We start from the raw sequence: 57,124 nt of genomic DNA, 5'->3' as shown, positions 1-57,124 counted from the left end.
TGCCGACACTGCATGATCGCTACGGCATTTCCACCCAGGCGGTTTGCACGCAAATCAAAGCCTGGCTGTAACGGCAAAGTGCGGGGTGCCTGGCGACGGGGGCCTCGCAGTTCGACATAAAGGGAGCAGAACCTTGAGGTCAGATGAACGGCTTGACCCCGCCTTTCAGAGCCTGGTCAGCCCTGGAACTGAAGCGTGGACATTGAGCACACTACCGGCCATTCGCACGCGTGTGCATTCGACGTTCAGATCCATGCACCGCAGCGGCGCAGAAGAACTCTGGACAACAGGCACCGATGCCGAACGCTTGCGCCTGTGCCTGTACAGGCCGAAGGCATCGACCCGCAGCGGGGCCTTTGCGGCAATCCTGTATCTCCACGGTGGAGGCTTTGTCCTCGGCAAGCCCGAAATGGCGGATGACACTCTGTGTGAACTGGCTGAGACGCTGCAGGCGATCATCGTCGCGGTGGATTATCGGCTGGCGCCCGAACATCCCTTTCCCGTCCCCCTTGAAGACTGTTATGCAGCGCTCGGTTGGATATTCGAAAACCAGCACAACTTTCGCTTCGATCTGCGACGCATCGTCGTCATGGGCCATAGCGCTGGTGGCGGACTCGCCGCCGCACTGTCCATTCTGGCCCGCGACAGGGGCGAATACTCCCTTGCCGGCCAAGTGCTCATCTACCCGATGCTCGATCACCGTACAGGCTCGACCGACTCGCCTTATCCACCCACAGGCGCAGCTGGGCTCAGTTGGTTACCGGCGCCCAATAAATTCTGCTGGGATTGCCTGCGCGGCGACTACAACCTGGATGACCACCGGATCGGCCTGTTTTCACCGGCCTTGCAACCGGATCTTGGCAACCTGCCTGCGACCTTCATCTCAGTCGGGTCGCTGGACCTGTTCCTCATGGAAGACGTCGAGTTCGCCATGAGGTTATCCCGCGCAGGGGTTGCCATGGAACTCCATGTCTATCCTGGCGCCCCGCATATGTTCGACCAGGTGGCCGGGCGTATCACGACGCAATCGACGCTCGACATCACTCGGGCGCTGCAAGCGATTGTGCAGTAGAGGGGCGATTCATTCAGGGCGATTCAATCGCAACCCTCATCCACCCTCTCACTCCATCAGTGCTCACACCTTCAAAACCTGAACAACGACCGAGCAGTCTCCACCAGCAACGCGCGCATAAGCGGCGCCGAGCACTGTAAGGCTTGCAACTGCGCCATCACGGTATCGAAACCGACATTGCCTTCATGCTGCGTATGCGGCCAGTCGCTGCCCCACACCAGACGGCGCGGGCCGAAATTCTGCTCCAACAGGGACAATGAGGCTCGGGCGAACGCCAGGTTCTGTTGCTCTGTCCCGGCCAATCGATAGATAGCGGAAACCTTCATCCACACCCGCCCCCCCTGGCCCAACTCCATCAACTCGGCAAAACCGGGTTGAGCAGTGCCCAAACGTGCGTCAGGACGGCCGAAGTGATCGATCACCAGCTTGATGCCGAACGGCATCAACTGACGAATCAGTCCAGGCAAATCCTCAACATTGCGGTGTAATTCAACATGCCAATCCAATTCAGCGAGGTGGCCGAAAAAACCTCTCCAGGCAGCGTCGCGAAAGTCAGGCAAGGCTTTGCCCATCAGGTTCAAACGCACGCCGACCACGCCTGACCGGGCCATGTCGTCCAACACCGCGCGGCTGACGTCTGGCTCCAGCACCACGACCCCGCGCAATTGCTCCGGAGCCTGCCGCAACGCTGCCAGCAGGTAGCGGTTATCGGTACCGAGAAAGCTCGGCTGCACCAATACACCATGGCTCAGGCCATGGCTTTGCAGGTGTTTGAGGTACTGCGCAAGCGTGGCGTCATAGTCGGGGGTATAACGCCGCGCCGCGGCCAGCTTCAACTCGCGGCTGAACACATGAGCATGGGCGTCGATGCCGGTGAACGGCGTGGAACAGGTATCAGGCATGGGTTTCATCTATCGAGGTGAAAGTCATCAGGCTCGGGCGCTCTCGGTCCCGCCGGCAGCGGTTTGCACCGATGCCGCCGAGGCTTCGAGGCTACGCCCTCGGGTTTCCGGCAAGCACAGCGCCGCGACCACGGCTACGCCATAGGCAATCCCGGCATCGATACCGATGGCCGACCCCAAGGACATGGAGTCGCTCATGTGGCCGACCAGGAACGGGAACACCGCCGAGAGCACACGGCCAAAGTTGTAGCAAAATCCCACACCGGCGCCGCGTACGTCCGCCGGATACAACTCATTGAACAGCGCGCCGAGGCTGGCCGGAATGCCGGCGGCGAAGAAGCCGAGCGGGAACCCGAGGAACAGCATCTGGGTATTGGTCAGTGGCAGGAACACATAACACTGCACAGTCACCACGCAGCACAATGCGAACAACACGATGTTTTTGCGCCGGCCAATGCGATCGATCAGCAAGCCACTGACCACACAGCCACACCAGAAGGCAAAAATGATCACCGCCAGGTAGCCGCCGGAGTTCAGCACCGACAGGTTGCGCTCGGTCTTGAGAAAGGTCGGCAGCCAGGTCATCACCGCGTGATAACCGCCATGGGCACCCAGGCCCAACAGCCCGCCAAACAGTGTCACGCGGATCAGTTCCGGACGAAAGATGCCGGCCAATGACTTGAAGAAACTCTGCGGGATGGCCTTCTCTTTTTGCAGGCGCTGGAAGCTGTCGGGCTCTTCGACGTTGCGCCGCACCCAGATGATCAGGAACGACGGCAGCAAACCAACGATGAACATCACCCGCCAGGCCATGTCCTGCGGCACGAAGGAATAGATCAGCGTGAAGACCCCGACCGCCAGTCCCCAGCCCACCGCCCAGGCACTTTGAACCGTGCCCATGACCTTGCCGCGGTACTTGGGGTTGATGGTCTCGGCCATCAATACCGCACCGGCAGCCCATTCCCCACCGATCCCGAACCCCTGCAGGGCCTTGACGATCAACAACTGGTGGAAGCCGGTAACGAATGCCGACAAGAAAGTGAAGCACGAGAACCACAGGATCATCCATTGCAGCGTACGCACCCGACCGTAGCGGTCCGACAGCGTGCCACCAACCCAACCACCAATGGCCGAGGTGACCAGGGTCACGCCGCTGATCAGCCCCGCATCCCCCTTGCTCAAGGCGAATGCGGCGATCAGCGCCGGTATCGCCAGGCCGAACATCTGTACTTCCAGCGCGTCGAGCGACCATCCCCCGAAGCAGGCCCAAAACGTTTTGCGCTCCCGCGCAGTGACTTGGCGATACCAGCTGAACATGATTCTTATCCTTATACGTCGAACGAAAGGCAGCCGAGAGCGAACCGCGCCGCTGCAGGGCCAGTCATGGCAAACACAATGGTAAAAACAGCGGCTACCGACGGGCCGCTGTACGCTCCGTCAACCCGACATGGGTCAGCGAATTTCCACGCTGTAGCGGAAATGCTCGGCATGCCCACGTGAGCGTCGCCACTCCAGGGGGGTGCCGGCGTAGTCACGCGCCAGACGCTCGATCACCACCACCGGGCTATTGACCGGCACCTGCAGCAATCGCGCGTGCACGTCACTCACCGATTCGGCGGTGAGGGTCTCTTCGGCATAGGCGACCACCTGGCCGCAGGTTTCTTCATAGATGGGGTACAGCAAAGGCCCTTTCTGGCTCAGGTCGATCTCGAGCAACGGTTGGAAGCGGCTACGCGGCAGCCAGATTTCTTCGGCCAGTACCGGTTTCACGTCCAACAGACGCACACGCACGATGCGAATCACCGGCGCGTCGACCGGCAGCCCCAGCGCCTGAGCCACCGCCGAAGGTGCCGGCACGGGCTCGATGGACAAGATGCGGCTCTCCGGCACCCGGCGTTCACCGGCAGCGCTTTGAAACCGGAAGAACCGGAACAGCGAGGACTGAAACTGCGGCCGTCGAATGAACGTACCGCGCCCTTGCTGACGCTCCAGGACACCTTCACTGACCAGCGCATCGACCGCTTTGCGCACAGTGCCAGTGGACAGTTGGTATTCGGCCGACAGCGCGGCCTCGGTAGGAATCGCCTCCCCCGGACGCCAGCGATTGTTGGCGATCTGTTCGGCCAATTGGTCGCGCAGACGTTGATAGAGCGGTAGGCGGACATCGCTGGAGAGAGAGTTCATCGACCTTATTCACCTTGTTATCTAGTCATATATATGAATATGGGTGGCGAGTATTTGCTCAGGCTGGTTCGTTGTCAAGAATGAACCGAGTACCTTGTGGACCCGTGGTGAAGAATACATTGCCCAATAGACCCTCAGTCCGCAGGCGTAGTACAGTGAGCAAAAGCCGATAAATATCCACTTTGAGATGTCAGGATCTGATTTTGAATGGCCCTGCCCTGTCATCCCTCTGCCGCGACGGTAATAGCATGATCGAAATCACCGAAGTCTCCATTGCCCAGCTGCGTGCTGCCCTCGAGTCCGGCCAGACGACTGCGGTAGAGCTGGTCCAAGCCTACCTCGCCCGCATCGAGGCCTACGATGGCCCCAATACGCCTACCGCGCTCAATGCGGTGGTGGTTCGCAACCCCGATGCACTGGCGCAAGCGCAGGCGTCCGATGCCCGTCGGGCCAGCGGCCAGACACTGGGCCCGCTCGATGGCATTCCCTATACCGCCAAGGACAGTTATCTGGTGAAGGGGCTCACCGCCGCGTCCGGAAGCCCGGCTTTCAAGGACCTGGTGGCCTATCGCGATGCGTTCACCATCGAACGGCTACGCGCCGCCGGGGCGATCTGCCTCGGCAAGACCAATATGCCGCCCATGGCCAATGGCGGCATGCAACGCGGGGTGTATGGCCGTGCCGAGAGCCCGTACAACGGCGACTACCTCACCGCGCCATTTGCCTCGGGCTCCTCGAACGGTGCAGGCACGGCAACCGCGGCCAGTTTCGCGGCGTTCGGCCTTGCCGAGGAGACCTGGTCGAGCGGACGCGGCCCGGCCTCGAACAATGGCTTGTGCGCCTACACGCCGTCACGCGGCGTGATCTCGGTGCGCGGCAACTGGCCGTTGACGCCGACGATGGACGTGGTCGTGCCCTACGCCAGGACCATGGCCGACCTGCTCGAGGTGCTGGACGTGGTGGTGGCGCAAGATCCCGACACGCGGGGCGATCTATGGCGCCTGCAACCCTGGGTGCCGATTCCCAGTGTCGAGTCGGTGCGTCCCGCCTCGTATCCGAGCCTGGCAACCGACCCGAGTGCACTCGCCGGCATTCGCTTCGGCGTTCCGCGCATGTACATCAACGCCGACCCTGCAGCGGGCACGGCGCCCGCCCCTGGCATCGGCGGTCCGACGGGGCAGCGAATCATCACCCGTGCCTCGGTGATCGACCTCTGGAAAGAGGCCCGCCAAGCCCTTGAAGCCTATGGCGCCGAAGTAGTCGAGGTGGATTTTCCACTGGTGTCCAACTGCGAAGGCGATCGCCCAGGCGCCCCGACGGTGTTTACTCGTGGCCTGGTATCCAAGGAGTTCCTGCACCATGAACTGTGGGATCTGTCGGCCTGGGCCTTCGATGATTTCCTGCGGGCCAACGGTGACCCGAAACTGAACCGCCTGGCCGATGTCGACGGACCGAAGATCTTCCCTCACGACCCCGGCACCCTACCCAACCGCGAGGACGATCTCGCCGCGGGCATGGATGAATACGTGAAGATGGCCCAGCGCGGCATCACACCTTGGGATCAGATCCCCACCCTGCCTGATGGTCTGCGCGGACTTGAGCAAACTCGGCGAATCGATCTCGAAGACTGGATGGACCGGCTGGGCCTGGACGCGGTGATTTTCCCGACCGTCGCCGACGTTGGCCCCGCAGATGCCGATATCAATCCGGAGTCTGCCGATATCGCCTGGAGCAACGGCGTGTGGGTCGCCAATGGCAACCTTGCCATCCGCCACCTGGGTGTGCCCACCGTGACGGTGCCAATGGGCGTCATGGCGGACATCGGCATGCCTGTCGGCCTGACGTTTGCCGGACGTGCCTACGACGATTCGACGCTGTTGCACTTGGCTTCGGCATTTGAGTCGATGGGGTCCAAACGGATGATCCCCCCTCGGACGCCACCACTGGGGAGTGGCAAGCAATAACTTGGGGGCGGGCTCAGGCCCGCCCTTCTCCTCGCGATAAAACCAACGCCCAACGCGCGAGCGCATGGTAGGCCAAGCCTGCTGCTCAACCTTCGATCGTCGAGGCGAGCGGTAACCAGACGCCGACTTCGAATCCGTCCTGCCGGTCTTTTGCCGGTGATGCCAGCATGATTCGTCCGTTCACCCCTTGCACAATCGTTTTGACAATCGCCAAACCCAACCCCGACCCGCTGACGTCACTCTGACCGCGCACGAAACGTTCGGTCAACTGCTGCAACACGGGTTCCGGCACCACGGGCCCACCGTTGACCACCCGTAGCAACGCTTGGTCAGAGAGGCTGACTTCAATGGGTTGATCGGCCGCGCCGTACTTCAAGGCATTTTCGATCAGGTTGCGCAAAAGGATCCCAAAAGCGTCCGGGTCAATGGTCGAGTACACACTGGCCTGCGCAGGAAGCTGCAACTCGATCAGCCGATCACTGCTGTGACGCCACTCATCGACCACATGGGCCAGCAACGGAATGAGGTCCTGGGGCGTTTGCGACAACAGCCCTGCGCCCTCGGCCTTGGCCAGTTGCATGAGTTTTTCCGAGAGCCGCGCCAATTCGCGTAGCGAGTGTTCGATTTTCGCCGCACGCAGCCGCAACGGGCCCTCGGGGGCTTCATGGCGCAGGCGCTGGACCTGGGCCAAGGTCGCGGCCAAGGGCGTGCGCAATTCATGGGCACTGTTGGCGGTAAAACTGCGCTCGGCTTCCAAGGCCTTGCGCAAGCGCTTGAGCAAATGGTTGACCGCATCCGCCAGCGGATTGATTTCCGCCGGCAAGCGCAACACCTTGATCGGCGACAGATCACCGGCGCCACGGTTCTCCACGGCACGCCGATAGGCCAGCACACTGCGCAGGCTCATGCGCACGAATAACCAGGTGCCCAACAGGCTGACGGGTATCAATATCAATAACGGCAAGAGCAAGGCCAACAAAGCTTCCCGAGCAGCCTCACGACGATGCCCAAGGGGCTCGGCGATTTCGATGAACACCGACTCGCGCAGTGCACTGGCGCCATACAGACGGTATTTGCCAGTGGTGGAGAAGCCTTCAGTCGGTTGTTTACTGAAGATTTTCGGATTGGCATCGTGGGACTGCATCAGGATCCGGCCCTGGGCATCGCGGACCAAGTAGGTCAGGTATTCCTTGTGCATTTTCAGCGCTGCCACCAGTTGCGCCTTATCCGCGTCTTCACGATTGCTGATTTCCAGCACGGCCAAGGGCAGGATCCGCTGCGCGGTCTCCGCCAGCGCGCTGTCGAACATCTCATCCAACTCCTGCTGCACCACCCGCCATGTGCCGACGGTCGCGGCAAGCCAAAGCACGGTCATGCCCAGCGTCAATCCCAGGCAAAGGCGTTTTTGCAGGCTGAACGAGGCACTCATGGGGATATCAACCGATAGCCCATGCCACGCACGGTTTCAATGAAGTCGCGACCCAGTTTCTTGCGCAGCCGGCTGATATAGACCTCGATCGTGTTGCTCTCGATCTCCGCGCCGAAGGCATACAGGCGCTCTTCGAGCTGCGTCTTGGACAGCAACGCGCCGGGACGCTGGACGAACGCCTCGAACAACGCCCATTCCCGCGCCGTCAGGTCCACGGACACGCCGGCCCGCTGTACCGTCCGAGCACTCATGTCGATGTGCAGCTCGCCGATTCTGATCTGCGGATTGGGGTTGCCACTGTACCGACGGGCCACCGCCGCCACACGGGCCGAGAGCTCAAACAGGTCGAACGGTTTGACCAGGTAGTCATCGGCCCCGGCATTGAGCCCGGCGATGCGATCGGATATCTGGTCCTGGGCGGTCAGGATGATCACCGGGGTCGCATCCCCTGCACCACGTTGCTGGCGCAAGAAATCCAGTCCGCGACCGTCCGGCAGCATCAAGTCGAGCAGGATCAGGTCGTAAGGAGTCGTGCGTACGCTGTTGCGCGCATGAGCCAGGCATTGCACCCAATCGACGGCGTGGCCGTCATCGGCGATCTGTTCGCGCACCGCCTCCCCCAACCTTGGCGCGTCCTCAACCAATAAAACCCGCATCTGGCAGCTCCTGTGATGGTGGTCGTGCAGCACCTTATCCGCCTTACCTGACGTGAATCTGAAGATTCAGCTGGTTGTCAGGAATGCGCCGTAGGGTAGGCCAACGAAGAAACCCCGGCAGGAGACAGATCATGAAACCAGGCTTTATCGCCAGCACCGCGCTGGTGAGTGTGCTGATCAACGGCTACGCCTTGGCCGATGACGACTGCAGCGAACCGGTCAGCGACTGGCAACCACGGGAAACCTTGCGCCAGCAGGTAGAACAGCGATACGGCTGGAGCGTGCAGCGCATCAAGGTCGATGACGGTTGCTACAAGCTCAAGGGCCTGGACCGCAAAGGCAATGTCATCGAAGCCCGTTACTCACCGGCGTCGCTGCATCTGCGCAAGCTCGAGATCTACTTCCGCGACGATGACGACGCCAGGGATTACCTCGACCGTGCGACCACACCGTGACATTTCGACACGCTTGCCCGGCCTTTCAGGTTGCTGTCAGCAAGCCGGTACAGGCTCTGGACCTAACGATCAAAAGGACAACCCCATGAAAAAGATTATCGCTGCAACCTGCCTCGCTGGCGCCATCGTCCTGCCGGGGCTGGCTCAGGCCCGTGAGGTGACGCTGACGACCGCGCTCAAGCGCTACAGCGGAAATGATGCCTACCTGGCGATCTACCTCACGGACGCCAGCGGCCAATATCAGAAAACCCTCTGGGTGGCTGGCAAGAAGGCCAAGTACTACAAGCACCTGGCCGACTGGGCCCGTGGCAGCAAGATGAGCCCGAGCGAGTTCGACGGTGTCAGCGGCGCCAGTGTCGGCAGTGGAGACACGCTCAAAGTCAGCGTCGAGCTGGCAGACACCCTGATCGACGCCGGGTATCAAATCCGTATCGACAGTGCCGTGGAGGACAAACGCGATGCTCGGGCCGATGTCGTCGTGCCCCTGACGACTGAAGGCGCGGGCAAGCCGGCGGCGGGCAATACCTACGTCGAATCCTTTATTTACGATTTGTAGCACCTACCTTTTCGGAGGCCGAACATGCTTCGCCAGCTCCACTCCCTGCCCGGCTTGATCGCCGCCGTGTTGGTCATGCTCTTGGCCATCAGCGGCGCGATATTGTCTGTCGATCCGGCCCTGGAGCGCCTGAACGGCACCACCACTACGGCCGGGCAAGTCAATGTCGGACAGTTGGCCGGACGCGTTGCCAGCCACTTTCCGGGCGTGGAGCAGATCCAGCGCACAGCGTCCGGGACCGTCATCGTCTACTTCAATCAGGCCGGCCAGGTCGGGGCCGAAAAGGTCGACCCACTGACCGGGCAAGGCCTGGCTCCCTACGAACCTTCCGCTTTCTCGCGCTGGATGAAAGACTTGCACCGTTCGCTGTTTCTTGGCACACCGGGCCACGGGGTGGCGGGCGTCGGCGCGCTGTTCATGCTGATGCTGTCAGTGTCCGGAGCGCTGTTGCTGGTCCGGCGGGTGGGCGGCTGGCGCAACCTGCTGCGGCCATTGCAGGGCAATTTCAGCCAGCGCTGGCACGCGCAGGTTGGGCGCCTGGCGTTACTTGGCCTGCTGTTATCGGCACTGAGCGGGCTCTACATGTGTGCCACGACCTTCGACTTCATCGCCGACGGCAGTCAGGGCGAGCCCGCATTTCCCGACCACATCAGCGCAGGCCCGGCCTTGCCGGTGGCGAACCTGCAAGCGTTGCAGGCCACCGACCTCAATGACCTGCACGAGCTCGTCTATCCCAGCCCGAATAATCCGCAAGACGTGTTTTCCCTGCGCACGGCCCAGGGCGACGGCTACGTGGACCCGGTCAGCGGCACCCTGCTGTCCTATCAAGCCCATGACTCGATGCACAACGTCTACGAATTGATCTATCAGTTGCACACCGGTGAAGGGCTCTGGTGGCTGGGCCTGTTGCTGGGCCTCTGTGCCCTCTGCGTGCCCTTGATGAGCATCACCGGCATCCTGATGTGGTGGCGCCGCCGGCAGGCCGGGCCGAACATCCGCCATAACAGCACTGCGCAAGCCGCCGACAGCGTGATATTGGTGGGCACTGAGACCAACACTACCTGGGGCTTTGCCAACGCCTTGCATGATGCCTTGCACCAGGCCGGTCACCGCGTGCATAGCGCGGTGATGAATCAATACGCCAACCACTACACCAACGCTCAACGGGTGTTCATCCTCACTGCGACCCACGGTGACGGCAATGCTCCGGCCTCGGCTTCGCAATTCCTGGCACGGCTGGCCGAAGCCGGGCTCAAACCTGGCCAGCCGTTTGCCGTGCTGGGCTTTGGTGACCGACAGTTTACGCAGTTCTGTCAGTTTGCCCATCAGGTGCAGGCAGCCCTGGTGCAGGCCGGTGGCGCGCCGTTGATGGGCTTGGAAACCATCAATCGCCAATCCTCCCAGGAGTTTGCTCGTTGGGGCCACGCCTTGGGTGAAGTGCTGGGGCACGACCTGACGCTGGTCCACACCCCGCAGCAGCCACAAACCCATCAACTGGTGCTGGCCGAACGCATTGCCTATGGCGAGCAGGTGGATGCACCCACACACGTACTGCGGTTCAAGGCGACGGGAAAGTTGCCGGACTTTGAAGCCGGAGATCTGGTGGGCATTGTGCCGCCGGGCAGCCCTGTCCCACGTTTCTATTCCCTGGCCTGCGATTCACAGGACGGCGTGTTGGAGATCTGTGTCCGCAAACACAAAGGCGGCGTGTGCTCGGAATATCTTCACGGCTTGCACATCGGCGCGCCGATCCAAGCCTTTATCCAGCCGAACCCACAATTTCGCCCCGCGTCGGGCGCTCATCCGGTGATCCTGATCGGCGCCGGTACCGGCATCGGTCCCTTGACCGGTTTCATCCGCAATAACAAGGCCCACCACCCCATGCACTTGTATTGGGGCGGGCGCAATCCGACCTCGGATTTCCTTTACGAGTCCGAGCTGAACAACTATTTGGCGGACCACCGTCTCACTGCGTTGCACGCGGCCTTTTCCCAGGTCAGGGACCGCTCTTACGTGCAAGACCGGCTCATCAGCGACGCCCTGATCTTGCGCCGGCTGATTGAGAAAGGCGCCCAGGTATTGGTATGCGGCGGTCGCGAGATGGCCAAGGGGGTGATGCAGGCCCTGGATGAAGTACTGGCACCGCTCAACCTGAACGTGCGGGCCCTCAAGGCACAAGGACGCTATCGTGAAGACGTCTACTGAATTGCAGCGCTACAGCCTGAACGGCGAGACCATGGGCAGCCGCTACACCGCACTGTTCTATGCCGAAACCGAACTCGACATCCGCCCGATCAGCCACAGCCTGGCGCGCGCCGTGGCCCGGGTGGACCAGCAAATGTCGACCTGGAAACCCGACTCCGATCTTAATTGCCTCAACGCCGCACCTTTGCAGAAGTGGATAGCAGTACCCGAGGAATTGGCCACGGTCCTGTCTGCGGCGTTGCGCGTCAGCCGGCAGTCGGGCGGCGCCTTCGACATCGCCGTCGGCGACCTGGTCGCCGCCTGGGGCTTCGGCCCCGACGAACGATCGATCACCGAACTGGCGCACAATGGGTTGCCCGCACCCACTCGACGCTCGACCAATGCAGCACTGATCGTTGATTCCCAACGCAACCAAGTACGCAAACAGGCACCGCTGAACCTCAATTTGAACGGCATTGCCAAAGGCTTTGGGGTCGATGAGCTGGCCCGCTGCCTGGATGGGTTTGGTATCACGCGCTACCTGGTAGGCATTGACGGAGAAATGCGCGCCCGCGGCAGCAAACCTGACGAGCAGCCTTGGGTCGTGGCTATGGAAAAGCCCTGTCGAGGCGTGCGTGAAGTCATGGGGGTGATGGAACTCAGCGACGCCGCCATCGCCACCTCCGGGGATTACCGACACTGGGTCGACATCAGGGGGCAGTCCTTCGCCCACACGATGAACCCGACCACAGGAGCCCCCCTGTGCAACGCCCTCGCGGCCGTCACGGTGGTGTCGAACTCATGCATGCTTGCCGACGCCTGGGCCACAGCGCTGATGGTCCTGGGCGAAACCCACGGCCCGCGCTTGGCACAAGAGCGCGGTATGGACGCATTGTTCGTCGTGCGCGACGGTTCACAGCTCAAGGAAATATCCATTGTCGGTGGACAGCTGCAGGCTCAGGTCCAAACGCGCTGACGCCGAGTCTCGGGTGTTGAGGATGGGCAGTTGCTCCGACAGCGGAGCACGGCCTGTTTTATCGGCGCAAGCAATCGGACTTCATTCGATCATCGGCACCTTGGCGGCCCGCTGATAAGGTCCGTACTCGACCGGTACCCACTGAAAGTGCCCGCCCACCGCGCTGATATGCCCTATCCCTGGAAACGGCAGATGCGCCGCCGTCACCCAGGTCTTGGTGGTGGCCGCTTCATTGAACACCTTGGCCCGGCTCTTGATCGCCCGTCGATTGTCGACATCGAAACGAATCGATACTTCGGGATGCTCGAACTGCACCGCCAAGTTATGCACCAGGTCGCCCATGAACAGGATGCTCTGGCCTTGCGAGGTAAAACGGTACGTAGTGCTGCCCGGCGTATGCCCAGGCTCCAGTTCGGCATCGACCCCAGGCACCGGCGACTGGCCGCTGGCAAAGGTCTTGAAACGACCGGCCGCTACGTAGGGGGCGGTGGACGCCTGAGCGATCTTGAAGAACTCCCGGGCACCGATGGGGGCCTTCGCCAACGCCTGGGGATCGAGCCAGTAATCGGCTTCTGCCTTCGCCGCGTAGACCGTGGCGTTGGCGAACAGCGGTTGCTGCTTGTCGTCGACCAGCCCGCATACGTGATCCAGGTGCAAATGGGTGAGCAGGATGGCATCGACTTGCTCCGGGCGATAACCGGCGGCCTGCATGTTCGCCAAGAGCATACCCGCCGTGGCGCCGATGCACTGGCCGGCACCGGTGTCCACCAGGATCAGTTGCCTGCCGGTATTGACCAGAAAAGCATTGAACGCGGTCTGTACCCCCGGCGTTTCAATCGAACGGCGGGCGAGCAAGGCGCGGATCTGGCTTTGGCTCAAGCCTTCGAGCAGCTTGGGCGACAGATCGTTGTAGCCGTCGAACAGCGCCGTCACTTCGTAGTCGCCCACCGCCAAGCGGTAGTAACCGAGTACTTGAGTAGCCTGGAGCGGCGCCTGGGCCAGGGCGCCCAGCGAGGTCAGCGCCAATGCCAGGCCCGCTCCGCGCAGTGCGCAGACCAGAGAATACTTCATACCTTCACCTTCACCGAGTCAGAAGAACGGCCACTCACCCACCAGCCGGAGAAGGTCATCATGCACTCGCCTCACCGCGCAAAAATTGCAGCCATGTGCTGAGTACCTAAACGCAATTAACAACGTTTAACTCGCACGTTTGCGCCCCGCATCCAAGAATGAAGCCCTCTGCTCAGACCTGTTTTCTCAAGCGGGAAGCTGCCAGCCACCGTGCGGTGTGCCGGATATTTCCCACTGACACGGAATTTTTGTCATGGCTCATCCATCGCACACCACCGTCAGGGCACCCATCAAGCCAACGCGCAAAACCAGCACCGGAGGCCTGTCTCCCTGGCGCGAAAACCTGGTCAAGAAAATGATTCTGGACGGTCTGAGCGACACCCTGGAAATTGCCGAACTGGCCAAGGCCTGCGCCCTGTCCCGCAGTCATTTCTCCCGAGCCTTCAAGTGCAGCACCGGCCTGTCCCCTCAGGCCTGGATCCGTGGCCAGCGCATCGCCCGGGCCAAACAACTGATCCGGGAAACCGACTTGACGCTGACGCAAATCAGCCTGGAATGCGGGTTCTGCGACCAGGCGCACTTCTGCCACATCTTCACCCACAGCGAAGGCATCAATCCATTTGCCTGGCGGTGTCGGGAATTGCGTGCTCAACCATACGCACCCGGCTGCGCGTAACCCCCCTCGCCCGCCCCTTTTCATACGGAAACGAAGCATGTCGCCTGCACCACAACACTCAACTGCCACCCTGAGGCCGCTCTGGCTGCTTGCACTGCTCACAGGCAGCGCCGGGCCGGCAATGGCAGCGGAACCGGCACAAAGCGCACCTGGCTTTCTCGACGGGGCAACGCTTGAAATCCTCAGCCGCAACTTCTACCTCAACAATGACTATCGCACCCAGGCCCCGGCAGGCAAAAGCTACAAACAGGAATGGGCCCAAGGCTTCATCGCTTCGTTCGAGTCCGGTTTCACCCCTGGCACAATCGGCGTAGGCGTCGATGCCCACGCTTTCCTGGGGTTGAAACTGGACGGCGGCAAGGGGCACTCCGGGACGGGATTATTGCCCTTGGATGAGAATGGGCGAAGCGAAGACCAGTACTCCAGCGCGGGTGGCGCGCTGAAACTCAACGCTTCACGGACCACCCTGGCCATCGGCGAAATGACCGTGCAGAGCCCGGTATTCGACACCGCAGACAAGCGCCTGCAGCCGGAATACGCCAGCGGCCTGCTGCTCTCCAGCCATGAGTTCGAAGGGGTCGACCTGCAAGCGGGACACTTCAGCGCGTTCAAGAATCAGGACGCCTCGACCAGTGAGGGCGATTTTTCCGGTTACGGGGCGACCACGCGCCACGGCGCCATCGACTTCATCGGCGCCGACCTGCTGAGCGGCCAAGCCCTCGGTGGCGCGCTCTACGCCTCCGAACTGAGCGATACCTGGCGCCAGTACTACGCCAACCTGCACACCACGCTTGGCGAGCTGTTCCTCGACGGCAACCTCTACCACACCCGCGACGATGGCAAGGCCGTCGCCGGGGCCATCGACACCACCGCCTATAGCCTGAGTGGCAAATACCGGCTCAATGCCCAGGCGTTCACCCTGGCCTATCAGAAAATCAACGGCGACACGCCCTTCGATTTCGTCGGCGGCGACTCCATCTACCTGGCCAACTCGATCAAATATGCCGACTTCAACGGCCCGGGCGAGCGCTCATGGCAAGCGCGCTACGACCTCGACCTGGGCACCTTGGGCATCCCCGGCCTGAGCTTCATGGCCCGCTATGTGACAGGACGCGGGATCGACGGCAGCCATGCCCCACAAGGCGGTGCCTACAACCCGTTCGATAGCGACACCGGCAACTACCGTCCACAGCAAGGGGACGGCGGACGCCATTGGGAGCGCGACCTGGACCTGCACTACATCGTGCAGTCAGGCCCGGCCAAGGACCTGTCCTTGCAACTGTCCCACGTCAGCCATCGCGCCAACAGCAGCCAGGGCGGCGATGACATCGACCGGCTGTATATCGTCATCCAGTACCCGCTCAAGCTGGGGCCGTTCTAACCCGCCATAGCGGATACGAAATAGGCTATCCGTTATGTACGCACGCTCGAGTCAACTCAGTACTTCACTGATTTTCGGCGTATCCGAGCGGTTCACCAGATCCATCAACCAGGTTCTAAACGCCTGCACTTTTTCCGAGTTGGCCGATTCAAGCGGTGTCACGAGGTAGAAGCCCAGATCCGACTTCAACCTCAGATTGAACGGTGCCACCAACCGTCCCGCTTTCAGGTCGTCATCGACGTAGCTCGAGCGCCCAATGCAGACACCCAAACCGTCGATGGCCGCCTGCACGGCCATCATGGCGAGGTCGAATGTCAGCCGAGCGTCTTCGGCAAATTTGGTCGGTTGCCCTGCCGCACTCAGCCATAGGTTCCAGTCATTACAGGTCATCCCGCTGACTTGCAGCAATGTCTGATTGGCTAAATCAGCGGGGCTGCTCAACGCATTGCGGCCCTCCAGCAACGTGGGACTGCACACTGGAAAAATCTCATCGGCCATCAACCAGTCAGCACGCAAGCCTTTCCAGTCACCGAAGCCGTAGCGAATCGCCGCGTCAATTCCACCCTTGCGAAAGTCCACCAGCTCGGTGGAGGCCGTCACGCGCACGTCGATATCGGGAAATGCCTCCTGGAAAGACGCCAATCGCGGCAACAGCCATTTGGAGGCCAAGGACACCAGGGTACTAATCGTCAGCACGCTGTTATTCCCACTGTCCAGCAGTCGCTCCGTGGCACAGCGAATCTCATGAAATGCTGAACTTATTCCTGGCAAGTAAGCCTGGCCTTCATTGGTCAGGGCCAGGCCGTCCTTGAGTCGCAGGAACAATCGGACGCCGAGCTCATCTTCGAGTCGCCGGATTTGATGACTTACGGCTGTTTGGGTGACGCTCAGTTCGTCTGCCGCCTTGGTGAAACTCATGTGCCTGGCAGCACACTCGAAAGCTTTCAAGCCGTTAAGAGAGGGGGTTCTGGCGGCCATATTATTTGCAGCACTCATGACATTTTGTCATACGCTAGCACCCAATAAGTCCTTTGCAAAATGAACCCGCTCTCACCGACTCTGGAGGAGTCGAAACTATCGTGCGTGAGGAAATACCGTGAAATTGTACTTTGCCCCCATGACTTGTTCATTGTCCCCGCACATCGTGCTGCGAGAACTGGGCGTCGCCTTTGAATTGGTCCGGGTCAACAACCAGACCAAGCAGACCGCTGACGGGCAGAACTTCCTGGACATCAATCCCAAAGGCTACGTCGCAGCCTTGCTATTGGATAACGGCGGCGTGCTGACCGAGGGGCCTGCCATCGTTCAGTACCTGGCCGATCTTGTCCCGGGCAACGCCCTGGCACCGGCCAATGGCACCTGGGAACGGGTACGCCTCCAGGAGTGGCTGAACTTCATCTCGTCGGAGATTCACAGCGGCTGTGCGCCACTGTTCAACCCCGATATTCCAGAGCCGACCAAGACCCTGTTCAAACAAAAACTGTTCAAGCGCCTTGACTACCTGAGCCTGGCGCTTGAAGAACGGGACTACCTGATGGGCACTTTTGGCCTGGCCGATGCTTACTTGTTCAGCGTGCTCAAATGGTTGCCGTTCTTCGATATCCAAATTGAAGACTGGCCGGTGCTTGCATCGTTCATGGCGCGAATCGAAGCACGTCCCAGCGTCCGGGCTGCCATTGCCGCCGAAACGGCAACTTCAGCGGTTTAACCGCGACTGACCGAAGCCGACCTGCCCATCAATTCCCAATTCACCTTCCAACCAGTCGAGCAGCGCTCTCACCTCAACCCGACCTTCCCCGCCCGGCCGGCTGAATACCGATATCGCATCAGGCAAAGGGACGCTTTCTGCGCAAGGCCTGACCAACGCACCGCTCTCAAGCAGCCCTTGGGCGGTGCGCCGCCACCCGAGCGCGATACCATGCCCCTCGACCGCCGCCTGGAGCATCAAGGGGTAGCTATCGAACACCGAGCCCTTGGAGGCGTCGTCCAGCGATTGTCCAAACGCTTGGAGCCAGCCATCCCACTGCATCCAATGCGGCGGCGTGGCGTGATAGTGCAAAAGGCTGTGGGACTGTAACTCACTGATTGGCAAGGTTTTGTGGATACGCAGGTAATGAGGGCTGCATACGGGGAACACCTCGTCCGCGGCGGTGAACATCAAGCGATGAACGCCGCTGGGACGCCCCGTGCTTTGCAGGGCCACATCAAAATGCTCATTGAACTCAGTCAGCGGCCCGGTGGAGGTGGCCACCTGGATCTCGATTTGCGGGTATCGCTGATGGAACGTCGAGAGGCGCGGCATCAGCCAGTAGAACGCTTCGCATAATTGGCACAGTAAAACGACGCGATTCATACCTGGCGATTGGCGAAGGCTGACGGCGCTGGCGCTGATGCTTTGCAACGCGTTGCTCACCACACGTCCCAGCTCACGTCCTTCCCGGGTCAGGAAGACGGCGCGGTTGCGACGGCAGAAGAGCTTCAGCCCCAAGTCCTCTTCAAGCCCGCGAATCTGCCGACTGATCGCCGCTTGGGTGATGTGCAGCTCCTCGGCGGCTTTGGAGAAACTTTCCAAGCGCGCAGCCGCTTCGAAGGGCAACAAGCTGGCAAGCGGCGGCAATGACTTTCCAAGGCTATTCATAATCAGGGGTAATGCATCCAGGGCCGAGAACTCGTTTGTAGCATAGCTGCGACGCTGTGCAACATGAGCTGACTGCCTTATGGATATGCGTGAATGCCCACTACTGACTCGAACACCCTCGCCGGCGTGACCCTTGCCGTCGTCGCGACACTGAGCTGGGCCTTGAATTTCATTGCGCCTTACGTCACCGGTGTCTACACGATCTACGATTTGATGATCATACGGTTCCTGATCGCCGGCGCGCTGGGCGTGGGTGTCGTGGTCCTTTATCGAACCCAACTTAAGCGTCTGCGTCGCAACCAACTGTTTCGTGGTGCAAGCCTCGGAGTCATCGGGTACCTCGGTTACAGCACTTGCATTGCCGCAGGCGTCATTTTTGGCGGGCCGGTGCTGACCCCGGCGTTTATTGGCATGGTGCCGGTCTTGCTGGCATTGCTCGGCAACGCCACCCACAAAACCGTGCAATGGCGAAGACTGGCGATACCACTGGCTTTTTTAACGGGCGGGCTATTGCTGTCGAACATCGGCAGCATCAATCACTTTTCGACCGACGACGGTTCGTGGCTGCTGGGCTTGCTTTTCTCGATCGCTGCCGTGTTTTTGTGGCTGGTATTCAGTTGGTTGAACCAGAGCGCCCAGGTCAACCTCCCGGCCAATGCATCAGGTGCCTGGACCGGGCTCATGTTGGTCGGCGGGGGAATCGGCACCTTGTGCTTGTTACCGGTGGTGCAGGCGCTTGATCTTCTCAAGCTCCCGAGCCTGGGTTTCAGGGGCTCCCTGGCGGGACACTTGTTTGCCTGGGGTTTCGTTATCGCGTTCATGTCGTCAGTTGTCGGGGCCTGGGCGTGGAACGCGGCCTCCCGGCGCCTCCCCATGGTGCTTTCCGGGCAGTTGATATCCCTGGAATCACTATTCGCCACGCTACTGGGCTTGGTGTTTCATCAGCGGTTGCCAACACTTTTAGAAGCGTTGGGTCTTGCTGGCGTGCTTGTGGGGGTAGTAATGGCTGTTCGTATCATCCTGACCGCCACTGCCCCCGATAGAAAAGCCTCGGCCGTCGGGCCATGCCTTGACTGAAACGCTGAAGCAAGCCCTTTCACCGTCAATCGTTTCGCGCCAAACTCCTTCGCTCTCATAGGCAAAATGGTGAATCATCATGATCTCTCATGTCTGTTTAGGTATCGCTGATTTTGACCGTGCCTTGGATTTCTACGCAGAGATAATGACCGGACTGGGTCTCAAATTGAAATTTTGCGACGCCGCCAAAGGCTGGGCTGGCTGGGTTTCAGAAACTTCTCCCCGGCCGATTTTCGTGATTGGAAAGCCCTTCGACGGTAAGGCAAACGCGCCCGGTAACGGTCAGATGGTGGCGCTACTCGCCCCGAGCAGAGAGATCGTCAGGAGCAGCCATGCAACAGCCCTGGCACTGGGCGGAACGTGTGAGGGAGCGCCGGGCTTGAGACCTCACTACCACCCCGACTATTACGGCGCCTACTTTCGGGACCTCGACGGCAACAAGCTGTGTGTCTGCTGCCATGATCCGGTAGCGGATTGATCTGTTGTCATAGAGCGATCTGTCGGCGCGCCACCAGGGCGGATCGCCGCTTTAATCCCGCGCGAAAGCCGTCCGACCGCGCAAACAAATGACTAATCGAAGCTGCCAGCCGAAAGCCGTCCGACCTCAGGCCGCGCATACAAATACCCCTGCATCAGTTCAACGCCCATGCCTGATAGCATCGAGCTTTCTGCATGGGTCTCGACACCTTCGGCGATGACCAGAATCCCCAGGCGCCTGGCGACCAGGATGATGCCTTCAACGATCGCCTGTTTGACGGGGTCTTGATCGATAGTGCGAGTCAGGGCCATATCAATCTTCAGCACCTGGGGCTGGAACATGGCCAGCAGGTTAAGGCCCGAATAGCCAGAACCGAAATCGTCAATGGCGGTGGTGAAGCCTTGACGCTCGTACTCTACGAAAATGGCTTTGAGATGATCCGGGTCGTCCACCCTTTCGCCTTCGGTGACTTCGAACATGATCCTGTCCGGCGGGAAATTTGTCAGGCGCGCGGCTTCCAGGGTGGCCCGGATACAGGTCTCGGGCCGGTACACGGCGTTGGGCAGAAAGTTAATGCTCAGCAAGCAATTGGGGATGTCCAGAATGCCCAATCTTGCCGCTTCTTCGATGGCCTTCACGCGGCATGCCTGATCGAACCGGTAACGGTTATCGTCGTTCACCAGCCCCAGAATGTAGCCTGCCGACTCGCCATTGATACCCCTGACCAACGCCTCATAGGCAAACGCCGTACGTGTCCGGACGTTGAAGATCGGCTGAAAGGCCATGGTGAAATCAAACCCCAGTGCCTCATGGTTACGGCACTCGGCGCAACCGAGCGATTGGAACGCAGAGCCTTTCATCATGATCAGTCTTCCGTGGCGGGAATGGCGCGACTTTGCAGTTGCACAGAAGTGTAGCCATTCCCATTGGATCGGCATTGACCCGGGTTTCTGAAGTGCCAGGAAACCGAAGATCGCCGCGCCCCGCTCCGCGTACATCCACTGATTACTTGCGCATGGTCCTATCGGACATCCGAGTGGCGCGTATGCTGGCCTCTTCGGCGGTACGTTGGGTCTGCTCGGCAATGATCTCAGCCTGTTCAGCCTTCCTGTAGGCCTCATCCGCCCTGAGCCCTGCCGCAGCGGCGGTATTTTGCGCCGACTCCAATCGGGCATCCATTTCCTCGGTATTCCTATGACTGCACCCGGCAGTGGTCGCCAGGAAAATACTCATCGATACGACCGGCAAATATCTATTCATGGTCATCGCTATTTCCTCGGTTAAACGCAACAGGAAAAACGTCCAACAACGGGCCCGAGTATCTGACAACACCCCCCGCCCACGCTGATATTTGTCAATTGCATGGTTCGTCCGACGACCCACACCGCGGCTCACTCGAACCTTGTTGACTTAGCTCAATGTCTTTGCAGCCCTCAGGCGTAGAAAAAGCAAACCGGGCGCGTGCGCCCCGCCTTTTCCTGATTACCTGGAGGACGCCGTGATGGACGACTTGACGCTGCGCAAGACCATTCTGGAAGAACTCGAGTTCCAACCTGACATCAACGCTGCAAATATCGGGGTGGCCGTGGACAACGGCGTGGTCACCCTCTCCGGTCATGTCAGCACTTACGCCCAGAAGATCAACGCCGAACGCGCAGTCAAAAGCATCAAAGGCGTGCGCGCCGTGGCTGAAGAAATCAAGGTTCGGCTGGATAAAGGCGCTGGCACGGCGGACGACACCATTGCCGCTCGCGCCTTGAAGATCATCAACTGGAGCTCGGACGTGCCCGAAGGCGACATAAAAGTCATCGTGCAGAACGGTTGGGTCAACCTGGAGGGTGAAGTCGATTGGCAGTACCAGAAGGAAACCGTGGAGCGGGCCGTGTTCAAGTTATCTGGCGTGGTCGGGGTAAATAACCGACTTACCCTGCGACCTCGAGTGGACGCCGGCAATATCCAGCGCCGTATCGAAGAAGCCCTTAAGCGCAGCGTCGAGGTGGATGCCCAGGGTATTCACGTCAAAGTCGACGGTGACGTGGTGAGGCTTGAAGGCAAGGTTCACCTATGGCGCCAGCGGCGGATAGCGGAACGAGCGGCTTGGTCGGTACCCGGTGTCAGGGAAGTGGACGATCATTTGCTGCTGGTCTGAGTTGCGGCACGGGGAGCCTGCAACCTCCCCGGTCATTCATGCACGGCCTGTTCATCCAAGGCCTTTTATTGAGTCGAGGCCATGAAAAAAAACCACCAGTGGAACCTGTCCTACTTCTTCATTGCGCTCATCGTGCTCAGCCTCGTGCAATTTTTGTTTTTTGAACGCCCCAGTGTGCAAATCATTCCATACAGCCAGTTTCTGCAGCTGTTGAACAATCAGAAGGTCAGTGATCTACGCGTCGAGAAAGAACACATCAGCGGCAAATTGCAGGAACCGATTGAGGGTCACACGCTATTCTCCACCGTACGGGTCGATCCGGCGCTGGCGACGGACCTCGCCCACTCAGGGGTCGGCTTTACAGGCATCAACGAAAACACCTTTTTAAACGGATTGCTGGGCTGGTTGCTGCCCTTCATGCTGATCATGGTGATCTGGCATTTCCTGTTTCGCGGGCTGGCGGAGAAACAGGGCCTGGGCGGGCTCATGAACATAGGCAAGTCCCGAGCGAAGGTGTTCGTCGAGCGCGATACCGGGGTGACCTTCGCCGATGTCGCCGGTATCGACGAAGCCAAGACCGAGCTGGTGGAAATTGTCTCCTTCCTCAAGGACAAGGCGAAATATGCCCGCCTGGGCGCGCACATCCCCAAGGGGACGTTACTGGTCGGCCCTCCCGGCACCGGCAAGACCCTGGTCGCCAAAGCCATCGCCGGAGAAGCCGGCGTGCCCTTCTTCTCGATATCGGGCTCTGAATTCGTCGAGATGTTCGTCGGCGTCGGAGCGGCTCGCGTGCATGATTTGTTCGAACAGGCCCGGCAGGCAGCGCCCTGTATCATTTTTATCGATGAACTCGACGCGCTGGGCAAAATGCGTGGTGTCGGCGCTTTCGGTGGCAATGACGAGAAAGAACAAACCCTCAACCAATTGCTTTCAGAGCTCGATGGCTTCGACCCGCGTGAAGGGGTTGTGCTGCTCGCCGCGACCAACCGGCCTGAGGTGCTGGACCCGGCGTTGCTGCGAGCCGGACGGATCGACCGGCAGATTCTGATCGACCGCCCGGACCGTAAGGGTCGCCAGGCGATCCTCAAGGTCCATCTTCAGAAAATCCTCACTGGGCCGGACCTCGACAGTCAGCGTATCGCTGACATCACCACCGGTTTTACGGGTGCCGACCTGGCCAACCTGGTCAACGAAGCCGCCATCGTAGCCACCCGTCGCGGCGCCGAAGCGGTCAGCCTCGACGATTTCACGGCGGCCGTGGAGCGCATCATTGCCGGGGTTGAACGCAAGAGCAGCCTGCTGCACCCCGATGAACGCCAAGTGGTGGCCTATCACGAAATGGGCCATGCCCTGGCCGCCAGCAACCTCCCGGCCATGGACCCGGTTCACAAGGTTTCGATTGTGCCGCGCGCCATCGGCTCGCTGGGCTATACCTTGCAGCGTCCGACCGAGGATCATTTCCTCATCAGTTGCCAGATGCTCAAGGACCGCATGGTCGTGCTGATGGCCGGGCGGGCCGCAGAATCCCTGGTCTATGGCCAGATTTCCACCGGGGCCGCCGACGACTTGGCCCACGCGACGGATATCGCCCGCCAGTTGATCACCCGGTTTGGCATGAGCCCTGAGCTGGGCCAGGCCGTGCTGGAGCGCAAAAGCGCGACCTACCTGGGCGAACGCCTGCAAGACATCGGCGAAAAAGATTATTCGGAGCAAACAGCCAGGGAAATCGACCTGGGCATCCGTGCGTTGCTCGATGAAGCCTATCAACGCGCCAAGACCTTGCTCGAAAGTCGCCGGGCCGATCTGGACAGCGGAGCTCGTCTGCTATTGGAAAGAGAGACACTGACCCCTGAAGAGTTTGCCCCGCTCTTACCGACCAAGCGTCCGGTGACGGCGCTGCGACTTCTTTGACAGCCCTCTTTTTGGGGCTGGCGAGCTACTGGGATGGCGGTCCTGCGCGGCCTCTCGCTGCCAGGCTCGCTGCAACAACTCGACAACCACTTCATCCGGCCTGAGGAAAAATCCTCATACCCATCACCATTGAAACCAGGCATAAGCGGGCAAATCGCCTGATCCACTCGCTGCACAGCGCCTCCACCGTTTCAAGCGCAGCCACCGGCACCGCATGGATCGCCGCCATCATCTCTGAGTCATTGGAAAGCCTTCCCAGGTCACGATGCCCGTCATTTCGTCACGAACACATCCGCAGAATGGCCGTTGAATACACCCCGTGCAGCTGAAAACGCTAGTGTGACGAGTTTGCTGCTGCGCGGTGCCGATTGCCTGCGAACTGAGCGCCAATCGATAGCCGGTATGCTTTTTGATGACAAAAAACAGGCGCGGTGGGATTGGTCTTCTATGATTGCTTCGTCAAAGGAGTTTCCCCAATGGCCGAGAGCGAACCTAGACTTCTGCGCGTGCACGCGCTCAAAACCGCCTGCTCCAATTGCAGCGTGCTTGAACTATGCCTGCCCATCGGCCTGACGGGCGGTGAAGTCGAGCGACTCGATACCCTGATCGCCCAACGGGTGAAGGTCAAGAAGGGCACGGCGCTGTACCGCACCGGCGATCCACTGCGTTCGTTGTATGCGGTGCGGCTGGGCTTCTTCAAGACCAGCGTCCTGTCGGTGGACGGCCGCGAACAGGTCACCGGGTTCCAGATGCAAGGCGAAATGCTCGGCCTGGACGCCATCAGCACCGACCATTACGCCTGTAATGCGATAGCCCTGGAAGACAGCGAGGTCTGCCCGATCCCTTTCAGCCACCTGGAAAAACTCGCCCACGACTTGCCATCCTTGCAGCACAACCTCAACAAGCTGCTGAGCCAGGAGATCGTACGCGACCACAGCATGTTGCTGCTGCTCGGCAACATGAACGCCGAAGAACGCCTGGCCGCGTTTATCTTGAACCTGTCACAACGGCTTAACATGCGCGGCTACTCTTCCAGGGAGTTTGTGCTGCGCATGAGCCGGGAAGCCATCGGTTCCTATCTGGGCCTGCGCCTGGAAACCATCTGTCGATGCATCGCCCACCTGCGTCAGGAAGAACTGGTGGACGTGCATGGACGCAACGTCACGATCCTGGACTTGCCCGGCCTCAAGCAAAAGGTTGCCGGTTGCCATCGTCACGCCGAACTCTGAAGTTCACCGCTGCACACCCTGCATGACCTCTGATCTAAATCAATGCCTCCTGATGCCTTTGCGCCGAGATTAATACCAGCGTTCGGACCTTCGCATGGGCGACGGTCTCGGACCTTTCGTCTCGTGGAGGCTCTATCATGGCAACGCACCTGCAAGGCACGGAACCGGTCATCCCGACCGTCACACCTCATCCTTTAGCTGGCAGTTTGCGAAAGGTCGAACCCAAACGTTTGTCGTTAAGCTTGCTGATCGCCCTGGTGGTCGGCTCAATGATCGGCAGTGGCATTTTCAGCCTGCCGCAGAACATGGCCGCCAGCGCGGGCGCCGGGGCGATCCTGATCGGTTGGCTGATCACCGGCGCGGGCATGCTGTCACTGGCCCTGGTCTATCAGATGCTCTCCAATCGTCAGCCTGAGCTCGATAACGGCGTGTTCGCTTACGCCCGGGCGCTGGGCGGCGAATTCCTCGGTTTCAATTCGGCCTGGGGCTACTGGATCAGCGCCTGGATCGGCAACGTCAGTTACCTGGTGATTCTGTTCGCCGCGCTCAGTTACTTTTTCCCGCTGTTTGGCGAAGGCAACAACAAAGCGGCCATTGCCGGCGCGTCTGTGGTGCTTTGGACGTTGCACTGGATGATCCTGCGCGGCATGCGCACCGCCGCCAAGGCGAACGCCCTGACCACCATAGCCAAGGTGGTGCCGCTGCTGTTGTTCGTTGGGCTGGTGATCGCCGGTTTCTCCAAGGACACCTTCCTGGTGGACTTTTGGGGTACGCCAGCTCTGGGCAGTACGCTGGATCAGGTCAAGAGCACCATGCTGGTGACGGTCTGGGTGTTTATCGGCATTGAAGGCGCCAATGTGTTTTCCGCCCGTGCCGCCGAACGGGCGGACGTGGGCCGGGCCACCGTGATCGGCTTTGTCTTGACGTTGCTGCTGCTGATTGCCGTTTCCCTGTTGTCGCTGGGTATCCTCAGACAACCCGAACTGGCCGCCCTGAAGAACCCGTCCATGGCGGGAGTACTGGAATCGGTGGCCGGCCCCTGGGGGGCGGTGCTGATCAGCATTGGCCTGATTGTGTCGGTTGGCGGCGCGTTGCTGGCTTGGACCCTGCTGGCCGCAGAATCGGTGTTCACCCCGGCCAAGGAAAAGGTCATGCCGCGTTTGCTGGCCTCGGAAAACCAGCAGGGTGCGCCCGCCAACGCGCTGTGGATCACCAATGGCTGCATCCAGTTGTTCCTGTTGTTGACGTTGTATTCGAGTGCCAGCTACCTGGCCCTCATTTCGCTCGCCACTTCGATGATCCTGCTGCCGTACCTGTTCAGCGGCCTGTATGCGCTGAAAATGACCTGGCAAGGCCAGACTTACGCCGGCCATCGCGGCCTGCAGCTGCGCGACATGGCCATCGCTCTGATCGCCACTGCCTATTGCGTCTGGCTGCTGTACGCCGCTGGTCCCCGGTACATGCTGCTCAGTGCCCTGCTCTACGCCCCTGGTTCGTTGATCTACCTGAGTGCTCAACGGGCCAGGACGGGCCACGCCCTGAACGGTTTCGGCTGGGCCCTGCTGCTGGTGATCTGGGTGGCGGCGATCTTCGCCGGTTGGATGCTCTGGTCCGGCCAGCTCTCGTTGTAAAAGCTTGCAAGCGTGCATTGACCCGTCCGGGAGCGGCCATTGGCAATGGCGCCAAGGGCCGTCCGGGCATCACCAAAGAGGAAAATCAAAATGTCCAATTCAGTGAAGAAAATGCCGGTCAACACCCAAGACAATGCTCAGCATCCCGCCAAGGCTGACCTCTGGCATCCGCTGGAAAAACTCCGTCAGCAGGTCGATCACCTGTTCGATGATTTCAACCGCGGGACCGGGCTTTCGCCCTTCAGTCGCGGGTTGTTCGACGTCGAGCCTTTCTGGCGCCGCGAGTTCGCCACCAGCCTGCCGGCCGTGGACATCAGCGAAAAGGATAAGAGCTTTGAAATCACTGCCGAACTGCCTGGCATGGATCAAAAGGACATCGAAATCCGCCTGGCCAATGGCAACCTGATCATCAAGGGGGAGAAAAAAGAAACCAAGGAAGAAAATAAAAAGGGTTATCACCTGTCCGAGCGCCATTACGGCTCCTTCGAAAGGGTGTTCAACCTGCCGAAAGGGATCGATAGCGACAAGATCGAAGCCCAGTTCAGCAAAGGCGTGCTGACACTGACGCTGCCTAAAAAACCAGAAGCACTGAAAGCGGAAAAAGTCGTGCCGATCAAGGCTGACTGAAACGCTGGACACCCCTGCCCCTCGCCGGCCAACGACGAGGGGCTTTTTTTGGGCTGGGCTTATTTCAGGCTGACTACGTGGTTGCCGCTACCGGCCTCTTCGCGAGCAAGCTCCCACATTGGACGGCGGTGAAGATAAATCCTGCGACCACCACAAATCCCCAGTGGCAGCGAGCTTGCTCGCGATGGCGGTGGGTCAGAGTTCCACGCTATCGCGGTATTCGGGCACGGACACCGACCACCCCAGTTCGTCGTGAATGCGATGGCGCAGGACATCGGAGGCGTTGGGTTCCCCATGAACGACATAGGTATGCCGTGGCGGAGTCTTGAAGCCGCGCAGCCATTGCATGATTTCGTCGGCATCGGCATGAGCGGACAACGTCTGCATCGGCACTACCTCGGCATTGATCGGCACGTCCTTGCCATGGATACGCACCGAGGGCTCACCCGCCACAATCCTGGCGCCCCGCGTACCACCCGCCTGGAACCCCGGCATCAACAAGGTGTTGATAGGGTTGGGCGCCAGGCTCTTGAGGTGGTGCAGCACCCGCCCACCGGTAGCCATGCCACTGGCGGCAATGATCACCGCCGGGGTGCGTTGCAGGTCCAAGGCCATGGAGTCCTTGGCCGAGCGAACCGGATGGGCGATGTGACACATGCCTTCGCACTCTTCCCTGGACAGCCGATGCTCAGCGCCAAAGCGCTGATACAACCGGGTGACATCGATGGCCATGGGGCTGTTGAGGTAAATCGGGATATCGGGGATGGCGTGGCGCTGTTTCAGGCGATACAGGTGATACATCAGCAGCTGTGCGCGCCCGACCGTGAAAGAAGGCACCAGGGTGATACCGCGACGCAATGCCGTGCGGGTAATGACATCGGCCAGTTGATCTTCCGGCGACTCACGCGGGTGCCGACGGTCGCCGTAGGTGGATTCCACCAGCAGATAATCTGCCTGCCCGATGGTCTGCGGGGCAAACATCACCGGGTCCTCGGGCCGCCCCAGGTCGCCGGAGCACACCAGCGTCAGGCCACCGGCCTGTACCTGCACCGTGGCGGCACCGAGGATATGCCCGGCGCGGCGCAGCAATATCGTCACCCCTCGGGCAATTTCCACCGGATGTTCGAACGCGATCGGCCGCAGTAATTTCAGCGCTCGCTCGGCATTCTCGAGGGTGTACAGCGGCAACGCCGGGTCGTGTTTGGAGAATCCCTTGCGGTTAGCGTACTCGGCCTCTTCTTCCTGCAGGCGGGCACTGTCGCGCAGGAGGATTTTCACCAGTTCACAGGTCGCCGGCGAGGCATAGATCGGACCGCGATAACCATTGCGCACCAGCACCGGCAGGTAGCCGCTGTGGTCCAGGTGCGCATGGGTCAATACGATCGCGTCCAGCTCACGCATTGGCAGGTCGAACGGGTCCCAGTTGTGCAAGCGCAATTGCTTGTAGCCCTGGAACAGACCGCAATCGATCAGGATGCGCTGTTCGTCGTGCTCCAGCAGGTATTTGCTGCCGGTGACCGTGCCGGCGGCCCCGAGAAAGGTCATGCGCATGACGGTGCTCCTGAACAATCGATAGGAAGCCTATTGGTCACACTGTTTGCCCCGGCTACCGTTGATCTTTATCAACTACCCAGCGGATCACACCGCCAGAACACTGCATGACACCTGGTACAGAATGTGCTCGGTCGTGCTGCCCAGCAATCCATGCAGATCATTGTGCTGGAATCGACCCATGACGATCACGTCCACCTCATGCTCCAAGGCAAATTCACTCAGGGCCGAAACCGGATGCCCCAATAGAAAATGCCGGCGCTCAGCCGGCACACCGAACAGGCTCGCCAATTCCAGGAAGGTTTTTTCCAGGCTCCTGCGCAGCTCCTTGCTGAGCTGCGACAGCGTCAGGCCGCCACCCCCCACATCCCCCAGATAGACTGACGACACCTCATAGGCGTGAACCAGATGCAGCTCGGCATCGCACTGCAGCGCCAGCCCCATTGCCTCGCGAATGATGCGGTCATTGAGCCCGCTGTTCTGGGCAAATGCACTGGAAGGGTCCACCGCCGCGACCACCTTACGCGGCAGCGCATGACCGGTGGCGCCCACCAGGTACATCGGCACCGGGCAGTTACGCAGTAGTTGCCAATCCAGCGGGGTGAAGAAAGCTCGTTTGAGCAAAGGCTCGTGCTGCACCTGTTTGATCAGCAAGTCGGGCCGGATCTGCGTGACGTGTTGCAGAATCTGCTTGCCCATCGTATGGGCCCATTCCACCTCAGTGGTGACCCGCAGACCACGGCGACGCATCTTGTCCGCCTCATCCTCCAACCAATGGCGATGGTCCTGCAGATAGTTCTGCCGCGCCTCTTCGCGCGGCTCCTCTTCTAGCAGCGACAGGATCTCCAGTGAGGGGATCAACGCAGTGATATGCAAGTGTGCCCCGCTGGCCGCCGCCAGGGCCGCGCCGTGATGAAGGGCGGGCGAATGGCGTTGTGCCGGATTGAGGATCAGCAGCAGACGTTGGTACTGGCTCATGATGGGTCTCCAAAATCAGGCTCGATCACCACGGTGCGGTGTCGATGCCATGAGGCGTGTTGACGGTCATTGCGGCGGCGTCCAGCACCAGTTCAAGACTTCGGGCATGTCCTGCCCATGCTCGATGAGGTACAGCTGATGCTTTTCCATGGTTGCCCAGTAGCGATCCCGAGCGCGGTCCACCAGCGGCTGCAAACGTGGCACGCGCTGGATGACATCGAGCGCCAGTTGATAGCGGTCCAGGTGGTTGATGACCGCCATGTCGAACGGTGTAGTGGTGGCGCCCTCCTCCATGAAACCGCGGACATGGAAGTTATCGTGGTTGTGCCGTTTGTAGACCAGTCGATGGATCAGCGACGGATAGCCGTGGAAGGCGAAAATCACCGGCTTGTCCACGGTAAACAATCCATCGAACTCGGCGTCCGGTAACCCGTGGGCATGCTGTTGCGGTGGTTGCAGGGCCATCAGGTCCACGACATTCACCACCCGCACGCGCAGGTCGGGCACGTATTCACGCAGCAGCGTGACAGCGGCCAGGGTTTCCAAGGTCGGCACGTCACCGGCACAGGCCATCACCACGTCCGGGTCTTCGTCGTTGTGGCAGGCAAAGGCCCAGCGACCGATCCCGATCGAGCAGTGCCGAATGGCCGAATCGATGTCCAGCCACTGCCATTCTGGCTGCTTGCCGGCCACGATGACATTGATGTAATTGCGACTCTTGAGGCAGTGATCGGCAACGGACAACAGGCAATTGGCGTCTGCTGGCAGGTAGATGCGCACCACGTCGGCGCTCTTGTTCGCCACCAGGTCGATGAACCCTGGGTCCTGATGGGAAAAACCGTTGTGGTCCTGACGCCAGACATGGGACGTGAGCAGATAATTGAGCGAAGCGACCGGCGCGCGCCATGGGATCTGGGCGGCGGTCTTGAGCCATTTGGCGTGCTGGTTGAACATCGAGTCGACGATATGGATGAACGCCTCGTAGCAGGAAAACAGCCCATGCCGGCCGCTGAGCAAATACCCTTCCAGCCAGCCTTCACACACCTGTTCACTAAGGATTTCCATCACACGGCCTTCGCACGCCAGGTTCGTATCGCCCGCCTCCAGCGCCGCCATCCAGGCTTTGCCACTGACCTCGTACACCGCATCAAGACGATTGGAGGCGGTTTCATCGGGGCCGAACAAGCGAAAGTTGCCTGCCAACAGGTTGTGCTTCATCACATCACGGACAAAACCGCCCAGCACCCGGGTGGACTCTGCCTGCATGCTGCCGGGCGCGCAGAACTGCACGGCGTAGTCGGTAAACCGAGGCAACTCCAGGGGTTTGAGGAGCAGGCCGCCATTAGCGTGGGGGTTGGCGCCCAAACGTCGATGACCGGTCGGCGCCAACGCGGCAATGTCCGGCAGCAACGCACCGTTGTCGTCGAACAGTTCCTGCGGCCGGTAACTCTGCAGCCACTGTTCCAGTTGCGTCAAATGCATGGGCAGCTCGAAGTGGCTCAGCGGCACCTGGTGGGCGCGCCAGGTGCCTTCGACCGGCTGGCTATCGACAAATTTCGGACCGGTCCAGCCCTTGGGCGTGCGCAATACCAGCATCGGCCAGAGCTGACGCTCCGGCGTACGCCCTGACGAGTCCGCGCGGGCCATGCGCTGGATTTCCCGAATCTTGAGCAACATGCCGTCCAGGGTCCTGGCCAACTGCTGGTGCACTGCTTGTGGATCATCGCCTTCGACAAAATAAGGATCGTAGCCGTAGCCATACATCAGGGCCGACAGCTCGTCTTCGCTGATGCGCGAAAGCAGCGTGGGGTTGGCGATCTTGAAACCGTTGAGATGCAGGATGGGCAATACGGCGCCATCGCGCCGGGGGTTGAGGAACTTGTTGGAATGCCAGCTCGCCGCCAACGTACCGGTTTCGGCCTCACCGTCGCCGATGACGCAGGCTACGATCAGGTCCGGGTTATCGAATGCCGCCCCATAGGCATGGGCCAGGGAATACCCCAACTCCCCGCCTTCATGGGTAGAGCCGGGAATCTGCGCCGAAACATGGCTGGACAACCCATAAGGCCAGGAAAATTGCCGGAACAGACGCAGCATCCCGTTTTCGTTCTGCTCCACCGCGGGATAACACTGGGTGAAGCTGCCCTCCAGGTAACTCTGGGCAACGATGGCCGGGGCACCGTGACCGGGGCCGGTAACCAGGATCATGTTCAGGTCATGGGTTTTGATCAGGTGATTGAGGTGCACGTAAATCAGATTCAACCCCGGCGTCGTGCCCCAGTGGCCGAGCAAGCGAGGTTTGACGTGCCCCTGTTGCAGCGGTTTGCGCAGCAAGGGGTTGTCCTTGAGGTAGATCTGCCCCACGGCCAGGTAATTGGACGCACGCCAGTAGGCGTCAATGCCTTCCAGTTGGTCGGGGCTGAGAAAATCGCTCATCACGTCCTCCGCAAGAAACAGGGTTGGCAGGTGGAGCACAAAAACCCGGCCGGATTCCACTTCGTCGGCTGACCGCCTTTGCCGTTCTCGAACGGCTTGCCATGCCTGATTCTGGAGCGCGGCAATGAGCGCGACTTGATTTACATCAGAACCAGAGGAGCTAAGGTCATACAAGGTGCTTGCTCGATGGTCTGGCGCCGCTCGCCGGCAGGGCGAGCGCCCGCTCACACAGGAGAATGCTCATGCGCGCCATGGTCCTGCACACGCCCGGGCAACCCTTGCAACTGGAACAACGTGCGCGACCGACGCCGGCCGCCGGGCAAATGCTGATCAAGGTGCAAGCCTGCGGTGTGTGCCGCACCGACTTGCATCTGTTTGACGGTGAACTGCCCCAGGCCCGGTTGCCGCGGGTGCCGGGCCACGAGATTGTCGGTGAAGTGATCGCCGTTGGCCCACAGGTGGCCTCGGACTGGATAGGCCAGCGCGTAGGCGTGCCCTGGCTGGGGTGGACGTGCGGTGTATGTGAGTTCTGCCGCTCGGGCCGAGAGAACCTGTGCGACCAGGCGCTGTTCACCGGTTGCCAGTTGGACGGTGGTTATGCCGATTACACCGTCGCCGATGCGCGGTTCTGCTTTCCTCTTCCTGACACGCTGGAGGCCGCCGAAGCGGCGCCCTTGCTGTGTGCCGGGTTGATCGGTTTCCGGGCCTTGCAGATGGCGCAAAACGCCCCTCACCTCGGTCTTTATGGTTTCGGCGCCGCTGCACACCTGGCGATCCAGGTCGCTGTGGGCCGGGGTCAGCAGGTCTATGCCTTCACTCGCCCCGGTGATGACAGCGGCCAGGACTATGCCCGTTCGCTGGGCGCGACCTGGGCCGGGCCATCGGATCAGGCACCTCCACACTTGCTGGACGCCAGCCTGATATTCGCCCCCGTCGGCGCCCTGGTGCCGCTGGCCTTGCAAGCCACCGCCAAAGGCGGCTGCGTGGTGTGTGCCGGCATTCACATGAGCGACATCCCAGCCTTCCCCTATCGCCTGTTATGGCAGGAGCGCAGCGTGCGCTCAGTGGCCAACCTGACTCGCGCGGACGGCGTGGCGTTTTTCGAGCAGATCCAGCGCACGCCCGTGCATTGCAACGTGACCTGCTACCCACTGGAGCAAGCCAACCAAGCCCTGGAGCGCCTGAGGAGCGGCCAGGTCAACGGGGCCATCGTGCTCATCCCTTGACCGCCAGCAGACTGCCCGGCACCGAATACAGGGCCCGCTCCGTCGTACTGCCGATCAAACGCTCTAGACCGGCACGGTGCACGGTGCCCATCACCACCACGTCCACCTCGAACTCCTCGAGGAATTCATGAATCACCGGCACGGGCAGGCCGATGACGAAGTGCCGGCGCTCGGCCGGCACCTCACAATGTTCGGCGAGGTTGATGAACGCCGCATGCAACGATTCGCGCAAGGCGTCGGCAAAGTCCTCATCCCAGGCCCCGGCCAGTAATGAGGCTTCGCCGTTGAAGGCCGGCGACAGGTCGCAGGCATACAGCAGGTGCAACGAAGCATCGCATTGCCGGGCCAAGGCAGCGGCCGTCTGGACGATGCGCTCGTTCAAGGCATTGGCCTCGGGATCCGAGGGATCCACCGCAGCCACCACCCGGCGCGGCAAACCGTGCACCGCCTGGTTGACCAAATGCACGGGAACCGGGCAGTCGCGCAACAGATGACAATCCAGCGGCGTGGCGAAAACGCGCTTGAGCAAAGGTTCGAGGGTGACGTCCTTGATCAACAGGTCGGGCTGGAACTGTTCGACGTAGCGCAGAATGTCCAGCAGCGGATGAATGGTCCACACCACGTGTGTCGTCACCGCCAACCCTTCCTCCCTGAGCAGTGCGGACTCCTCCACCATCCAGCGACGGTAACGGTGCAAATAGCGCTGGATCGTCGCCTGGTCGATTTTTTCACCCCACAAGTGGGTGCGCGGTGGCGGCTGAACGAAGGCGCATAAATGCAGCTCGGCGCCACTGGCCCTGGCCAGGGCACAGGCCCGTCGCATCGCCGCGCAAGGATGCAGATCGGGTTCGACGATCAAGAGCAGGCGCTGGTATTGCCCCATCACATACCTCCATCGGGTTGTTCACCTCGGATCGGAAAGCTCGCGCCGGCGCGTTGCGGCGCGACTTGCAGCGTGCGCCCATCAACGCCCCAAGCGGTTTGATCTGAATCAACTACGGGGCAATCGACAGCTGGGCACACGAGGACTGATCCAGATCAGAATCCATCGCCGCTGTGGGCGTAGAACAGTACCGAATGCGTAGCCTTTCTTGCCGCAACGCAGCTTCGAATCCGAAGGAGGATCACATCATGCTCACTGTCAAAGACCACAACGAACGTGCCGCTGCCCTGTATGCCAGCATCAGCGGCAAGCACTGGATCCAGGCACTCAAGGACGGCCGCCATGTGTTGATCAGGCCGCTGCGCGATGAAGACCGCCAGCGCGAATATGACTTCATCAAGCGCCTGTCGCCGGAGTCCCGGCACATGCGTTTCCTGGCGCAAATCAATGAGCCAGGCACCGCCATGCTCGACCAGTTGATGGATATCGATTGCAAGACGCGCATGGCCTACATTGCCCTGGTCCATGACAACGGCCAGTTGATCGAGATCGGTGTCAGCCGCTATTGCGCGACCGGCGAGCACGAATGCGAGTGCGCCGTGACCGTCGCCGATCCCTGGCAGAACCTGGGGCTGGGGACATTGTTGATGGAGCATTTGATTGATACCGCGCGGAAAAACGGCTATCGCCAGATGTACTCCATCGACGCCGCCAGCAACGCCCCCATGCGTGACCTGGCCCATAGCCTGGGGTTTGAAACCCGTTCCGACCCCGAGGACACCCGGCAGGTCATCCACCGTCTCTATCTCTAGCCACAACACTGGCGCGGGGCCGCACATCGAGGCCCCGCGCGAAGTTGCCGCCCCCTACTCCTGCGGCTTGATCGCCAACACGCTGCAGGGTGCCCGTTGCAAGATGAGTTCGGCGGTGGTGCCCAGACGCCGATCCAGGCCACGATGCTCAGTGGTGCCCATGACGATCACATCGATCTGATGATCAGCGGCGAACGTGCAGATGCTGTTCAATGGCGTGCCTTCAATGAAATGACGCTGCTGCGGCTCGACCCCATGGCGCTCGGCCAGGGACTCGAATACCTCGTGCTGCGCCTTGCCCAACGCTTCGTAGAGCCCGGTGGCCAGGGGCAGCGCGCCGATGCCCATGTCCGATGTGTATACCGCCGTCCAGTCGAAAGCGTGTAGCAACTCGACCTGGGCGTTGCACTGTTCAGCCAGCTTCACGGCGGCGTCGACGATCTGGTCGTTGAACACCAGGTCCTGGTCTTCACTGCGCAGCACATCGACAATCGCCAGGATCCGCCGGGGCCGGGGGTGGCGGACGTCCGTGACCAGGTGCACCGGCACCGGACAGTCACGCAGCAAGCGCCAGTCCAGCGGCGTGAAAAAGATCCGTTTCATCGCCGGTTCCGGCTGGGCGTCCTTGATGATCAGCGCCAATGGCATCTCTTTGGCATATTGCTGCAAAGCTTGATAGGGATCCTTGCCCCAAACCACTTCGCAGGTCACCTCCGCTCCGTGTCGACGCGCCACCTCGGCCTGTTGCCACAGCCAATGCCGATGGGTTTCCAGGTAGCCCTCACGCGCTTGCTTGACCTGCTCCGGGGCGAAAAGACCGGCCACCGAAAGCAAGTCCAGGTAATCGATCGCAACGATGTGCAGGGGCAAATCCAGGGCCAGGGCCAGTTCGGTGGCGCGGTCGAAGGCTGGCGTACGGATCATGGCGTCAGGCGCCAATAACAACAAACGTTGAGTCTGGGACATGGAACACCTCGGCACGTGGCGGCTGCCACTTAAAGGATTGAGGGTTCCAGAATGGACGCATGCCAAGCACAGGACTTGATCTTCATCAAACTGCCATCACTCAAGCGAATCGCTGGGCCGCAAGCCCAGCCCACATTGCCAGCGTCACCAGCACCTGAGCGGGAATGACATAGGCGGCGAAACCGCGCCCGCCACTGAACCAAGCCACCGCGCATTTACTCAGGGAGTTGCTGCTCAGCGCCATCAAGACCGGCACCGCGATGCCGTCGAAGGGCAACAACCCGGCCTTCGCCAGGGAAGCGATAGAGGCTGTCGAGGCATGGGCGTCGGCCAGCCCGCTGAAAACCGCGGTCACGACCACCCCGGTCTGCCCGAACAAGTCGAGCATCGCCGACGACAGGACGGTAATCCCGGTCATCATGAGCGTCACCGTCAATGCCAATTTCAGGCTGAACGCCCCACCCGCCTTGATCGGCTCATCGGCCCGCCCCCTGGAACGAGAGAGCATCAGCATACCGCCGCAGAGCAATGTCATCAGCGTGCCGCAGAGCAAAGGCCCCCACATCCAACGCAACAGGGCGGGTTCCACGGCACTGAGGATCAGCGCCATTTGAGCCAGGGTCGCCAGGTTGGATAACACCGCGGCAGCACTCAGCACCTTGAGATGGGTTGGCTGTTTCGCGGCGATGTTTCCCATGGATGCGATGGTCACCGTGGCGGAGGCGAACCCCGAGGCAATCGCGCCGAGGGGGTAGCCGTAGCGGGTGCCGAGGGTGCGCACCGCGACATGCCCCAGCGCGCCCACGGCCATGAGCATGACCGTCAGGGTGCAAATGGTGCGCAGGTTGATTGCATTGTAAGGCCCGAGGTAACGATCCGGCGCCAGGGGTAGCACGACCAGCACGGCAATCAACAGTATCAGGCCGTCGCGCAGCTCGTCGGCGGTCAATTGGCTGCGGGCAAAGTGATGCAACGTCTGGCGGCTGGCGAGCAGCCCGGCCATCACCACACCAATCGCTATCGCCAGCGCCGGCGCGCTCACGCAGAGCGCGCCCAATGCCAACACCGCGAACAACGCCACCTCGCTGGTGATACCGGGGTCTTTGTCGAGGTTTCGCCAATACGCCGCAGTCACCACAGCTCCCAGCGAAAGCGCGATGAACCCAAGCAATAACGGGCCACCGACCCGGAACGTGACATAACCCAGCAAAGCGGTGACGGCAAAGGTACGCAGGCCGGCGAAATCACGCCTGTCGCCCTCGCCTTTGCGCCGCTCGCGCTCGAGCCCCACCAGAAGGCCGACGCCCAGTGCCGCAGCAGCATTGGCAAAGCCCAAGGTTTCGATCATGACGATGACTCTAGGACGGTAGGCCCAGTTGTACCTGAATTCAGGGTAAAACCCGAGCCTGCTTCGCGCTTGTTCTGGAAAGATTGATCATGATCAATCTACGCGCCAATGCCCGGTGCCGCAGCGATCGGCAGAGCGCTTTCAGGTGAGTTTGATGCAAATCAAGTTGCCGCCGCCCGCAGAGGACATGATCAAAGCCAGACACCACGCCGAGCGAACCGTCGCCCGGTGCCAACAGGTCCTTGCCCGGGAGGTTTGTCATGTCTACGCAATCACGCTTGATGTTAGTCGTCTCGCCCCTGATGGAACACAACCCGGCCTTCGATCGGGCGGCCGCCCTGGCCAAGGCCGAAGGCGCAGCGCTGCATATAGTGGCTTTCGACTACCTTGAGGGCCTGGCCACGGCCGGCCTGGTCAATGAGCAGGCCTTGGAGGAGATGCGCCTGGGCTACATTGAACGCCATCGGCACTGGCTGGAGGAACAGGCCAGGCCGCTACGCAAACTTGGCATCGAAGTCACCACAGAAGTCACTTGGGTCGAGCGGCCACTGCAGGAAATTCTGATTCACCTCAAGGAGCAGCCAATGGATGCGCTGATCAAGACGGTGTCCCCAGAATCCTGGTTCTCGCGCCTGATGTTCACGCCGCTGGACGTGCATCTGCTGCACGAGTGCGAAGTCCCGCTGCACTTCGTCAACAAAGTCAGCCACGCTCGCCCGCGCAAAATTCTTGCCGCCGTCGACCCCTTCCATCACGACGGACGTTATGAAGGCCTGAACGATCGGATCCTGAGCGAAGCCAACAAATTGGCCCTCAGCTGCGACGCAACGCTGGAAGTCATCTACGCCTATGATCTTTCGTCCATCACCGCTGCCGAATATGGTTTCGGCAATGGCTCGATGTTCTTCTCCTCGGCCCTGGCCCGACAGCTCTACGAATCCCAAGGCGCAACCTTCGATGCGTTGGCCGAACGCAACGGTATCGCCCCGGAACAGCGGCGCATGATCATGGGCGACCCGGCCAAGGTGCTGGCCAGCTACGCCGCCTCCCACGATATCGATGTCATCGTCATGGGCCGCGTGCGCTACGGCACCCTGGACAAACTGATTGGCAGCACCGTGGAGGGCCTGTTGTACAAGATGCCCTGCAGCTTGTGGGTGATTGCCCCCCAACAGATTGGCTGAAACCACGGTCATCATCGATGACCGGCCAACAATGGGCCTGTGCGCATGGGAAGCTTGATGAAGCGACCGGAGCAATCCGCGATGCCCACCGGTCCGCTGGCTTGGCACACGCAGTCCGCAGAACGGGTGCTGGGCCTATTAGAGGTCGACGAGCATGTCGGGCTGAACGAGCTCGAGGTTCAAGCTCGACTCGCGCGCACGGGCTTCAATCGCCTGCCTGCATCAGCTCGACGCCCCGCGTGGCTGCGGTTCCTGTTGCAGTTCCACAACATTCTTATTTATGTGCTGCTGGCGTGCGCAGCGATGACTGCCCTGTTGCAGCATCTGTGGGACACGGTGGTCATTCTTGCGGTGGTGCTTGCCAATGCAATCATTGGCTACGCCCAGGAAGGCAAGGCAGAACAAGCCATGGACGCCATCCGGCAGATGCTGGCACCGCGCGCAGCGGTGGTTCGTGGCGGCGAACGCTTGAGTGTCGCAGGCGAGGAGCTGGTACCAGGCGATATCGTTTTGCTGGAGGCCGGCGACAAAGTACCGGCTGATCTTCGCCTGCTGCGCACAAACAGGCTGCAGATCCAGGAAGCCATTCTGACCGGTGAATCCGCCCCCGTTGAAAAGCATACCGAACCGGTGCGACGTGAAGCGGCCCTGGGTGACCGTGCCTGCATGGCATTCAGCGGCACCCTGGTCACCTGTGGGCAGGCCTCTGGGGTCGTGGTTGCGACCGCGACATCAGCCGAAATCGGGCGCATCAGCACACTGCTGTCAGGCGTAGAGGCTCTGACGACGCCGCTGGTGCAGCAAATGCACGTTTTCGCGCGCTGGCTGACGATATTGATTCTCTCGGTCGCGGCTCTGTTACTCATCTACGGTCACTTCGTCAGGCATTACCCCTTCACCGAGATCTTCATGGTCGTGGTGGGGATGTCCGTCGCCGCGATACCCGAAGGGTTGCCCGCCGTACTCACGATTACCCTGGCGGTCGGGGTGCGGGCGATGGCCCGTCGCAATGCCATCGTCCGGCGCCTGCCGGCCATCGAAACACTGGGTTCGGTATCCGTCATCTGCACGGACAAAACCGGTACCCTCACCCGCAACGAAATGATGGTGGCGTCGGTTGTCATCAGTGACCTGACCTTCAGCGTCGACGGTGTGGGGTATCAGCCAACCGGAAACATGAACCTGGAGGATCAGTTGATTGATACCTCCAATCACCCGGCACTGGCCGAACTCGGGCAAGCGGCCAGCCTCTGCAACGACGCCGCGCTGAGGCAGCATGAGCAAGCCTGGAAGGTCGAGGGCGATCCGATGGAGGGCGCCTTGCTGGCGTTTTGCGCAAAAGCCGGAATCGACCACGAACAAGCGCGACGCACCTGGGTTCGTACCGATGCCATACCGTTCGACGCGAAACACCGCTTCATGGCAACGCTGCACCACAACCATGAGCGGCAAGCGGCGATTTATGTCAAAGGTGCGCCCGAGCAGATCCTGGCCATGTGCACGCAACAACGCGGCAGCACCGGCGCGACTGAACGGCTCGATACCGCCTACTGGCACAAACAGGCCAATGCCATTGCCAGCAAAGGTCATCGCGTCCTGGCGTTTGCCATCAGGCCAGTACAGCCCGAGCACACCGTATTGGAATTAGGTGACGTGCAAGGGACGCTGACGCTGCTTGGCCTGGTGGGAATGATCGACCCGCCCCGCGCGCAGACAAGGCAGGCCGTTGCACAGTGCCGGACGGCCGGTATTGCCGTGAAAATGATCACCGGGGACCACTCCGGCACCGCCAGCGCCATCGGTTATCAGATTGGCCTGCAAAATCCCGACAGGGTTCTGACCGGCCTCGACCTGGACACCATGAACGACGCCGTACTGAAGGAAGCGTTAAAGGAGGTGAACATCTTCGCCCGTACCAGCCCTGAACATAAGCTCAGGTTGGTGACGTTGCTGCAATCGAACGGCATGACCGTGGCAATGACTGGCGATGGCGTCAACGACGCGCCAGCACTCAAGCGCGCAGACGCCGGTATCGCCATGGGTGACAAAGGCAGTGAGGCCGCAAAAGAGGCCGCGGACCTGGTGCTGGCCGATGACAACTTCGCCTCTATCGTGGCCGCGGTGCGTGAAGGACGGACGGTCTATGACAACATCAAGAAAGTCTTGAGCTGGACATTACCCACCAACGCAGGCGAGACAATGACCCTCATCGTCGCGCTGCTGTTTGGCTTCACGCTGCCTGTGACCGCCATACAGATTTTGTGGATCAACCTGATTACCGCAATAACTCTCGGCATCGCCCTGGCGTTCGAACCGACGGAAGAAAACAGCATGCGCCGACCTCCCCGCTCAAGGCACGAACCTTTGATCAGCGGTGCCTTGGTCTGGCACATGGTGCTGGTTTCCATTCTTTTTCTCTGCGGTGTCTACGGCATTTTTTCGTATGCGCTCGACCGCGGTTATCCAGTGGAGTTGGCCCGTACCCTTGCGGTCAACACGTTGGTCGTGATGGAAGTATTCCACCTGTTTTTCATACGCAATATCTACGGCACCTCCCTGACATGGAAGGCTGTGCGCGGGACAAAGGTCGTGTGGCTGACCGTCATCACCGTCACGCTCTCTCAATTGGCTATCACCTACGCGCCAACCTTGCAAAAGGTGTTTGCCACACAGCCCGTCCCTTTCATGGACGGACTGCTGGTCATCGGGATTGGTGTGGCGTTCTTTGCCCTCATCGAGATTGAAAAACAGATTCGGCTGCGTTTAACCGAATCGAAGGGTGCCACGCCCTCACTGGGATGAGCCGGCACAAAGCCCCCGACGTTGGTACATCAGCGCTTAACGCGAGTACTTTAACCAGCCTGCGCGTGATCAGCTTTCCCCGCAGGGGTGGCCATCATGGGAGGGTAAAGTGTGCAGGCCAACATGATGCTCACCGCAATAATCAAACTCAGCACATGAATACGTGACGATGGATGGGCTGTGGAGAGTGGTGATGTCATAGCGGTGCCTCGTCACTGTCACTCAAGGCTCGCCCCGGGTACTCGGAAAGGAAAAAAGTCCTGCCAGGTGGCAGTCAATGGCAGTCGGGGCTGACGGCCTTCAGGACAAACCCTGTTCTTTCAGTCGGCGGTACAACGTGCGTTCACTCACACCCAAGTGTTCAGCCAGTTCGCTGCGAGTGCCTTTAAAAGTTGCCAGCACCTGCGCCAATGTCCTGCTGTCGAGCACTGGCGTAGCCGATGGGGTAGGCACCGCAGCGGCCTGGGGCAATTGCACCGAGTGAATCACGCCGTCATCGGCGAACAGGCTGGCCCTTTCCAGGACATTACGCAGCTCACGGATATTGCCCGGCCAGGAAAACTGCTGCAGCTGCTTCAAGGCAGCGGAATCGATAGTCAGCCGGCGTTTGCCTCTACCGGCACGTTGCAGAAACGAGTTCACCAGCAAGCCGATGTCTTCCACCCGGTTACGCAAGGGGGGTAAGTGAATGGGAAACACACTGATGCGGTAGTACAGGTCCTGCCTGAACTCACCACTTTCCACCATTTTCTCTAACGGTTTGTGAGTCGCCGCCACCAACCTGAAGTTGGCATGCTGGGTCTCGACACTGCCAACACGGCGATAGGTTCCAGATTCAATCAACCGCAGCAGTTTCACCTGCATGGTCAGCGGAACATCACCGATCTCATCGAGAAACAACGTACCGCCCTGGGCCGTTTCAACCAGACCCGGCTTGCGCATTGTGGCGCCGGTGAACGCGCCTTTTTCATGGCCGAACAGCTCGCTCTCGAACAACGTTTCGGTCAACCCGGAGCAATCGACCACCACAAAGGGTCCGGTGGCGCGGTCACTGGTTTCATGAACAGCCCTGGCGAACAGTTCCTTGCCTGTGCCGGACTCGCCCAGCAACAACACCGGCAACATCGATGGCGCGACGCGCTGCAGTTGCGACAGTGCCTGGTTGAAGGCCGGTGAATGGCCCACCAAGCCCTCATTGCTAGGCCTGGCTGACGCGCTGCGCACCAGGGTCAAACGTTCCACGTAAGCGGTGATGTCGCCGTGCTCATCCAGGATCGGGCGCAGCTCCACATCAACGTGCTCAGGCCCACGGGGGGTGTGGTGGATGTGCAAGACCCGATCCGGGCCACGCATTTCCCTGGCCTTTTTCATCGGACAATGCTCTCCGGCCTGGTCGCAAGGGACGTCGTAGTGATGGGAGATCCGATAGCACTTATGGCCGATAAACGATTTGTCGGCACTGCCGAACTGACGCAGGTAAGCCGTGTTCGCTGCCAGGATGTTGTAATCGGGATCAAGCACGATCATCGGATGTGGTTCGTGCTCGAGAAACGAGACCAGGGACTGCACCTGGTCCGGATGCGGAAGGTGTTCTTGGATGGGCGGCAGAATGTTGGTCATCGCGGCTCCGGTGCATTGTCCTGGCTAAAATTGACACTGCCACTATGCCAATAAAAACTGCCAGTGGCAGTAACCTGGTATCAACCCGGGTAAACACATCGCCAAAAATTCAATTGAAAACCAATAAAATCAATAAGTTGAGCACAAACAAAAATTTGATCCTGGCATGGCAGACTTATTGCTCTGTGTATTCTCTGAGCGGCTAGAGTCCCAGAGGAGGCAGGTCATGACCGTAAAATTGCACGTCGAAGGGTTCTTCGATCCTGAGACCCACACTGTCAGTTATCTTGTGCTGGATGAATCGACCGGTTATTGCGCCCTGGTCGACAGTGTCCTGGATTACGACCCAAAGTCGGGTCGTACCACGACGTCCTCTGCCGACAAGTTGATGGCCCGGGTGGCCGCGTTGAACGCGACGGTCCAATGGATTCTCGAAACCCACGTCCATGCCGACCACCTCACCGCCGCACCGTACTTGAAGGAAAAGCTCGGCGGCAAAATCGGTATCGGCAGCCACATTGCCGCTGTGCAGGAAGTCTTTGGCAGCCTGTTCAATATCGGTGCAGAGATGGCCCGCGATGGCAGCCAGTTCGATCACCTGTTTGTCGACGACGAACCTTTCATGATCGGCGCACTGCAATGCCGCGCGCTGCATACACCGGGCCATACCCCGGCCTGCATGACGTACGTCATCAGCGACGGCCTGGAAACGGCTGCATTCATCGGTGACACCTTGTTCATGCCCGACTACGGTACCGCGCGATGCGATTTCCCGGGTGGGGACGCCCGCGCGTTGTTTCAATCCATCAACAAGGTATTGAGCCTGCCGGCCAACACCGTGCTCTACACCTGCCACGATTACCAGCCCGGTGGCCGCGAGGTGCAGTTTGCCAGCACGGTGGCCGAACAACGCGCCGACAATGTCCACGTGCGTAACGGCATCAGTGAGCAAGCCTTTGTCGCGATGCGCACCAAGCGTGACGCATCGATGGACATGCCGACACTGATTCTGCCCTCGGTGCAAGTCAACATGCGCGCCGGCCACTTTCCCGAGCCCGAATCCAACGGCACGCGCTATCTCAAGATCCCGCTCAACATGCTCTGACGCCCTCTATAAGAAAAACTTCCCGATCGGAGACAGTATGGACATCCGCCACCTTGCGCCCGGCTTATCGGTTTCAGAGCAGATTTTTCCCAATCAGTTGAATGAACTCAAAAATGCCGGCTTTCGCGCCATCATTTGTAACCGCCCGGACGGTGAAGGCAGCGATCAGCCGTTGTTTGCCGAGATCAAACGTGTGGCCCAAGCGATAGGTATTGAAGCCCACTATCTGCCCGCCGAGTCCGGCAAGGTCACGGACGAACAAGGCGTAGCGTTCGGCAAGTTGCTTGAATCCGTGCCAAAACCGATATTGGCCTATTGCCGTTCCGGCATGCGCTCGACAACGATGTGGGCATTGTCGCAAGCCGAGCACCAGCCTTTGCCACAGATCGTCGAAACCGCCAAAAAAGCCGGGTTCGACATGAAAGGCGTCATTCGTCGCATTGCCAATAAAGGCCGCACACCTGTCGAAGTGGCCGAGGCCGAACACGCCGTGGTGATTATCGGTGGCGGCGCCGCAGGCATCGCGACGGCATCGAGTTTATTGGCCCGCGAACCAGGACTCGACATTGCCATCATCGATCCGGCGGATGTGCACTACTACCAGCCTGGCTGGACGCTGGTCGGCGGCGGGGTCTTCGAAGCCTCCCAAACAGCCCACACGATGGGCGCGACCATTCCCCGCGGCGTGCACTGGATCAAGTCTGCGGTAGCGGCTTTCGAACCGGATCGAAACGCCGTCATTCTCGACGGCTGCAGAGTCGTCCGCTACGAGCAACTGATCGTGTGCCCTGGCCTCAAACTCAACTGGCACGCCATTGAAGGGTTGTCGGACACCCTGGGGCGAAACGGAGTGACGTCCAACTACCTGTACCACCTGGCGCCCTATACCTGGGAACTGGTGCGACAACTGCGCGGTGGACAAGCCGTGTTCACACAACCGCCCATGCCGATCAAGTGTGCGGGAGCGCCGCAAAAAGCCATGTACTTGTCTGCCGATCATTGGCGGCGCGAAGGCGTGCTGGGGGATATCGAGATCGATTTCTGCAGTGCCGCGACGGTGCTGTTCGGTGTTCCCGACTACGTGCCCGCGCTAATGAAGTACATCCACGCCTACGGCATCGACTTGAATTTCGGTGACACCCTGACAAGCGTCAATGGCCCCGAGCGCACGGCCACCTTCAGTTGCGTCAGGCCTGACGGCAGCACCCACAGTGTCACCCGCGACTTCGACCTGCTTCATGTCGTGCCACCACAGGTTGCGCCGGACTTCATTCGTGTCAGCCCCCTCGCGGATGCGGCAGGATGGCTTGACGTCGATCCCGCAACCCTGCGCCACAAAGGCTGGGCCAATATCCACGCGCTGGGAGACGCGGCCAATACCAGCAACGCCAAAACGGCGGCAGCGGCACGCAAGCAGGCCCCCGTGGTCGCCCATAACGTTCTGGCGGCGATGGGCAAGGCCGAGGGTTGTGCCCAATACGACGGCTACGGTTCCTGCCCGCTGACGGTGGAACGGGGCAAGATCGTCCTCGCAGAATTCACCTACGGCGGTAAGGTGGCCCCCAGTTTCCCGTCCTGGCTGATTGACGGAACCCGCCCCTCGCGGCTGGCGTGGCTGCTCAAAGAGCGGATTCTGCCGCCCCTGTATTGGAGGGGAATGCTCAAGGGCCATGAGTGGCTGGCAAAACCCGAGCTGGCGGACTTATGAAAACGGACTTGAACGCCAGGAGAACCAGATGATGAGCGTCTTGCTACTGGGCTTCACCGTGGGCGTGATTCTGGCGCTGACCGGCGCGGGCGGAGGCATACTCGCGGTCCCGTTCCTGGTGTTTGGCGTGGGTTTGAGCATGGCCGAAGCCGGGCCTATTGGTTTACTCGCCGTGGGCTTAGCCGCCAGCCTGGGCGCCATGATGGGGCTCAGGAACGGTATCGTACGCTATAAGGCCGCACTCCTGACCGCTGGGGCGGGGATCGTCTGCTCCCCCGTCGGCCTGTGGTTGGCTCAACGTACTCCCAACGCGCCCTTGACGATCATGTTTGCCCTTTTGCTGATGTACGTGGCTTGGCGGGCCTTTCAAAAGTCACGGCCTGCGCGCGCGGGGGTAAAGGCATCTGGCAGGGGCAAGCCACCGCCCTGTGTCCTGGATGAGCACCGCGGCAAGCTGAACTGGACCGGCCCATGTGCCTGGGCGCTCACCTTTTCAGGCGTGGTCGCAGGGGTGCTTTCCGGCTTGCTCGGGGTCGGCGGTGGTTTCGTCATGGTCCCGGCGCTCCAGCGCTACACCAATTTGACCACGCAGTCGGTGCTCGCCACTTCGCTGACGGTGATTGCACTGGTTTCCATGTCGGGGGTTGTGGCGAGTTCGGCGGCCGGTCACTTGCAATGGGCGGTAGCCGTGCCATTTTCCATTGGCGCACTCAGCGGCATGCTTGGCGGGCGTCTGATCGCAGCCAGGCTGCCGGAACCCTACTTACAGAAAGGCTTTGCCCTGGTTTCTACGCTGGTGGCAGTGGCCCTGCTGGTAAAAGCCCTGGGTTGACCCCTGTAGTGGAATATCAACGATTGTGTACCGGAGAACCCTCATGAATGTTGACTGGCTCAACTTCACACCTTGGTCATCCCTCGCCGGCGGCATGTTGATCGGCCTGGCGGCCAGCCTGTTCGTCGTCGCCAATGGGCGTATCGCTGGCATCAGTGGGCTGATCGGCAGCCTTTTGCAGCGCGGCGGCGAAGGCGTGGGCGAGAAAGCGCTGTTCCTTCTGGGCCTGCTGGTCGCACCGCTCTTATGGGGACTGTTTGCCACCTTGCCGCCGATTGAGTTCCACAGCGGCTGGCTCGGGCTGGTCGTCGCCGGCCTGTTGGTGGGTATCGGCACCCGTTATGGCTCGGGTTGCACCAGTGGCCATGGCGTGTGCGGCCTATCGCGCCTGTCGCCGCGCTCGATGATCGCCACGGCATGCTTCATGTTCAGCGGTTTCGCGACAGTCTTTGTCCTGCGTCATGTGATGGGGGTTTGAACATGCTCAAACTGACTGCATTCATCGCCGGCCTGCTCTTTGGCCTCGGTCTGCTCCTGGCAGGCATGGCCAACCCGGGGAAAGTGCTGGCCTTTCTGGATTTGGCCGGTGCCTGGGACCCTTCCCTGGCGTTGGTGATGATCGGTGCGATTGGCATTGCCATCGGCCCGCTTACCTGGGCACGCCGGCAATCGCGTTCAGTGCTGGGAAGCCCTATGCAATTACCGGTCAAGCGTGAGCTGGACCCGCGCCTGATCGGCGGCAGCCTGGTGTTCGGCATCGGCTGGGGCATAGCCGGTATCTGTCCTGGCCCTGCCGTAGCCATCCTGCTGACCGGACACTGGCAAATCATCGTGTTCATGCTGGCCATGCTGGCGGGCATGTGGTTGTTCACAGCGCTGGAAACTCGGCGCCCCCATTGATCGGGAGATCAGCATGAAAGCCAATATCGGAACCATTGACCGTAGCCTGCGCATAGTCATTGGGCTTGTTCTCATAGCCCTGAGCCTGACCGGTGTGATCGGTTTGTGGGGCTGGATCGGCCTGGTGCCACTGGCTACCGGCATTTTCCGCTTCTGCCCGATCTATACGTTATTGGGCATCAAAACGTGCAAGCGTTACTGAGACGGTGGCAGGAACCACTGCCGCCATTGGAGCCATTCCATCCATGCCCTTGAAGGTTCGCCGTCATGACTGACTCGCCCTCCAGCGCCTTTGACGTTGTCATTATCGGTGGGGGTCAATCTGCCTTGGCGGTGGCCTATTTCCTGCGCCGCACGCAACTGACGTTTGTCATCCTCGACGCCGAGCAAGAGCCCGGAGGCGCATGGCGGCATGGCTGGGACTCGTTGCGCCTGTTCTCCCCGGCCACGTGGAGTTCGATCCCAGGCTGGATGATGCCCCCCACGCAAGCCGGCTACCCATCGCGCGACCACGTGATCGACTACCTCAAGCAGTATGAACAACGCTATCAGTTTGCGGTGGTGCGTCCGGTACGGGTCAATCGGGTGGAGCGAACAGACACCGGCTTGCGCGTATGGGCTGACGGTCGGCATTGGGATGCCAAGGCCGTGGTCAGTGCCACGGGCACTTGGAGCAATCCTTACATTCCTTACTACCCGGATGCCGAGACATTCGCCGGCCAACAGTTGCACTCCGCGAACTATGTCCAGGCGCAGCCGTTCGCGGGTAAGCGCGTGTTGGTGGTGGGAGGCGGCAATTCAGGGGCGCAGATTCTGGCTGAGGTTTCCAAAGTCGCCCAGACCACCTGGGTGACGCCCGTAGAACCTTTGTTCTTGCCCGACGAAGTGGATGGGCGCGTGTTGTTCGAGCGCGCCACCGAGCGCTGGAAAGCCCAACAGCAGGGCCGCGTCATCGAGCAGCCCGTGGGCGGGCTGGGCGACATTGTCATGGTGCCCCCCGTTGTCGATGCGCGAGCGCGCCATGCGCTCAAATCTGTCCGACCTTTCCAACGGTTTACTCGCAATGGCGTGATTTGGGCCGATGGTTCAGAGTCTGCGGTGGACGTGGTGATCTGGTGCACCGGTTTTCGCCCCGCCCTGCAGCATCTGGACGCCCTGGGCGTGGTCAACAGCGAGGGCCGTGTCGAGGTCGAAGGCACGCGCTCGACTCAAGAACCCAGGTTATGGCTGGTCGGTTATGGCGAGTGGACCGGTTCGGCTTCCGCCACGTTGATCGGCGTAACCCGCACGGCTCGCAGCACGGTCAGCGAAATCGCAGCGGCTCTGACCGATCAAGTGGTCGCCTAACCCGACTCCGTCCCAGGAGGTGTGGACATGAACGAGATCATTGTGCGCTGGCCACAGCGTAGTCCCCGCCTTTTTTTGGTGGTAGCCGTGCTTGTCTGGCTCGGTTTGTATGAAGCCCTTATCCCGATCTCGGAGGCGTTGGTTGCAGCGCTGCCTGTCGAGCGTGACAGCCACCTGGGTGGTGCCCTGCAGTTTTTTTTCTATGACACGCCCAAGGTACTGATGCTGCTGACCGGCATCGTGTTCTTGATGGGAATGGTCAACTCGTACTTCACACCCGAACGCACCCGCGCAATATTGGCCGGACGCAGCGAGGGCATGGCCAACGTCATGGCGGCCTCTCTAGGGGTGTTTACACCGTTCTGCTCGTGCTCCGCGGTTCCTCTATTTATAGGTTTTGTTCAAGCAGGCGTGCCCTTAGGGGTGACCTTCTCGTTTCTCATTTCCGCGCCCATGGTGAACGAGGTCGCGTTGACACTGCTATTGGGCTTGTTCGGCTGGAAAGTTGCGCTGCTGTACCTGAGTCTCGGTTTGTTTATTGCAGTGGTTGCAGGCTGGATCATCGGGCGCTTGAAAATGGAGGACTCTCTAGAGGATTGGGTTCGCGACATGCCCAAAGTCCAGGCAGCCGCAGAAGACATACACATGCCGCTGCATGAACGGATCTATGCCGGTTTTGGCAGCGTGCGTGAAATCGTCGGAAACGTTTGGCCATACATCCTGGCTGGTATTGCCATTGGCGCAGGTATTCATGGGTACGTGCCCGAAGATTTCATGGCCAGTTTCATGGGTAAAGAGGCGTGGTGGTCTGTCCCAGTCGCGATCCTGATAGGCATCCCCATGTATACCAACGCAGCAGGGATCATTCCCATTGTCCAGGCGCTACTCGCCAAAGGTGCCGCGTTGGGCACGGTACTGGCCTTCATGATGAGCGTCATTGCCCTCTCCCTCCCTGAGATGGTGATTCTGCGCAAGGTGTTGAAAGTCCGCCTGATCGCCACCTTCATTGGTGTCGTCGCCGCCGGCATTCTCGTCGTTGGCTACGCCTTCAACTTCGTTCTGTAAGTCCATCCGCCGAGGTTCCCATGAAAGATATCAAGGTTCTAGGTACCGGTTGCTCCAAGTGTAAATCGACAATCGCCATCATCGAGCAAGTCGCTCAAGCGAAAGGCGTGCCTGTGAAGTTGGAAAAAGTGGAAGAGCTGCGTGACATCATGAGCTATGGGGTTATATCGACACCCAGCGTGGTCATTGATGGCAAAGTTGTTCATTCCGGAGGCATTCCGAGCCGAGATAAAGTCGAACTATGGCTGAGCACGTAAACAGGCCGCATCCGTCGATCGACCACTCACATCGATAATGATCCGGCTGACAGTAGATATCTGATGCCTTGATCGTCTCCCAGTCAGGGGCTCTGGCGCGCCGACCACCACGCGCCACGCAGCCTATGATAGTTTCTCTGCTTTCATTCGAAGGCCAGGCTTCGGCCTCTCTGGCGTGCCGCTTACCGCATCACGCCAGGCGCCCCCCTCTTGCGCGGTCTACATGATCACCGCCAGCAAACGATGAGGTACGTTCCATGAGTCAAGCGCCCTATATTCCTCCCAAGGTCTGGAAAAATGAGGCTCCGTCTGGCGGTCAGTTCGCCAGTATCAACCGCCCGATTGCCGGGCCGACCCACGAAAAGAAACTGCCGATCGGCAAACACCCGTTGCAGCTCTACTCGCTGGCGACACCCAATGGCGTAAAAGTGACCATCCTGCTTGAGGAATTGCTGGCCCTCGGGCACGCAGGCGCGGAATACGACGCGTGGCTGATTCGCATCAGCGAGGGCGACCAGTTCTCCAGCGGTTTTGTCGAGATCAATCCAAACTCAAAAATCCCGGCCTTGCAGGACCGCAGTGTGGAGCCGCCCATCCGCGTCTTCGAGTCCGGTTCGATCCTGCTTTACCTGGCAGAGAAATTCGGCGCCTTCCTGCCCACTGACCTGGCCGGGCGCACCGAAACCCTGAACTGGCTGTTCTGGCAAATGGGTGCAGCTCCCTACCTGGGTGGCGGCTTCGGGCATTTCTATGCCTACGCACCGGAGAAGCTTGAGTACCCCATCAATCGCTTCACCATGGAAGCCAAGCGGCAACTGGATGTCCTGGATCGCCGCCTGAGTGAAAGCCAATACCTGGCGGGCGAGCACTACTCCATCGCCGATATCGCGGTCTGGCCCTGGTATGGCCAACTGGTGCGCAACAACGTGTACTCGGCCGCCGAGTTTCTCGCTGCCCACGAATACACCCATGTGCAGCGCTGGGCGGAAGAAATCGCCAAGCGGCCGGCGGTCATCCGTGGGCAACGCGTCAACCGGACGTGGGGCGATGAAGCGAGCCAAGTGCCGGAGCGGCATCAGGCTGAGGATCTGGGCTGAAAGGCACCTGCCCGCCTTCGTGCTCAGCACCGGATAGGATCAAGCGCAAGCGCAGCCAGTCGACGCATGGATCGACTGGCCCCCTGCTGCTACCCCCCGACAGCGGCTAATCGTAGAACGGTTCTGCCGAGGCGCGGCTGCCGACAAAAAAGCTGTCCGCGACCAGTCGCAGCGGCTGCAGGTCCACGTCGCTGGCCTTGTCAGCGATCAGCTGTTGAAAATGCCGATACACCGCTGCGTACTCGCCCTCCTGCGAAACGGTCTGGCGCACGCCATCGATACTCAACAGTGCACCGCCGTTGTCCAGTCGCAAGAGACCTTCGGCACAGCGGATCTCGATGCTCCAGAGTTCATCATGACCATGGTCGAAATCGAACTCGGCGTGGACCTCGAGGTGACGCGTATCAGACATGTTGATGCCTGCAGCGATAGGCGACTGGCAGTTGCTCGGGACGCGCAGTTCGGCCGACTCGACGAACAGCGGCAGTGGCAGCAGGTGGGTCACAATTGACAAGGCATTGATGCCCGGATCGAAAACGCCCAGGCCTCCGGGTTGCCAGATCCACGCCTGGCCCGGGTGCCACTTGCGCACGTCTTCCTTCCAGTCGATTTTCACGCTTTGCAGGGTACGGCTGGCCAGCCAGTCACGGGCCGCCTGGATGCCGGGCGCGTAACGCGAATGCCAGGCGAACAGACCGCTGACGCCTTGCGCCTGTATCTGCTCGACCAACACCATCGCTTCACCCAGCGTGGCGCATGGCGGCTTTTCGACCAGGACATGTTTACCAGCGGTCAACGCTTGTTGCACCAATGCGAATCGACCTTGCGGCGGTGTGCAGAACGCAATCGCATCGACCTGCGGGCCCTTTTCGAGCAGCTCGCCCAGGGACTGGAAGTTCTCCACGCCGGCGCAGGGTTTCCCTTGCGTAGCGACAGCGAGCAACTGGAACGCGGGGTTGGCGAGGATAGCGGGAAGGTGTTGATCCTGGGCAATCTTGCCGTAGCCCACCAGACCGAGACGAATCGGTTGCATCGATGACTCCTGTTTTTGTACTTATGATGGGGCAGCAAACTAGACGTAAACTGCGAGCCAGACAATGGGCTCGCCCAGCGTACGTTTGATTGTCTGGCGCTCGACAGCCAGCATCTCATCCCTGCTCTTGGCCGCGTCGCTGTTCGCAGGTCGCCGTCACGATGCTGGAAACCCTGCCGAAAAAGGGTTCCAGGCGCTCACGCGGCGCGTCGTGCTCCACCACCAAGGCGGCGACTTCTTCACAGGACGCCACCTGATAGTGAGCAACGCTGGACAGTTTTCTGTTGGTCACGGCCGTCACCACCTGACCGCTGGCGGCGACCACTGCGCGCTTGAATTCAGCATCGTCCAGACCGAACGCCGTAACACCGTTGTCCGGATCGATGGCACAGGCACCCAGAAAGCAAAGGTCAAAACTGAACTGGCGCAATTGCTGTACCGCCGTCAGCCCGATCGAACCTCCAGCCACCGGGTTCAAGCGACCGCCCAACACGATGACCTCGGCACGGGGCAACTTCATCAGTTGCACCGCAATCAACGGCGAGTTGGTCGTGAAGGTCAATTCAAGTTGCGGATCAATGGCGCAGGCAATGGCCAGGTTGGTCGACCCGGCATCAATGAAGATATGCTGGCCGGCCCTCAGCAACGAAGCCGCCGCTTGGCCGAGACTGTGCTTGCGCGCGATGTCTTGCTGTACTCGAACCTCCAGCGGGCCTTCGGCGCCGGGTAACAGTATGGCGCCGCCATAGACCCGCTTGCACAACCCCGCAGCCGCCAATGCGCCCAGATCCCGCCGTATCGAGTGCTCGGACACGTTGAGTTCGCTAGCCAGATCAGCCGCGATCACCCGGCCGTATCGGGCAAGACGCTGGCGGATCAATTGCTGGCGTTCACCGGGAAACGCTTCATGGGGTGACGTCATGGCACTGACAACCTATATAAACGAGCACGAATGATCACAATCGAGCAAATATGCCGCCTATCCAACGAAGCGTCAAACCCCACGTTCTATAACGTCAAAAACAACGCCGACGTCCAGACCCGGGATTGATCCCGCTGACGGGCACAGATGAACAATGGGTGTTCACGGCCCGGCTCCAGGTTCAACCGTGCCAGTTCAATGTTCCCTCGTAGCTCACGAGGCAGCGCTGCAGCGGTGGTCCTTTCCAGGGAGACTTTCAATTCGGCGCCCGGTAGCTCTTCGATGACTTGCGATTGCGCCAGCAACTCTTCACCGGACAGCTCCATCAGCACCTTCGGCGCATGCACGTAGGGCTGCGGTTCAGACGGGTCGCCGACCTTGACGTAATTATCGATCCGGCTGTGGACCTGCAGCGTGGCGCCAACCAGTTGCGACAGTTCTATTTCGATGCTGTCGGTATCGCCGTTGGTGTCGGTGCGAAAGGCCAGCGTCGTGGCGTCCTTGCGCCAGACGGTTTGCTCGGGATGATCGAGGCCCAAGGCGCGAAAGCCGTTGATGACCGCCCCGGTGATGCGGATCTCGCCGGTCCAGTAGGCGCCTCGATAGCGGTCCTTGATCCGGGCACCGCCCAGGCGCAGGCGAATGCGTTGCGCGGAAAACCCCAGTTCCTGGTGCAGGTTGCGCGACCAGATCAATTTGTCGCCATCGAACAGATCGACCTGTTCCCAACCTGCCTCTCCGAGCAGTCGATAGTCCAGCGTGGCATTCGAATCGGTGGTGAAGACTTCACCCATGAAATGCTTGCCCTGGCGCAGGCTGGCAAACGAACGTTCACCCGTCGTGGCAAAGGTGCGGCGGGCGCGGAGGGCCTTGCCGACACTGGCTCGATCGAAGGCCTCGGCGACTACACCGGTCAACCCGCCGCGCGAGCCGAACACCGCCGTGGCTGGAACACCGCCACCGCAACGGCCCTGGTGTTCATCGCTATTCGCGGCAGCTCCCACTCGATAGCCACGCTGCAGCGCTTCGGCATAGACCCAGTGGAATTGGCCCCAGGCCGAGCCTACTTCGATCAGCCGTTCAAGCTCAGGATGATGCCAGTCGAGGTTGCAACGGCGTCCGCCGACATGGGGCATCATCAGATGGCCTTCGGGGTCCTTGGCATAGGCGGCGTACAACTCGTCCACCGGCCACGCGCCCGGCTTGATAGTACCGGCGGTGAACTCGTTCCATTCGAAGGAGCGCACCAGTCGCCCCTGATTGTCGAAGGGGAACTCGGGTTTTCGGTCATGCAGGAACACCACGTTACGGTCCCCTCCCGCGCAGGAATTACCGCACCACTCGGTGCCGGGATAGCACACGAATCGGCCCGGTTCATTGAGTTCGTGGATCAGCTTGACCGCCTGGTCCCAGCGTTGCTCAGTGATGTTGAAGTCGTTGGCGGTGTAGCCGAGCACATCGAGCCCGGCCACGTCGCGACCATAGCTGAGGTTGTACAAGGTGTCGTTGGTGCCCACGGTGTCATCGGAGTGTACATGCAGGTCGGCATAGAGCGGACGCAGCGCTGTACCGGCCGGGTCAACCGTGACAAACGCCTGAGCGCCACGTACCGAGGTCGCCTGTACCTCGGCGGACAAGCGCCATTCCCCCTGCGCCGCGAGATCGACCGCCTCTATTCGCGCGGTCGCCCAACCTTCAGTCGCCAACGTGAATGGCTGTTGTCGCTCGCGGCCTTCAGGGTCAACGAAGGTCAGAACACCGTTGAGCGGCAAGTTGCGACAGGTATTGCCCCAGGCATCATCCACCCTGAGCAGCACATCGAACGGCTCACCGGCGCTGACCAGTCGCGGCGCGATCAACTGCACGCTCTGGGCCGGGCCCGGCACGATGTCGAGCAATGGATCACCCGGCACCTCGGCAAATTTGGAGCTGCCCAACGGGTCGATGAACAGGCGGAAACGGAAGTCTTTCTCGACGAAACTTTGCACCCGCGTCCCCGCCCCGCCCTGACGACGATCGCCCAAACGAATAGTGATTTTGTCCCCGGGGTTCAGGTAGCCGTCGATGATGTCGATGATGATCGCTTTCTGAAACGGCCGTTCATGGCCTTTCTGGTCGAAGCGTACTTTCAGGTGTTGCACGGTGGCCTGGCTCTGACCGGGGACCAACTCCCCAGCTTGATATTCCGCGCTGACATAGTTGGGTCCGGCCGGATTGGAGGTCTGGAACAAGGCCCAGTCGGAGTAGAACTTGAAGGCCAGTTTGAGCCAGGCGCCATCCGCCAGGCCGCTGCCACCAACCTCGTAGACCAGGGTGATTTCATCCCACTGACCGGCGACCAGGGTGTCACGGTCGCAGTTGATGCTGCCCAGGAATGGACGTTTTTTGTTGCGCTCGTACAGGCCTTGTGGGGCGATGTAATGCCCGGCTTCGCGGGGATCGAAAACGTTACTCACATGACACCTCGTGCAGTGGTCCACTGAAGGGTTCGAATACGTGGGGCGATGCTTATTGCACGCGCCATTTCTGGTAGTGGCGCTCGATGCGCCGGAATACGAAGCTCTCCATCAGCCAGGCAATCAGGCCAATCACGACAATGCCCAGCAGCACCTGGCTGCTGTTGCCGATCTGCCCGCCCGTGGAGACCATCCAGCCGATGCCCTGGGACGCACCGATCATTTCCGCCGCGACCAGTGCCCTCCAGCCCTGGCTGAAACCGATGCGCAAGGCCGCCGTCACGAAGGGCAATGAAGCCGGCAGGTAGACATGGGCCAGCAGCTGCCACGAACTGGCACCCAGGGTGCGTGCCGCACGAACTTCACCGCCGCGGATACTCTGCACACCCTCTTGAATGGTCACCGCCATGGGGAACATCGCGGCAATGAAAATCACCAGCACGATGGAGACATAGCCCAGGCCGAAAATGATCATGATCAGCGGCGCCCAGGCGATGGGCGGGATGGCCATGAACAGGCTGTTGAGCGGCGAGATAAAGTCGCGAAACCGCGCGGACAAGCCACCGGCCGTCCCCAGCAGGACCGCGACAATCACCGCCGCGCAGAAACCACCCAATTCCTCCAGGACGCTGGCCCGCAGGTGTTGCCACAGCGAACGGTCACCCAGCCAACGCAGCGCCTCGTGGGCGACGTCCCAGGGCTGCGGCAGGATGTATGTGGGAAAACGGCTGGCCAAGGCCACCCAGATCAACAACAGGAATGGCAGCGACGCCCATCCCCAATTCGGTTTTGGCAAGGACATGACAGACTCAGTACGAGGCTTTTTGCAGGTAGGAGGTGTCCACGATCTGTTCGGTCTTGAGCGTGGTATCGATAAAACCCAAGTCATGGGAGTCATTCATCAGGCGCTGGATGAACTGGATATCCGCCGCCTGCAAGTCCGCCGACCAGCCCAACCGGTTGCGTGCCTGGGCAATGATGGCTTCCGGTGCGATAGTCTTGCCGTCGGTGCCCTGCACCGCCTCAAGCTTGAACGCCTCAGCGATCAGCCGGTTCGATTCGACGGGATGCTCGTTGAGGAAGGCGATGGCCTTGCGATGGGCACGCAGCAGCTTCACCACGTCGTCCGGGCGTTCCTGCAAGGTCTTCGGCAAGGCGATCACCACGTACCACGGGTAATTGGGCAGCGCCTGGTTCACGTCCAGCAGGATCCGGCTCGAACCGCGCAACAGCGACTGGCTGACGAAGGGCTCCCAGGAAAACGCTGCGTCGACGATGCCGCGCTCCAGGGCAGCGTTCATATTGCCGGGTGGCATGTCGATGATGTCCAGGTCCTTGTCGGGATCGAGC

At 60.5% G+C, this 57,124-nt stretch carries 53 protein-coding genes (2 of these 53 cut by a window edge); 31 read left to right on the top strand and 22 right to left on the bottom strand.

Annotated features, from left to right (window positions below; all coding sequences use genetic code 11):
- Together J9870_RS12715 and J9870_RS12710 are read left to right on the top strand one after the other, a co-directional pair.
- Positions 1–71 carry the 3' portion of a transketolase family protein gene (locus J9870_RS12715; RefSeq protein ID WP_210644510.1) on the top strand. The gene continues 952 nt to the left of window position 1, outside the view, so 71 of the gene's 1,023 nt are visible here — the last part of the coding sequence; its start codon lies off the left edge, out of view; the stop codon is at positions 69–71.
- Positions 72–133: 62 nt separating this feature from the next.
- On the top strand, positions 134–1,072 hold the full coding sequence (locus tag J9870_RS12710) for an alpha/beta hydrolase (protein ID WP_210644509.1): 939 nt from the start codon (positions 134–136) through the stop codon (positions 1,070–1,072).
- Between the two features lie 71 nt (positions 1,073–1,143).
- Here the strand turns inward: J9870_RS12710 and J9870_RS12705 are convergent, their stop codons facing one another.
- The 3 genes from J9870_RS12705 to J9870_RS12695 form a co-directional block, all read right to left on the bottom strand.
- A complete protein-coding gene (locus J9870_RS12705; protein WP_210644507.1) occupies positions 1,144–1,974 on the bottom strand; it encodes an amidohydrolase family protein in 831 nt (276 codons plus the stop codon).
- A gap of 27 nt (positions 1,975–2,001) precedes the next feature.
- A complete protein-coding gene (locus J9870_RS12700) occupies positions 2,002–3,291 on the bottom strand; it encodes an MFS transporter (RefSeq protein ID WP_210644505.1) in 1,290 nt (429 codons plus the stop codon).
- Between the two features lie 135 nt (positions 3,292–3,426).
- On the bottom strand, positions 3,427–4,158 hold the full coding sequence (locus tag J9870_RS12695; RefSeq protein ID WP_210644503.1) for a GntR family transcriptional regulator: 732 nt from the start codon (positions 4,156–4,158) through the stop codon (positions 3,427–3,429).
- Positions 4,159–4,406: 248 nt separating this feature from the next.
- Here J9870_RS12695 and J9870_RS12690 point away from each other — a divergent pair, with 248 nt between their 5' ends.
- On the top strand, positions 4,407–6,122 hold the full coding sequence (locus J9870_RS12690) for an amidase (protein WP_210644501.1): 1,716 nt from the start codon (positions 4,407–4,409) through the stop codon (positions 6,120–6,122).
- Positions 6,123–6,207: 85 nt separating this feature from the next.
- On the opposite strand, the gene J9870_RS12685 is transcribed toward J9870_RS12690, so the two are convergent.
- Together J9870_RS12685 and J9870_RS12680 are read right to left on the bottom strand one after the other, a co-directional pair.
- Positions 6,208–7,551 (bottom strand): HAMP domain-containing sensor histidine kinase, encoded by a 1,344-nt coding sequence (locus J9870_RS12685; protein ID WP_210644499.1) that lies wholly within the window; start codon positions 7,549–7,551, stop codon positions 6,208–6,210.
- On the bottom strand, positions 7,548–8,207 hold the full coding sequence (locus tag J9870_RS12680; RefSeq protein WP_135845820.1) for a response regulator transcription factor: 660 nt from the start codon (positions 8,205–8,207) through the stop codon (positions 7,548–7,550). The genes J9870_RS12685 and J9870_RS12680 overlap by 4 nt, the downstream gene beginning before the upstream one ends.
- A 131-nt stretch (positions 8,208–8,338) precedes the next feature.
- Here J9870_RS12680 and J9870_RS12675 point away from each other — a divergent pair, with 131 nt between their 5' ends.
- The 4 genes from J9870_RS12675 to J9870_RS12660 all read left to right on the top strand — a co-directional run bounded on the left by J9870_RS12675 (position 8,339) and on the right by J9870_RS12660 (position 12,378).
- Positions 8,339–8,662 (top strand): PepSY domain-containing protein, encoded by a 324-nt coding sequence (locus J9870_RS12675; RefSeq protein ID WP_210644497.1) that lies wholly within the window; start codon positions 8,339–8,341, stop codon positions 8,660–8,662.
- Between the two features lie 85 nt (positions 8,663–8,747).
- Positions 8,748–9,218 (top strand): DUF2271 domain-containing protein, encoded by a 471-nt coding sequence (locus J9870_RS12670; RefSeq protein ID WP_210644496.1) that lies wholly within the window; start codon positions 8,748–8,750, stop codon positions 9,216–9,218.
- A 24-nt stretch (positions 9,219–9,242) separates the two neighbouring features.
- Positions 9,243–11,423: a PepSY domain-containing protein gene (locus J9870_RS12665; protein WP_210644494.1), complete on the top strand. Its 2,181-nt coding sequence runs from the start codon at positions 9,243–9,245 to the stop codon at positions 11,421–11,423.
- On the top strand, positions 11,407–12,378 hold the full coding sequence (locus J9870_RS12660; RefSeq protein WP_246883113.1) for an FAD:protein FMN transferase: 972 nt from the start codon (positions 11,407–11,409) through the stop codon (positions 12,376–12,378). Before J9870_RS12665 ends, J9870_RS12660 begins: the two co-directional genes overlap by 17 nt.
- Positions 12,379–12,459: 81 nt before the next feature.
- On the opposite strand, the gene J9870_RS12655 is transcribed toward J9870_RS12660, so the two are convergent.
- Positions 12,460–13,449, bottom strand: coding sequence for an MBL fold metallo-hydrolase (locus J9870_RS12655; protein WP_210644492.1), 990 nt, complete (start codon positions 13,447–13,449; stop codon positions 12,460–12,462).
- A gap of 253 nt (positions 13,450–13,702) precedes the next feature.
- Here J9870_RS12655 and J9870_RS12650 point away from each other — a divergent pair, with 253 nt between their 5' ends.
- Together J9870_RS12650 and J9870_RS12645 are read left to right on the top strand one after the other, a co-directional pair.
- Positions 13,703–14,125 (top strand): AraC family transcriptional regulator, encoded by a 423-nt coding sequence (locus tag J9870_RS12650; RefSeq protein WP_210644490.1) that lies wholly within the window; start codon positions 13,703–13,705, stop codon positions 14,123–14,125.
- Positions 14,126–14,162: 37 nt separating this feature from the next.
- Entirely contained in the window at positions 14,163–15,506 is a 1,344-nt protein-coding gene (locus J9870_RS12645; protein WP_210644488.1) for an OprD family porin, read from the top strand.
- A 51-nt stretch (positions 15,507–15,557) separates the two neighbouring features.
- On the opposite strand, the gene J9870_RS12640 is transcribed toward J9870_RS12645, so the two are convergent.
- Positions 15,558–16,484, bottom strand: coding sequence for a transcriptional regulator GcvA (locus J9870_RS12640; protein ID WP_210645235.1), 927 nt, complete (start codon positions 16,482–16,484; stop codon positions 15,558–15,560).
- Between the two features lie 118 nt (positions 16,485–16,602).
- On the opposite strand from J9870_RS12640, the gene gstA reads away from it, so the two are divergent.
- On the top strand, positions 16,603–17,214 hold the full coding sequence (gstA, locus tag J9870_RS12635; protein ID WP_210644485.1) for a glutathione transferase GstA: 612 nt from the start codon (positions 16,603–16,605) through the stop codon (positions 17,212–17,214).
- On the opposite strand, the gene J9870_RS12630 is transcribed toward gstA, so the two are convergent.
- Positions 17,203–18,144 (bottom strand): LysR substrate-binding domain-containing protein, encoded by a 942-nt coding sequence (locus tag J9870_RS12630; RefSeq protein WP_210644483.1) that lies wholly within the window; start codon positions 18,142–18,144, stop codon positions 17,203–17,205. The two genes, gstA and J9870_RS12630, sit on opposite strands and share 12 nt — an antisense overlap.
- A gap of 93 nt (positions 18,145–18,237) precedes the next feature.
- Between J9870_RS12630 and J9870_RS12625 the strand changes: the two genes are divergently transcribed.
- Entirely contained in the window at positions 18,238–19,221 is a 984-nt protein-coding gene (locus tag J9870_RS12625) for an EamA/RhaT family transporter (RefSeq protein ID WP_210644481.1), read from the top strand.
- A gap of 79 nt (positions 19,222–19,300) precedes the next feature.
- A complete protein-coding gene (locus tag J9870_RS12620; protein WP_210644479.1) occupies positions 19,301–19,699 on the top strand; it encodes a VOC family protein in 399 nt (132 codons plus the stop codon).
- Positions 19,700–19,791: 92 nt separating this feature from the next.
- Here the strand turns inward: J9870_RS12620 and J9870_RS12615 are convergent, their stop codons facing one another.
- Both J9870_RS12615 and J9870_RS12610 read right to left on the bottom strand, forming a co-directional pair.
- Positions 19,792–20,562, bottom strand: coding sequence for an EAL domain-containing protein (locus tag J9870_RS12615; protein ID WP_210645233.1), 771 nt, complete (start codon positions 20,560–20,562; stop codon positions 19,792–19,794).
- A 142-nt stretch (positions 20,563–20,704) separates the two neighbouring features.
- On the bottom strand, positions 20,705–20,959 hold the full coding sequence (locus J9870_RS12610) for an Lpp/OprI family alanine-zipper lipoprotein (RefSeq protein WP_210645232.1): 255 nt from the start codon (positions 20,957–20,959) through the stop codon (positions 20,705–20,707).
- A 241-nt stretch (positions 20,960–21,200) separates the two neighbouring features.
- Here J9870_RS12610 and J9870_RS12605 point away from each other — a divergent pair, with 241 nt between their 5' ends.
- The 5 genes from J9870_RS12605 to J9870_RS12585 all read left to right on the top strand — a co-directional run bounded on the left by J9870_RS12605 (position 21,201) and on the right by J9870_RS12585 (position 27,246).
- On the top strand, positions 21,201–21,848 hold the full coding sequence (locus J9870_RS12605) for a BON domain-containing protein (RefSeq protein ID WP_210644477.1): 648 nt from the start codon (positions 21,201–21,203) through the stop codon (positions 21,846–21,848).
- 81 nt (positions 21,849–21,929) lie between these two features.
- Positions 21,930–23,759 carry an ATP-dependent zinc metalloprotease FtsH gene (ftsH, locus tag J9870_RS12600; RefSeq protein ID WP_210644475.1) on the top strand — a complete coding sequence of 610 codons (1,830 nt, stop codon included), beginning with the start codon at positions 21,930–21,932 and terminating at the stop codon, positions 23,757–23,759.
- 476 nt (positions 23,760–24,235) lie between these two features.
- Positions 24,236–24,988, top strand: coding sequence for a fumarate/nitrate reduction transcriptional regulator Fnr (gene fnr / locus J9870_RS12595; RefSeq protein WP_210644473.1), 753 nt, complete (start codon positions 24,236–24,238; stop codon positions 24,986–24,988).
- Positions 24,989–25,125: 137 nt separating this feature from the next.
- Complete coding sequence (gene arcD / locus J9870_RS12590) at positions 25,126–26,619, top strand: arginine-ornithine antiporter (RefSeq protein WP_210644471.1); 1,494 nt, start codon at positions 25,126–25,128, stop codon at positions 26,617–26,619.
- Between the two features lie 90 nt (positions 26,620–26,709).
- A complete protein-coding gene (locus J9870_RS12585; RefSeq protein WP_210644469.1) occupies positions 26,710–27,246 on the top strand; it encodes an Hsp20/alpha crystallin family protein in 537 nt (178 codons plus the stop codon).
- Positions 27,247–27,441: 195 nt separating this feature from the next.
- Here the strand turns inward: J9870_RS12585 and J9870_RS12580 are convergent, their stop codons facing one another.
- The 3 genes from J9870_RS12580 to J9870_RS12570 form a co-directional block, all read right to left on the bottom strand.
- Entirely contained in the window at positions 27,442–28,797 is a 1,356-nt protein-coding gene (locus tag J9870_RS12580) for an MBL fold metallo-hydrolase (protein ID WP_210644467.1), read from the bottom strand.
- An 87-nt stretch (positions 28,798–28,884) separates the two neighbouring features.
- Positions 28,885–29,775, bottom strand: a complete 891-nt coding sequence (locus J9870_RS12575; RefSeq protein ID WP_210644465.1) for a universal stress protein — start codon at positions 29,773–29,775, stop codon at positions 28,885–28,887.
- A 66-nt stretch (positions 29,776–29,841) separates the two neighbouring features.
- Complete coding sequence (locus J9870_RS12570) at positions 29,842–32,211, bottom strand: phosphoketolase family protein (RefSeq protein ID WP_210644463.1); 2,370 nt, start codon at positions 32,209–32,211, stop codon at positions 29,842–29,844.
- 242 nt (positions 32,212–32,453) lie between these two features.
- Between J9870_RS12570 and J9870_RS12565 the strand changes: the two genes are divergently transcribed.
- The gene (locus J9870_RS12565) at positions 32,454–33,437 is read left to right on the top strand and encodes a zinc-dependent alcohol dehydrogenase family protein (protein ID WP_210644462.1); all 984 of its coding nucleotides are present in this window, start codon (positions 32,454–32,456) and stop codon (positions 33,435–33,437) included.
- Here J9870_RS12565 and J9870_RS12560 read toward each other — a convergent pair.
- Positions 33,427–34,320, bottom strand: coding sequence for a universal stress protein (locus tag J9870_RS12560; RefSeq protein WP_210644460.1), 894 nt, complete (start codon positions 34,318–34,320; stop codon positions 33,427–33,429). The two genes, J9870_RS12565 and J9870_RS12560, sit on opposite strands and share 11 nt — an antisense overlap.
- Positions 34,321–34,568: 248 nt before the next feature.
- Here J9870_RS12560 and J9870_RS12555 point away from each other — a divergent pair, with 248 nt between their 5' ends.
- The gene (locus tag J9870_RS12555) at positions 34,569–35,132 is read left to right on the top strand and encodes a GNAT family N-acetyltransferase (RefSeq protein ID WP_210644458.1); all 564 of its coding nucleotides are present in this window, start codon (positions 34,569–34,571) and stop codon (positions 35,130–35,132) included.
- A 54-nt stretch (positions 35,133–35,186) separates the two neighbouring features.
- Here the strand turns inward: J9870_RS12555 and J9870_RS12550 are convergent, their stop codons facing one another.
- Positions 35,187–36,098 carry a universal stress protein gene (locus tag J9870_RS12550; RefSeq protein WP_210644456.1) on the bottom strand — a complete coding sequence of 304 codons (912 nt, stop codon included), beginning with the start codon at positions 36,096–36,098 and terminating at the stop codon, positions 35,187–35,189.
- 100 nt (positions 36,099–36,198) lie between these two features.
- On the bottom strand, positions 36,199–37,446 hold the full coding sequence (locus J9870_RS12545; RefSeq protein ID WP_210644454.1) for a DUF4010 domain-containing protein: 1,248 nt from the start codon (positions 37,444–37,446) through the stop codon (positions 36,199–36,201).
- Between the two features lie 260 nt (positions 37,447–37,706).
- Between J9870_RS12545 and J9870_RS12540 the strand changes: the two genes are divergently transcribed.
- Together J9870_RS12540 and J9870_RS12535 are read left to right on the top strand one after the other, a co-directional pair.
- A complete protein-coding gene (locus J9870_RS12540) occupies positions 37,707–38,630 on the top strand; it encodes a universal stress protein (protein WP_210644452.1) in 924 nt (307 codons plus the stop codon).
- A gap of 57 nt (positions 38,631–38,687) precedes the next feature.
- Positions 38,688–41,432 (top strand): cation-transporting P-type ATPase, encoded by a 2,745-nt coding sequence (locus J9870_RS12535; protein ID WP_210644450.1) that lies wholly within the window; start codon positions 38,688–38,690, stop codon positions 41,430–41,432.
- A gap of 300 nt (positions 41,433–41,732) precedes the next feature.
- On the opposite strand, the gene J9870_RS12530 is transcribed toward J9870_RS12535, so the two are convergent.
- Entirely contained in the window at positions 41,733–43,052 is a 1,320-nt protein-coding gene (locus J9870_RS12530; protein ID WP_210644448.1) for a sigma 54-interacting transcriptional regulator, read from the bottom strand.
- Between the two features lie 226 nt (positions 43,053–43,278).
- On the opposite strand from J9870_RS12530, the gene J9870_RS12525 reads away from it, so the two are divergent.
- The 10 genes from J9870_RS12525 to yghU all read left to right on the top strand — a co-directional run bounded on the left by J9870_RS12525 (position 43,279) and on the right by yghU (position 51,363).
- Positions 43,279–44,157, top strand: coding sequence for an MBL fold metallo-hydrolase (locus tag J9870_RS12525; protein ID WP_210644446.1), 879 nt, complete (start codon positions 43,279–43,281; stop codon positions 44,155–44,157).
- A 37-nt stretch (positions 44,158–44,194) separates the two neighbouring features.
- The gene (locus tag J9870_RS12520) at positions 44,195–45,865 is read left to right on the top strand and encodes a bifunctional protein tyrosine phosphatase family protein/NAD(P)/FAD-dependent oxidoreductase (protein WP_210644445.1); all 1,671 of its coding nucleotides are present in this window, start codon (positions 44,195–44,197) and stop codon (positions 45,863–45,865) included.
- A 28-nt stretch (positions 45,866–45,893) separates the two neighbouring features.
- Positions 45,894–46,697, top strand: a complete 804-nt coding sequence (locus J9870_RS12515; protein ID WP_210644443.1) for a sulfite exporter TauE/SafE family protein — start codon at positions 45,894–45,896, stop codon at positions 46,695–46,697.
- A gap of 43 nt (positions 46,698–46,740) precedes the next feature.
- On the top strand, positions 46,741–47,175 hold the full coding sequence (locus J9870_RS12510) for a YeeE/YedE family protein (protein WP_210644441.1): 435 nt from the start codon (positions 46,741–46,743) through the stop codon (positions 47,173–47,175).
- 2 nt (positions 47,176–47,177) lie between these two features.
- Complete coding sequence (locus tag J9870_RS12505; RefSeq protein WP_210644439.1) at positions 47,178–47,597, top strand: DUF6691 family protein; 420 nt, start codon at positions 47,178–47,180, stop codon at positions 47,595–47,597.
- A 13-nt stretch (positions 47,598–47,610) separates the two neighbouring features.
- The gene (locus J9870_RS12500; RefSeq protein WP_210644437.1) at positions 47,611–47,799 is read left to right on the top strand and encodes a DUF2892 domain-containing protein; all 189 of its coding nucleotides are present in this window, start codon (positions 47,611–47,613) and stop codon (positions 47,797–47,799) included.
- A gap of 65 nt (positions 47,800–47,864) precedes the next feature.
- The gene (locus tag J9870_RS12495; RefSeq protein ID WP_210644436.1) at positions 47,865–48,944 is read left to right on the top strand and encodes an ArsO family NAD(P)H-dependent flavin-containing monooxygenase; all 1,080 of its coding nucleotides are present in this window, start codon (positions 47,865–47,867) and stop codon (positions 48,942–48,944) included.
- Positions 48,945–48,971: 27 nt separating this feature from the next.
- Positions 48,972–50,009, top strand: a complete 1,038-nt coding sequence (locus J9870_RS12490; protein ID WP_210644434.1) for a permease — start codon at positions 48,972–48,974, stop codon at positions 50,007–50,009.
- Positions 50,010–50,029: 20 nt separating this feature from the next.
- Positions 50,030–50,266: a thioredoxin family protein gene (locus J9870_RS12485; protein ID WP_210644432.1), complete on the top strand. Its 237-nt coding sequence runs from the start codon at positions 50,030–50,032 to the stop codon at positions 50,264–50,266.
- A 257-nt stretch (positions 50,267–50,523) separates the two neighbouring features.
- Complete coding sequence (gene yghU / locus J9870_RS12480; RefSeq protein ID WP_210644430.1) at positions 50,524–51,363, top strand: glutathione-dependent disulfide-bond oxidoreductase; 840 nt, start codon at positions 50,524–50,526, stop codon at positions 51,361–51,363.
- Between the two features lie 106 nt (positions 51,364–51,469).
- On the opposite strand, the gene J9870_RS12475 is transcribed toward yghU, so the two are convergent.
- From J9870_RS12475 to J9870_RS12455, 5 genes are all read right to left on the bottom strand, one after another.
- Positions 51,470–52,396, bottom strand: a complete 927-nt coding sequence (locus tag J9870_RS12475; protein WP_210644428.1) for a Gfo/Idh/MocA family oxidoreductase — start codon at positions 52,394–52,396, stop codon at positions 51,470–51,472.
- 115 nt (positions 52,397–52,511) lie between these two features.
- A complete protein-coding gene (locus tag J9870_RS12470) occupies positions 52,512–53,318 on the bottom strand; it encodes a DeoR/GlpR family DNA-binding transcription regulator (RefSeq protein WP_210644426.1) in 807 nt (268 codons plus the stop codon).
- A gap of 86 nt (positions 53,319–53,404) precedes the next feature.
- Positions 53,405–55,774, bottom strand: a complete 2,370-nt coding sequence (locus J9870_RS12465; RefSeq protein ID WP_210644425.1) for a hypothetical protein — start codon at positions 55,772–55,774, stop codon at positions 53,405–53,407.
- Between the two features lie 52 nt (positions 55,775–55,826).
- Positions 55,827–56,576: an ABC transporter permease gene (locus J9870_RS12460; protein ID WP_210644423.1), complete on the bottom strand. Its 750-nt coding sequence runs from the start codon at positions 56,574–56,576 to the stop codon at positions 55,827–55,829.
- A gap of 7 nt (positions 56,577–56,583) precedes the next feature.
- On the bottom strand, positions 56,584–57,124 hold the 3' portion of the coding sequence (locus J9870_RS12455) for an ABC transporter substrate-binding protein (RefSeq protein ID WP_210644422.1). The gene runs 461 nt beyond the window's last position; the window shows 541 of its 1,002 coding nt (coding positions 462–1,002); its start codon lies beyond the right edge, outside the window — the gene reads right to left on this strand; its stop codon occupies positions 56,584–56,586.

The sequence above is a fragment of the Pseudomonas sp. Tri1 genome (genome assembly GCF_017968885.1).
GTDB lineage: Bacteria > Pseudomonadota > Gammaproteobacteria > Pseudomonadales > Pseudomonadaceae > Aquipseudomonas.
The sequence above is the reverse complement of the archived record's forward strand: the minus strand, read 5'-3'. Positions and strand labels throughout refer to the sequence as shown.

Bases quoted from the DNA above. Each gene is read 5' to 3' on its own strand.
- J9870_RS12645 (WP_210644488.1), top strand. From the start codon at position 14,163: ATGTCGCCTGCACCACAACACTCAACTGCCACCCTGAGGCCGCTCTGG.
- J9870_RS12685 (WP_210644499.1), bottom strand. From the start codon at position 7,551: ATGAGTGCCTCGTTCAGCCTGCAAAAACGCCTTTGCCTGGGATTGACG.
- J9870_RS12570 (WP_210644463.1), bottom strand. From the start codon at position 32,211: ATGAGCGATTTTCTCAGCCCCGACCAACTGGAAGGCATTGACGCCTAC.
- J9870_RS12460 (WP_210644423.1), bottom strand. From the start codon at position 56,576: ATGTCCTTGCCAAAACCGAATTGGGGATGGGCGTCGCTGCCATTCCTG.
- J9870_RS12530 (WP_210644448.1), bottom strand. From the start codon at position 43,052: ATGACCAACATTCTGCCGCCCATCCAAGAACACCTTCCGCATCCGGAC.
- J9870_RS12485 (WP_210644432.1), top strand. From the start codon at position 50,030: ATGAAAGATATCAAGGTTCTAGGTACCGGTTGCTCCAAGTGTAAATCG.
- J9870_RS12610 (WP_210645232.1), bottom strand. From the start codon at position 20,959: ATGAATAGATATTTGCCGGTCGTATCGATGAGTATTTTCCTGGCGACC.
- J9870_RS12575 (WP_210644465.1), bottom strand. From the start codon at position 29,775: ATGAGCCAGTACCAACGTCTGCTGCTGATCCTCAATCCGGCACAACGC.
- J9870_RS12505 (WP_210644439.1), top strand. From the start codon at position 47,178: ATGCTCAAACTGACTGCATTCATCGCCGGCCTGCTCTTTGGCCTCGGT.
- J9870_RS12650 (WP_210644490.1), top strand. From the start codon at position 13,703: ATGGCTCATCCATCGCACACCACCGTCAGGGCACCCATCAAGCCAACG.
- J9870_RS12585 (WP_210644469.1), top strand. From the start codon at position 26,710: ATGTCCAATTCAGTGAAGAAAATGCCGGTCAACACCCAAGACAATGCT.
- J9870_RS12500 (WP_210644437.1), top strand. From the start codon at position 47,611: ATGAAAGCCAATATCGGAACCATTGACCGTAGCCTGCGCATAGTCATT.
- J9870_RS12630 (WP_210644483.1), bottom strand. From the start codon at position 18,144: ATGAATAGCCTTGGAAAGTCATTGCCGCCGCTTGCCAGCTTGTTGCCC.
- J9870_RS12620 (WP_210644479.1), top strand. From the start codon at position 19,301: ATGATCTCTCATGTCTGTTTAGGTATCGCTGATTTTGACCGTGCCTTG.
- J9870_RS12665 (WP_210644494.1), top strand. From the start codon at position 9,243: ATGCTTCGCCAGCTCCACTCCCTGCCCGGCTTGATCGCCGCCGTGTTG.
- J9870_RS12510 (WP_210644441.1), top strand. From the start codon at position 46,741: ATGAATGTTGACTGGCTCAACTTCACACCTTGGTCATCCCTCGCCGGC.
- yghU (WP_210644430.1), top strand. From the start codon at position 50,524: ATGAGTCAAGCGCCCTATATTCCTCCCAAGGTCTGGAAAAATGAGGCT.
- J9870_RS12545 (WP_210644454.1), bottom strand. From the start codon at position 37,446: ATGATCGAAACCTTGGGCTTTGCCAATGCTGCTGCGGCACTGGGCGTC.
- J9870_RS12520 (WP_210644445.1), top strand. From the start codon at position 44,195: ATGGACATCCGCCACCTTGCGCCCGGCTTATCGGTTTCAGAGCAGATT.
- J9870_RS12560 (WP_210644460.1), bottom strand. From the start codon at position 34,320: ATGGGGCAATACCAGCGCCTGCTCTTGATCGTCGAACCCGATCTGCAT.
- J9870_RS12555 (WP_210644458.1), top strand. From the start codon at position 34,569: ATGCTCACTGTCAAAGACCACAACGAACGTGCCGCTGCCCTGTATGCC.
- J9870_RS12695 (WP_210644503.1), bottom strand. From the start codon at position 4,158: ATGAACTCTCTCTCCAGCGATGTCCGCCTACCGCTCTATCAACGTCTG.
- J9870_RS12515 (WP_210644443.1), top strand. From the start codon at position 45,894: ATGATGAGCGTCTTGCTACTGGGCTTCACCGTGGGCGTGATTCTGGCG.
- J9870_RS12615 (WP_210645233.1), bottom strand. From the start codon at position 20,562: ATGATGAAAGGCTCTGCGTTCCAATCGCTCGGTTGCGCCGAGTGCCGT.
- J9870_RS12655 (WP_210644492.1), bottom strand. From the start codon at position 13,449: ATGAAGTATTCTCTGGTCTGCGCACTGCGCGGAGCGGGCCTGGCATTG.
- J9870_RS12625 (WP_210644481.1), top strand. From the start codon at position 18,238: ATGCCCACTACTGACTCGAACACCCTCGCCGGCGTGACCCTTGCCGTC.
- J9870_RS12705 (WP_210644507.1), bottom strand. From the start codon at position 1,974: ATGCCTGATACCTGTTCCACGCCGTTCACCGGCATCGACGCCCATGCT.
- J9870_RS12525 (WP_210644446.1), top strand. From the start codon at position 43,279: ATGACCGTAAAATTGCACGTCGAAGGGTTCTTCGATCCTGAGACCCAC.
- J9870_RS12565 (WP_210644462.1), top strand. From the start codon at position 32,454: ATGCGCGCCATGGTCCTGCACACGCCCGGGCAACCCTTGCAACTGGAA.
- J9870_RS12550 (WP_210644456.1), bottom strand. From the start codon at position 36,098: ATGTCCCAGACTCAACGTTTGTTGTTATTGGCGCCTGACGCCATGATC.
- J9870_RS12535 (WP_210644450.1), top strand. From the start codon at position 38,688: ATGAAGCGACCGGAGCAATCCGCGATGCCCACCGGTCCGCTGGCTTGG.
- J9870_RS12580 (WP_210644467.1), bottom strand. From the start codon at position 28,797: ATGCGCATGACCTTTCTCGGGGCCGCCGGCACGGTCACCGGCAGCAAA.
- J9870_RS12605 (WP_210644477.1), top strand. From the start codon at position 21,201: ATGGACGACTTGACGCTGCGCAAGACCATTCTGGAAGAACTCGAGTTC.
- J9870_RS12675 (WP_210644497.1), top strand. From the start codon at position 8,339: ATGAAACCAGGCTTTATCGCCAGCACCGCGCTGGTGAGTGTGCTGATC.
- J9870_RS12490 (WP_210644434.1), top strand. From the start codon at position 48,972: ATGAACGAGATCATTGTGCGCTGGCCACAGCGTAGTCCCCGCCTTTTT.
- J9870_RS12470 (WP_210644426.1), bottom strand. From the start codon at position 53,318: ATGACGTCACCCCATGAAGCGTTTCCCGGTGAACGCCAGCAATTGATC.
- fnr (WP_210644473.1), top strand. From the start codon at position 24,236: ATGGCCGAGAGCGAACCTAGACTTCTGCGCGTGCACGCGCTCAAAACC.
- J9870_RS12640 (WP_210645235.1), bottom strand. From the start codon at position 16,484: ATGGCCGCCAGAACCCCCTCTCTTAACGGCTTGAAAGCTTTCGAGTGT.
- J9870_RS12680 (WP_135845820.1), bottom strand. From the start codon at position 8,207: ATGCGGGTTTTATTGGTTGAGGACGCGCCAAGGTTGGGGGAGGCGGTG.
- J9870_RS12690 (WP_210644501.1), top strand. From the start codon at position 4,407: ATGATCGAAATCACCGAAGTCTCCATTGCCCAGCTGCGTGCTGCCCTC.
- J9870_RS12540 (WP_210644452.1), top strand. From the start codon at position 37,707: ATGTCTACGCAATCACGCTTGATGTTAGTCGTCTCGCCCCTGATGGAA.
- ftsH (WP_210644475.1), top strand. From the start codon at position 21,930: ATGAAAAAAAACCACCAGTGGAACCTGTCCTACTTCTTCATTGCGCTC.
- J9870_RS12495 (WP_210644436.1), top strand. From the start codon at position 47,865: ATGACTGACTCGCCCTCCAGCGCCTTTGACGTTGTCATTATCGGTGGG.
- arcD (WP_210644471.1), top strand. From the start codon at position 25,126: ATGGCAACGCACCTGCAAGGCACGGAACCGGTCATCCCGACCGTCACA.
- J9870_RS12670 (WP_210644496.1), top strand. From the start codon at position 8,748: ATGAAAAAGATTATCGCTGCAACCTGCCTCGCTGGCGCCATCGTCCTG.
- J9870_RS12700 (WP_210644505.1), bottom strand. From the start codon at position 3,291: ATGTTCAGCTGGTATCGCCAAGTCACTGCGCGGGAGCGCAAAACGTTT.
- J9870_RS12475 (WP_210644428.1), bottom strand. From the start codon at position 52,396: ATGCAACCGATTCGTCTCGGTCTGGTGGGCTACGGCAAGATTGCCCAG.